The 56,725-nt window shown below is 64.4% G+C and carries 50 protein-coding genes and 3 tRNA genes (1 of these 53 cut by a window edge); 26 read left to right on the top strand and 27 right to left on the bottom strand.

Annotated features, from left to right (window positions below; genetic code table 11):
* Positions 1-48 precede the first annotated feature (48 nt).
* Positions 49-1,305 carry an NADP-dependent isocitrate dehydrogenase gene (gene icd, locus AC6LKD_RS11155; RefSeq protein ID WP_013391875.1) on the bottom strand — a complete coding sequence of 419 codons (1,257 nt, stop codon included), beginning with the start codon at positions 1,303-1,305 and terminating at the stop codon, positions 49-51.
* 202 nt (positions 1,306-1,507) lie between these two features.
* Between icd and AC6LKD_RS11160 the strand changes: the two genes are divergently transcribed.
* Entirely contained in the window at positions 1,508-1,933 is a 426-nt protein-coding gene (locus AC6LKD_RS11160; RefSeq protein ID WP_498116219.1) for a DUF1841 family protein, read from the top strand.
* Between the two features lie 72 nt (positions 1,934-2,005).
* Here AC6LKD_RS11160 and AC6LKD_RS11165 read toward each other — a convergent pair whose 3' ends face one another.
* Both AC6LKD_RS11165 and AC6LKD_RS11170 read right to left on the bottom strand, forming a co-directional pair.
* Complete coding sequence (locus AC6LKD_RS11165) at positions 2,006-2,368, bottom strand: c-type cytochrome (protein WP_013391873.1); 363 nt, start codon at positions 2,366-2,368, stop codon at positions 2,006-2,008.
* Between the two features lie 12 nt (positions 2,369-2,380).
* Complete coding sequence (locus AC6LKD_RS11170; RefSeq protein WP_013391872.1) at positions 2,381-2,734, bottom strand: c-type cytochrome; 354 nt, start codon at positions 2,732-2,734, stop codon at positions 2,381-2,383.
* Between the two features lie 175 nt (positions 2,735-2,909).
* Between AC6LKD_RS11170 and AC6LKD_RS11175 the strand changes: the two genes are divergently transcribed.
* Together AC6LKD_RS11175 and AC6LKD_RS11180 are read left to right on the top strand one after the other, a co-directional pair.
* The gene (locus AC6LKD_RS11175; protein WP_492276104.1) at positions 2,910-3,791 is read left to right on the top strand and encodes an AAA family ATPase; all 882 of its coding nucleotides are present in this window, start codon (positions 2,910-2,912) and stop codon (positions 3,789-3,791) included.
* 28 nt (positions 3,792-3,819) lie between these two features.
* The gene (locus tag AC6LKD_RS11180) at positions 3,820-4,992 is read left to right on the top strand and encodes a vWA domain-containing protein (protein WP_013391870.1); all 1,173 of its coding nucleotides are present in this window, start codon (positions 3,820-3,822) and stop codon (positions 4,990-4,992) included.
* A gap of 20 nt (positions 4,993-5,012) precedes the next feature.
* Here the strand turns inward: AC6LKD_RS11180 and AC6LKD_RS11185 are convergent, their stop codons facing one another.
* The 3 genes from AC6LKD_RS11185 to AC6LKD_RS11195 all read right to left on the bottom strand — a co-directional run bounded on the left by AC6LKD_RS11185 (position 5,013) and on the right by AC6LKD_RS11195 (position 6,912).
* Positions 5,013-5,570 carry a GNAT family N-acetyltransferase gene (locus AC6LKD_RS11185; RefSeq protein ID WP_013391869.1) on the bottom strand — a complete coding sequence of 186 codons (558 nt, stop codon included), beginning with the start codon at positions 5,568-5,570 and terminating at the stop codon, positions 5,013-5,015.
* 115 nt (positions 5,571-5,685) lie between these two features.
* Positions 5,686-6,063 carry a hypothetical protein gene (locus AC6LKD_RS11190; protein ID WP_013391868.1) on the bottom strand — a complete coding sequence of 126 codons (378 nt, stop codon included), beginning with the start codon at positions 6,061-6,063 and terminating at the stop codon, positions 5,686-5,688.
* Positions 6,064-6,312: 249 nt separating this feature from the next.
* Positions 6,313-6,912: a GNAT family N-acetyltransferase gene (locus AC6LKD_RS11195; RefSeq protein WP_498116220.1), complete on the bottom strand. Its 600-nt coding sequence runs from the start codon at positions 6,910-6,912 to the stop codon at positions 6,313-6,315.
* Positions 6,913-7,035: 123 nt separating this feature from the next.
* Here AC6LKD_RS11195 and AC6LKD_RS11200 point away from each other — a divergent pair, with 123 nt between their 5' ends.
* Together AC6LKD_RS11200 and AC6LKD_RS11205 are read left to right on the top strand one after the other, a co-directional pair.
* On the top strand, positions 7,036-9,792 hold the full coding sequence (locus AC6LKD_RS11200) for a M16 family metallopeptidase (protein WP_013391866.1): 2,757 nt from the start codon (positions 7,036-7,038) through the stop codon (positions 9,790-9,792).
* A 286-nt stretch (positions 9,793-10,078) separates the two neighbouring features.
* Positions 10,079-10,468, top strand: a complete 390-nt coding sequence (locus AC6LKD_RS11205) for a DUF4148 domain-containing protein (RefSeq protein WP_013391865.1) — start codon at positions 10,079-10,081, stop codon at positions 10,466-10,468.
* A gap of 317 nt (positions 10,469-10,785) precedes the next feature.
* Here the strand turns inward: AC6LKD_RS11205 and dnaJ are convergent, their stop codons facing one another.
* The 7 genes from dnaJ to hrcA form a co-directional block, all read right to left on the bottom strand.
* Positions 10,786-11,916, bottom strand: coding sequence for a molecular chaperone DnaJ (dnaJ, locus tag AC6LKD_RS11210; RefSeq protein WP_013391864.1), 1,131 nt, complete (start codon positions 11,914-11,916; stop codon positions 10,786-10,788).
* Between the two features lie 109 nt (positions 11,917-12,025).
* Positions 12,026-13,951, bottom strand: coding sequence for a molecular chaperone DnaK (gene dnaK, locus AC6LKD_RS11215; RefSeq protein ID WP_013391863.1), 1,926 nt, complete (start codon positions 13,949-13,951; stop codon positions 12,026-12,028).
* A gap of 80 nt (positions 13,952-14,031) precedes the next feature.
* Complete coding sequence (locus tag AC6LKD_RS11220; protein ID WP_498116221.1) at positions 14,032-14,436, bottom strand: thioredoxin family protein; 405 nt, start codon at positions 14,434-14,436, stop codon at positions 14,032-14,034.
* 14 nt (positions 14,437-14,450) lie between these two features.
* Positions 14,451-15,008, bottom strand: coding sequence for a nucleotide exchange factor GrpE (gene grpE / locus AC6LKD_RS11225; protein ID WP_013391861.1), 558 nt, complete (start codon positions 15,006-15,008; stop codon positions 14,451-14,453).
* A gap of 235 nt (positions 15,009-15,243) precedes the next feature.
* Positions 15,244-15,477, bottom strand: a complete 234-nt coding sequence (locus AC6LKD_RS11230) for a hypothetical protein (protein WP_013391860.1) — start codon at positions 15,475-15,477, stop codon at positions 15,244-15,246.
* A complete protein-coding gene (gene hemH, locus AC6LKD_RS11235) occupies positions 15,467-16,582 on the bottom strand; it encodes a ferrochelatase (RefSeq protein WP_041654993.1) in 1,116 nt (371 codons plus the stop codon). The genes AC6LKD_RS11230 and hemH overlap by 11 nt, the downstream gene beginning before the upstream one ends.
* Positions 16,583-16,627: 45 nt before the next feature.
* Positions 16,628-17,632 carry a heat-inducible transcriptional repressor HrcA gene (hrcA, locus tag AC6LKD_RS11240; RefSeq protein WP_013391858.1) on the bottom strand — a complete coding sequence of 335 codons (1,005 nt, stop codon included), beginning with the start codon at positions 17,630-17,632 and terminating at the stop codon, positions 16,628-16,630.
* A 141-nt stretch (positions 17,633-17,773) separates the two neighbouring features.
* Here hrcA and AC6LKD_RS11245 point away from each other — a divergent pair, with 141 nt between their 5' ends.
* On the top strand, positions 17,774-18,673 hold the full coding sequence (locus AC6LKD_RS11245) for an NAD kinase (RefSeq protein WP_013391857.1): 900 nt from the start codon (positions 17,774-17,776) through the stop codon (positions 18,671-18,673).
* 13 nt (positions 18,674-18,686) lie between these two features.
* Positions 18,687-20,342, top strand: a complete 1,656-nt coding sequence (gene recN, locus AC6LKD_RS11250) for a DNA repair protein RecN (RefSeq protein WP_013391856.1) — start codon at positions 18,687-18,689, stop codon at positions 20,340-20,342.
* 143 nt (positions 20,343-20,485) lie between these two features.
* Here the strand turns inward: recN and fur are convergent, their stop codons facing one another.
* Positions 20,486-20,905, bottom strand: coding sequence for a ferric iron uptake transcriptional regulator (gene fur / locus AC6LKD_RS11255; protein ID WP_013391855.1), 420 nt, complete (start codon positions 20,903-20,905; stop codon positions 20,486-20,488).
* A 152-nt stretch (positions 20,906-21,057) separates the two neighbouring features.
* On the opposite strand from fur, the gene AC6LKD_RS11260 reads away from it, so the two are divergent.
* Together AC6LKD_RS11260 and dapB are read left to right on the top strand one after the other, a co-directional pair.
* Entirely contained in the window at positions 21,058-21,594 is a 537-nt protein-coding gene (locus tag AC6LKD_RS11260) for an outer membrane protein assembly factor BamE (RefSeq protein WP_013391854.1), read from the top strand.
* Positions 21,595-21,609: 15 nt separating this feature from the next.
* Positions 21,610-22,401, top strand: a complete 792-nt coding sequence (gene dapB, locus AC6LKD_RS11265; protein WP_013391853.1) for a 4-hydroxy-tetrahydrodipicolinate reductase — start codon at positions 21,610-21,612, stop codon at positions 22,399-22,401.
* A 63-nt stretch (positions 22,402-22,464) separates the two neighbouring features.
* Here dapB and murB read toward each other — a convergent pair whose 3' ends face one another.
* Positions 22,465-23,511: a UDP-N-acetylmuramate dehydrogenase gene (gene murB / locus AC6LKD_RS11270; protein ID WP_498116222.1), complete on the bottom strand. Its 1,047-nt coding sequence runs from the start codon at positions 23,509-23,511 to the stop codon at positions 22,465-22,467.
* Positions 23,512-23,740: 229 nt separating this feature from the next.
* Here murB and AC6LKD_RS11275 point away from each other — a divergent pair.
* The 6 genes from AC6LKD_RS11275 to AC6LKD_RS11300 all read left to right on the top strand — a co-directional run bounded on the left by AC6LKD_RS11275 (position 23,741) and on the right by AC6LKD_RS11300 (position 28,826).
* A tRNA-Gly gene (locus AC6LKD_RS11275) sits at positions 23,741-23,816 on the top strand.
* Positions 23,817-24,090: 274 nt separating this feature from the next.
* A tRNA-Cys gene (locus tag AC6LKD_RS11280) sits at positions 24,091-24,164 on the top strand.
* A 77-nt stretch (positions 24,165-24,241) separates the two neighbouring features.
* Positions 24,242-24,475, top strand: a complete 234-nt coding sequence (locus AC6LKD_RS11285; RefSeq protein ID WP_013391851.1) for a hypothetical protein — start codon at positions 24,242-24,244, stop codon at positions 24,473-24,475.
* 83 nt (positions 24,476-24,558) lie between these two features.
* The gene (locus AC6LKD_RS11290) at positions 24,559-26,019 is read left to right on the top strand and encodes a catalase (protein WP_498116224.1); all 1,461 of its coding nucleotides are present in this window, start codon (positions 24,559-24,561) and stop codon (positions 26,017-26,019) included.
* Between the two features lie 126 nt (positions 26,020-26,145).
* On the top strand, positions 26,146-27,762 hold the full coding sequence (locus AC6LKD_RS11295) for a thiamine pyrophosphate-binding protein (RefSeq protein ID WP_498116226.1): 1,617 nt from the start codon (positions 26,146-26,148) through the stop codon (positions 27,760-27,762).
* A 62-nt stretch (positions 27,763-27,824) separates the two neighbouring features.
* A complete protein-coding gene (locus AC6LKD_RS11300; RefSeq protein WP_492276095.1) occupies positions 27,825-28,826 on the top strand; it encodes a Bug family tripartite tricarboxylate transporter substrate binding protein in 1,002 nt (333 codons plus the stop codon).
* On the opposite strand, the gene AC6LKD_RS11305 is transcribed toward AC6LKD_RS11300, so the two are convergent.
* Positions 28,823-29,788 carry a LysR family transcriptional regulator gene (locus AC6LKD_RS11305; RefSeq protein WP_013391847.1) on the bottom strand — a complete coding sequence of 322 codons (966 nt, stop codon included), beginning with the start codon at positions 29,786-29,788 and terminating at the stop codon, positions 28,823-28,825. The genes AC6LKD_RS11300 and AC6LKD_RS11305 overlap by 4 nt on opposite strands.
* 119 nt (positions 29,789-29,907) lie before the next feature.
* On the opposite strand from AC6LKD_RS11305, the gene AC6LKD_RS11310 reads away from it, so the two are divergent.
* Entirely contained in the window at positions 29,908-31,437 is a 1,530-nt protein-coding gene (locus AC6LKD_RS11310; RefSeq protein ID WP_498116228.1) for a CoA-acylating methylmalonate-semialdehyde dehydrogenase, read from the top strand.
* Between the two features lie 12 nt (positions 31,438-31,449).
* Here the strand turns inward: AC6LKD_RS11310 and AC6LKD_RS11315 are convergent, their stop codons facing one another.
* The 10 genes from AC6LKD_RS11315 to AC6LKD_RS11360 all read right to left on the bottom strand — a co-directional run bounded on the left by AC6LKD_RS11315 (position 31,450) and on the right by AC6LKD_RS11360 (position 40,061).
* Positions 31,450-32,199 (bottom strand): sulfite exporter TauE/SafE family protein, encoded by a 750-nt coding sequence (locus AC6LKD_RS11315; protein WP_498116229.1) that lies wholly within the window; start codon positions 32,197-32,199, stop codon positions 31,450-31,452.
* A gap of 67 nt (positions 32,200-32,266) precedes the next feature.
* Positions 32,267-33,268, bottom strand: coding sequence for a Bug family tripartite tricarboxylate transporter substrate binding protein (locus tag AC6LKD_RS11320; protein WP_498116230.1), 1,002 nt, complete (start codon positions 33,266-33,268; stop codon positions 32,267-32,269).
* A 171-nt stretch (positions 33,269-33,439) separates the two neighbouring features.
* A complete protein-coding gene (locus AC6LKD_RS11325; protein ID WP_013391843.1) occupies positions 33,440-34,345 on the bottom strand; it encodes a LysR family transcriptional regulator in 906 nt (301 codons plus the stop codon).
* A gap of 54 nt (positions 34,346-34,399) precedes the next feature.
* Positions 34,400-35,233 carry an amidohydrolase family protein gene (locus tag AC6LKD_RS11330; RefSeq protein ID WP_498116232.1) on the bottom strand — a complete coding sequence of 278 codons (834 nt, stop codon included), beginning with the start codon at positions 35,231-35,233 and terminating at the stop codon, positions 34,400-34,402.
* Between the two features lie 51 nt (positions 35,234-35,284).
* Positions 35,285-35,965: a fumarate hydratase C-terminal domain-containing protein gene (locus AC6LKD_RS11335; protein ID WP_013391841.1), complete on the bottom strand. Its 681-nt coding sequence runs from the start codon at positions 35,963-35,965 to the stop codon at positions 35,285-35,287.
* On the bottom strand, positions 35,959-36,894 hold the full coding sequence (locus AC6LKD_RS11340; protein WP_013391840.1) for a fumarate hydratase: 936 nt from the start codon (positions 36,892-36,894) through the stop codon (positions 35,959-35,961). Before AC6LKD_RS11340 ends, AC6LKD_RS11335 begins: the two co-directional genes overlap by 7 nt.
* Before the next feature lie 13 nt (positions 36,895-36,907).
* The gene (locus tag AC6LKD_RS11345; protein ID WP_498116233.1) at positions 36,908-38,647 is read right to left on the bottom strand and encodes an L-aspartate oxidase; all 1,740 of its coding nucleotides are present in this window, start codon (positions 38,645-38,647) and stop codon (positions 36,908-36,910) included.
* A 1-nt stretch (position 38,648) separates the two neighbouring features.
* On the bottom strand, positions 38,649-38,993 hold the full coding sequence (locus AC6LKD_RS11350) for a succinate dehydrogenase/fumarate reductase transmembrane subunit (RefSeq protein ID WP_013391838.1): 345 nt from the start codon (positions 38,991-38,993) through the stop codon (positions 38,649-38,651).
* Positions 38,990-39,325, bottom strand: coding sequence for a succinate dehydrogenase membrane anchor (locus AC6LKD_RS11355; RefSeq protein WP_013391837.1), 336 nt, complete (start codon positions 39,323-39,325; stop codon positions 38,990-38,992). Before AC6LKD_RS11355 ends, AC6LKD_RS11350 begins: the two co-directional genes overlap by 4 nt.
* A 1-nt stretch (position 39,326) precedes the next feature.
* A complete protein-coding gene (locus AC6LKD_RS11360; protein ID WP_013391836.1) occupies positions 39,327-40,061 on the bottom strand; it encodes a succinate dehydrogenase/fumarate reductase iron-sulfur subunit in 735 nt (244 codons plus the stop codon).
* Positions 40,062-40,392: 331 nt separating this feature from the next.
* Here AC6LKD_RS11360 and AC6LKD_RS11365 point away from each other — a divergent pair.
* Positions 40,393-40,468, top strand: a tRNA-Gly gene (locus AC6LKD_RS11365).
* A 111-nt stretch (positions 40,469-40,579) separates the two neighbouring features.
* The gene (locus AC6LKD_RS11370; RefSeq protein WP_013391778.1) at positions 40,580-41,194 is read left to right on the top strand and encodes a hypothetical protein; all 615 of its coding nucleotides are present in this window, start codon (positions 40,580-40,582) and stop codon (positions 41,192-41,194) included.
* Positions 41,195-41,367: 173 nt separating this feature from the next.
* On the opposite strand, the gene AC6LKD_RS11375 is transcribed toward AC6LKD_RS11370, so the two are convergent.
* Entirely contained in the window at positions 41,368-44,364 is a 2,997-nt protein-coding gene (locus AC6LKD_RS11375) for an autotransporter family protein (protein ID WP_013391777.1), read from the bottom strand.
* 516 nt (positions 44,365-44,880) lie between these two features.
* Here AC6LKD_RS11375 and AC6LKD_RS11380 point away from each other — a divergent pair.
* From AC6LKD_RS11380 to AC6LKD_RS11415, 8 genes are all read left to right on the top strand, one after another.
* The gene (locus tag AC6LKD_RS11380) at positions 44,881-47,655 is read left to right on the top strand and encodes an ATP-binding protein (protein WP_498116235.1); all 2,775 of its coding nucleotides are present in this window, start codon (positions 44,881-44,883) and stop codon (positions 47,653-47,655) included.
* A 7-nt stretch (positions 47,656-47,662) separates the two neighbouring features.
* Positions 47,663-48,895, top strand: a complete 1,233-nt coding sequence (locus tag AC6LKD_RS11385) for an EAL domain-containing response regulator (protein ID WP_013391775.1) — start codon at positions 47,663-47,665, stop codon at positions 48,893-48,895.
* 34 nt (positions 48,896-48,929) lie between these two features.
* The gene (locus AC6LKD_RS11390; RefSeq protein WP_498116237.1) at positions 48,930-51,371 is read left to right on the top strand and encodes a hybrid sensor histidine kinase/response regulator; all 2,442 of its coding nucleotides are present in this window, start codon (positions 48,930-48,932) and stop codon (positions 51,369-51,371) included.
* A 189-nt stretch (positions 51,372-51,560) separates the two neighbouring features.
* On the top strand, positions 51,561-52,364 hold the full coding sequence (locus AC6LKD_RS11395) for a hypothetical protein (protein ID WP_148260581.1): 804 nt from the start codon (positions 51,561-51,563) through the stop codon (positions 52,362-52,364).
* A gap of 170 nt (positions 52,365-52,534) precedes the next feature.
* Entirely contained in the window at positions 52,535-53,062 is a 528-nt protein-coding gene (locus tag AC6LKD_RS11400) for a CS1 type fimbrial major subunit (protein ID WP_013391772.1), read from the top strand.
* Between the two features lie 68 nt (positions 53,063-53,130).
* Complete coding sequence (locus AC6LKD_RS11405; protein ID WP_013391771.1) at positions 53,131-55,392, top strand: TcfC E-set like domain-containing protein; 2,262 nt, start codon at positions 53,131-53,133, stop codon at positions 55,390-55,392.
* Between the two features lie 24 nt (positions 55,393-55,416).
* The gene (locus AC6LKD_RS11410) at positions 55,417-56,100 is read left to right on the top strand and encodes a pilus assembly protein (RefSeq protein ID WP_013391770.1); all 684 of its coding nucleotides are present in this window, start codon (positions 55,417-55,419) and stop codon (positions 56,098-56,100) included.
* A 28-nt stretch (positions 56,101-56,128) separates the two neighbouring features.
* A protein-coding gene (locus AC6LKD_RS11415; RefSeq protein ID WP_498116238.1) for a hypothetical protein crosses the window boundary here: on the top strand, positions 56,129-56,725 show its 5' portion. It continues 438 nt past the right edge of the window; only the first 597 of its 1,035 coding nucleotides appear in the window; its start codon is at positions 56,129-56,131; the stop codon falls past the right edge of the window.

The raw sequence follows: 56,725 nt of genomic DNA on the forward strand, positions 1-56,725 counted from the left end.
CCATGACGGCGGGCGGGTTTACTGGACATGCAGGCGGCAACCCGCCAATTACATATTATCGATCATCACCTGGCCAAAGCCCGAGCACGACACCTGAGTCGCACCTTCGAGCAAGCGGGCGAAGTCGTACGTGACCTTCTTGGACAGGATGGATTTCTCCATGCTGGAGATGATCAGGTCGGCGGCTTCGGTCCAGCCCATGTGGCGCAGCATCATTTCGGCCGACAGGATTTCGGAACCGGGGTTCACATAGTCCTTGCCGGCGTACTTCGGCGCGGTGCCGTGGGTGGCTTCGAACATGGCGACCGAGTCGGACAGGTTGGCGCCCGGGGCGATGCCGATGCCGCCCACTTGCGCCGCCAGCGCGTCCGAGATGTAGTCGCCGTTCAGGTTCAGGGTGGCGATTACGTCGTACTCGGCCGGGCGCAGCAGGATCTGCTGCAGGAAGGCGTCGGCGATCACGTCCTTGACGATGATCTCGCGGCCCGTCTTCGGGTTCTTGAACTTGCACCACGGGCCGCCGTCGATCAGCGTGGCGCCGAATTCCTTCTGCAGCAGCGCGTAGCCCCAGTCGCGGAAGCCGCCTTCCGTGAACTTCATGATGTTGCCCTTGTGCACCAGGGTCAACGACGTGCGGTCATTGTCGATGACGTACTGCGCAGCCTTGCGCACCAGGCGCTCGGTGCCTTCGCGCGACACCGGCTTGATGCCGATGGACGAGGTGTTCGGGAAGCGGATCTTCTTCACGCCGAGCTTGGTCTGCAGGAACTGGATCAGTTCCTTGGCCTGCTCGCTTTCGGCCATGTATTCAATGCCGGCGTAGATGTCTTCCGAGTTCTCGCGGAAGATCACCATATTGGTCTTTTCGGGTTCGCGCACCGGCGAGGGCACGCCCTTGAAGTACGCCACCGGGCGCAGGCAGACGTACAGGTCCAGCTGCTGGCGCAGGGCCACGTTGAGCGAACGGATGCCGCCGCCCACGGGCGTGGTCAGCGGGCCCTTGATGGACACCACGTAATCCTTGACGACTTCCAGGGTCTCATCGGGCAGCCATACGTCCGGGCCGTAGACCTTGGTGGCCTTCTCGCCGGCATAGACTTCCATCCAGTGGATCTTGCGCTTGCCGCCATAGGCCTTCTGCACCGCCGCGTCGACGACCTTGATCATCACCGGGGTGATGTCGGCGCCCGTGCCGTCGCCTTCGATGTAGGGGACGATGGGCTGATCGGGCACATTCAGCGAGAAATCAGCATTGACCGTGATCTTCTGGCCGCCAGCGGGAACCTTGATATGTTGGTAGGACATGAATGCTCCATTTGCTCCGAGTGGTTTTTCTGCACGCGCCGGCATCGGGAAGTGTCCGTTCCGGCGGGGAAGATCGCCCACGGGAACCGCGCACTGGATGGCCGATAGCAACCAATTCTATATCGCAAAAAGGCCTGCGCGCCTGACGGGCCGCGCGCGGCGGTAAAATAATGCATCTCCAGCCCGAATTCCGCCCCCTCAGATGTTCAATCCTTCCCGCGACCAAGTCCGCGAATTCTTTATCGAAACTTGGCGCAAACACCGCGCTGCCGAAGTGCTGACGCCGCTCGAAGCCATCGCGCTGGACTGGATCATCGAGCATCCCGAGTACCACGGCGACCTGGAAAGCCCCGTGGCCATGACGGCCGAGTACTCGGTGGAAAAGGGCCGCACCAACCCCTTTCTGCACCTTTCCATGCATCTGGCCATCGCCGAGCAGCTGTCCATCGATCATCCGCCCGGGATCCGGAACGCCTACCAGCAACTGGTGGCGCGCAGCGACGCCCACCACGCGGCGCATGAAATCATGGAATGCCTGGGCCAGGTGGTCTGGGAAGCGCAGCGCCTGGGCACCCCGCTGGACAGCGACACCTACATCGATCTGATCCGCCAGCGCGCCAGCCGCTGAGCGCGGCGTCCGCCCAACGAAGAAAAGCCCTCGATCGAGGGCTTTCTTGTTTTCGGGACACGCCAGGACGGCTTACTTGCGCACGCCCAGGTCGCTCGGCTGCGCCGACAGCCATGCCGCCACGTTGGAGATGTCCTGGTCGGACAGCTGGGTGGCAAACGCGCCCATGATGGGGTTCTTGCGCACGTTGGCGGTGGCCGCGCTGCCGGAAGCGCCGCGCTTGTAGGCCTTCAGGGCGTGGACCAGGTAGTCCGCGTGCTGGCCGGCCAGGGTCGGGTAGGCCGGATCCACGGCCGTCTTGGCGTCCGCGCCATGGCAGGAAGCGCAATTGAATTTGTCGAAGACGGCCTTGCCGGCCGCCAGGTCCTGCGCCTGGGCGGCAACGCCCGTCATGGCCAGGGTCGCGCCCGCAAGGGCAAGCATGTAGCGATTCATGTGTTTGCCCCCTTACTTGAGATTCGAGTAGTACGCGGCCAGGTCGGCGATGTCCTGGTCGGACAGGCTGCCGGCGATGGCGTCCATCGTGGGATGGCTGCGCGCGCCTTTCTTGTACTCGTTGAGGGCGGTTTCGATGTACTTGGCGTTCTGCCCAGCGATCATCGGCACGTGGTACAGCTCGGGAAACGTCGCCTTGTAGCCTTCGATGCCGTGGCAACCGATGCACATGGAAACCTTGTCGCGGGCATTCTGGACATTACCGACCACTGCTGCGTCTGCAGCAACAGACTGGCCGGCGATCGCACAGGATGCCATCGCGGCCAACACGGATACCGTGTACTTCAGAGAGGTTCGCAACTTCATTGGAATGGCTCTTCTTGGTATGGCTAAGGACTAGGGCCTGCTCACACGAAAAGGCCCTCGGCAAACACGTTGCGGGTCGAACCCAAAGCAAAACCGCCTGATTGTACGATAATTGCTCAGGATTAATACCTTACGATGGTATTGATCACCGTCAAATCTCAGAAGCCATCAGACCATGTCCGCAGCCCAGTCCGCTACTTCCGCCTCGCCAGACCGCTTCGACGGGACCGACAGCTATGTCGCCACCGATGACCTGAAACTCGCCGTCAACGCCGCCCTCACCTTGCAGCGCCCGCTCCTGATCAAGGGCGAACCCGGCACCGGCAAGACCATGCTGGCCGAGGAAGTGGCGCGCGCGCTGGGGCGGCCGCTGCTGCAATGGCACATCAAGTCCACCACCAAAGCCCATCAGGGCCTGTACGAGTACGACGCGGTGTCGCGCCTGCGCGACTCGCAGCTGGGCGACGAAAAAGTCCGCGACATCCGCAACTACATCGTGCAGGGCACGCTGTGGCAGGCCTTCCAGTCGCCGGAGCCGGTAGTGCTGCTGATCGACGAGATCGACAAGGCCGACATCGAATTCCCCAACGACCTGCTGCGCGAGTTGGACCGTATGGAATTCCACGTGTACGAAACGCGCGAGACAATCTCGGCGCGGCATCGTCCACTGGTCATCATCACGTCCAACAACGAGAAAGACCTGCCTGACGCCTTCCTGCGCCGCTGCTTCTTCCACTACATCCGCTTCCCCGACCGCGAGACCATGCGCGACATCGTGGCCGTGCACTATCCGCACCTGAAGCAGGAAGTGCTGCGCGCCGCGCTGGACACTTTCTTCGCGCTGCGCGACGCGCCGGGCCTGAAGAAAAAACCGTCCACCTCCGAATTGCTGGACTGGCTGCGCCTGCTGCTGGCAGAAGGCTCGACCGCCGCCGAAATCGACGCGCACACAGCCACCGCCGTGCCGCTGATGGCCGGCGCGCTGCTCAAGAACGAGCAGGACGTGCACCTGCTGGAACGCCTGGCGGCCATGACGCGCGGCGGCCAGCGCCGCTGATCCGCCAGCAACCACCGGCGGCCCGCAAATGCTGATCGACTTCTTCTACCACCTCCGGGCGCACAAGCTGCCCGTCTCGGTCAAGGAATACCTGACCCTGGTGGACGCCCTGCGCCAGGACCTCATGGCGCCCACGCTGGACGAGTTCTACTTCCTGGCGCGCGCCACGCTGGTCAAGGACGAGGCGCTCTACGACCGCTACGACAAGGCCTTCGGCGCCTACTACAAAGGCATCGCGGCCGCCCTGCCCCCAGGCAAGGAAATCCCGCTGGACTGGCTCATCAAGCAGTTCGAGAAAAGCCTGACGCCGGAAGAAAAGGCAGCGATCGAAAAGCACGGCTGGGACAAGCTGATGGAGCTCTTCAAAGAGCGCCTGGAAGAACAGAAGGAGCGCCATGCCGGCGGCAGCAAATGGATCGGCACCGGCGGCACCTCGCCTTTCGGCAACGGCGGCTACCACCCCGAGGGCATCCGCGTGGGCGGCGATTCGGCCGGCAACCGCAGCGCGGTCAAGGTCTGGGACATGCGCCAGTTCAAGGACTACGACGATCAGGTCGAACTGGGCACGCGCAACTTCAAGGTGGCGCTGCGCCGCCTGCGGCGCTTCGCAAGGCAAGGCGCCGAAATGGAGCTGGACCTGGACGACACCATCGCCAGCACCGCGCGCAATGCCGGCCACCTGGACCTGCGCATGGTGCCGGAACGCCACAACACCGTGAAGGTGCTGATGCTGCTGGACGTGGGCGGCAGCATGGACGACCACATCGGACGCGTCGAGGAACTGTTTTCCGCGGCGCGCAGCGAGTTCCGCAACCTGGAGGTCTACTACTTCCACAACTGCCCGTACGAAAGCCTGTGGCAAAGCAACCGCCGACGCCAGAACGAGCGCTTCGATACCTGGGACGTGCTGCGCAAGTACAACCCCGACTGGCGCCTGATCATCGTCGGCGACGCCACCATGAGCCCCTACGAAATCCTGCAGCCGGGCGGCTCGGTAGAGCACTACAACAAGGAGCCCGGCGCCGAATGGATGCGCCGCCTGCTGGACGCCTGGCCCAAATCGGTCTGGCTCAATCCCGAGCCGACCGCCTCCTGGCAGTACCGCCAGTCGATCGCGCTGATGCGCGACATCATGCAGGGCCGCATGTATCCCGTGACGGTCGCCGGCCTGGAACAGGCCATGCGCGTGCTATCGAAGTAGGAAGGCCCGGCGGCGAGGGTTCAGCCGTCGACAGGCTGCTCAGGCGTATCCAGTGTCAGCTGATAAAACGCCAGGTCCAGCCAGCGCCCGAACTTGAAGCCGGCCTCGCGGATGGTGCCGGCATGCTTGAAGCCCAGCTTCTCGTGCAGGCGGATGCTGCCCTGGTTGCTCGCATCGATGCCGCCGACCAGCACGTGCACCTGATTGGCGCGTGCCCGCTGGATCAGCACCTGCATCAGCGCCTCGCCCAAACCCAGTCCGCGAAAGCGCCCGTCCACATACACGGAGTGTTCCACCGAGTACTTGAAGGCAGGCCAGGCGCGGAAGGTGCCGTAGCTGGCGAAGGCCATCAGCTCGCCGGCGGCGTTCTCGTACCCCACCACCGGGAAACCGCCCTGCTGCTTGGCCTGGAACCAGCCTTGCATCGCCTCGCGCGGCCGCGGCTTGTAGTCGTACAGCGCGGTGGAATTGACGATGGCTTCGTTGAGTATGGCCAGGATCTGGTCGGCATGACGTTCATGCGTGCAATCGACCAGGGTTGCGCCATCCGGCGCGCGGGTTTCGGCGTGCGTAGTCATGGCGCAAATTGTAGCGAGCCGCAGGGCCCTGCGGCTATTGGGTTGGCGGCCGCTCCAGGCAAAAAAAACCGGCGAAGCCGCCGGTTCAGGTAGGTGTTGCCGCTTCTGGCCACTCTCAGGCGGCGCGGCTCTCCGCAGATCGATTGGCGGCCGGTTCGCGGCGCAGGCCAGGACACTGACGCCAGGCAAGCTCGTCCGCATCCATGTCCAGATCGAACAGGTCGTTGGCGGCGGGCCAGGGATGGCTGCGAGCCGCCGCGCCTTCCATTTCCAGCACATGCCCGGCAAAGCCCCGTGGCGAGCCACCGCACTCCGCAAAATATCGTTGTGTGCTCAAGTCCACCACATAGGTGGTCATGTCATGGGTCAGTATGGCCACGAATTGGCCGTCATCACTGGCATAGGCGTACTGAAACTGTCCTTTGATCCCGTCGCCGCTCAAGGAGCTGCCGGTCAATTGGGACAAGGCACGCGTGACGATCTCGGTCAGCATGGGTCGTTCCTCCGGTAAATGCGCCGGCACGATGCCGGCGGCGAAGGCGCGAACGACAAGCACCGACGCCGCGTAAGAGACGGCGTCTGGCGTTGGACGGGAAGCCTGTGGGCGGGCTGTCGCGCATCCCGTCAGCAACTGGTACTGCGTCCTGAAAAGCTTACACCCGCGGGCCGGCATACCCCAAATCAGCCCGGCAATTCGCCATGCTGCAATGCATCATTCCGGATTAACGGCGCTTCCAGCGCTTTATGCCGCCGCGACCGGCGTGGCGCCTGCATCTGCGTCACCATTTTCTCGTCCACGCCAATCCTCGCGACCAATCCGGTACAGCACGTGCCGGCACAGCGGATGTCCCGGCGGGACGGCAGGATGGTCGAAACCATCCGGATCTTCCTTCATGCCCAGGCGGTCCATCACCGCGCGCGAGCGCAGGTTGCCCGTGGCTGTAAAAGCCACGATCTGGTCCAGCCCCACCTGCTCGAACCCCGCCCGCAAGGCTGCCTCGGCCGCCTCGCTGGCGTAGCCCTTGCCCCAATGCCGCTGCGCCAGGCGCCAGCCTATCTCCACGCCAGGCGCGAACGGCAGAGTGGGCGCCAGCGGCTTGATGCCGACAAAGCCGATAAAGGGAGCCACCTCCGGCGCCTCCACCGCCCAGAAGCCCCAGCCGTGCTCGTCGATGCCAGCAGCCAGCCGGTCGGCGAGCGCATCGCTTTCCTGTGCGCTCAGCGGCAACAGGTACTCGGTGACGCGAGGATCCTGGTTCAGCGCCGCGAAAGGTTCACGGTCGGCGGCGCGCCATTGGCGCAGCACCAGGCGCGGCGTTTCGACTTCCAGGGATAGAGACATAGCGGACTTCCTTGCCTTGCGGTCCCGGGCCGTGCGCCGCGATAACGGCCGCCTCGCAGCCCCTGAACCATTGCCAACGTATACACTCCAACGGATTCTGCCATGCCAAAGGAATTGTCTGCCATGCGCCTGTCCCTATCGAAGCTGCCGCGCCCGCTGGGCGTGCTGCTGTTTTCCTCCTTCCTGGCCTTTCAGGCCGGCGCCGCCAGCCTGCCGGCCGGCGTCTCGGAGGCCGCCTCGATTGAAGGCATCACCGAATACCGCCTGGCCAACGGCCTGAGAGTGCTGCTGGTTCCCGACGAATCCAAGCCATCCACCACCGTCAACATGACCTACCTGGTGGGCTCGCGCAACGAGAACTACGGCCAGACCGGCATGGCGCACCTGCTGGAGCACATGCTGTTCAAGGGCACCTCCACCACCCGCAACGCCATGGGCGAGTTCTCGCGCCGCGGCCTGCAGGCCAACGGTTCGACCTCCAGCGACCGCACCAACTATTTCGCCAGCTTCGCCGCCAACCCCGAAACCCTCAAGTGGTACCTGGGCTGGCAGGCCGACGCCATGGTCAATTCCCTGATCGCCAAGGAAGACCTGGACTCGGAAATGACCGTGGTCCGCAATGAAATGGAAAGCGGCGAAAACAGCCCCTTCCGCATCCTCATGCAGAAGATGCAGTCGGCGGCCTTCCAGTGGCACAGCTACGGCAAGAACACCATCGGCGCCCGCTCCGACGTCGAGAATGTGGACATCGGCCAGTTGCGCGCCTTCTATCATGAGTACTACCAGCCCGATAACGCCGTGCTGATCGTGGCGGGCAAGTTCGACCCGCAGGCGACGCTGGCCGACATCGAGGAAACGCTGGGCAAGCTGCCCAAGCCCGAGCGCAAGCTGCCGCCCGAGTACACCGTCGAACCCGCGCAGGACGGCGAGCGTTCCGTGACCCTGCGCCGCACTGGCGGCACGCCGCTGGTCGCGGCGATGTACCACATCCCGGCCGCCGGCAGCGCCGATTTCGTGCCGCTGGACCTGGCCGCCACCATCCTGGCCGACACGCCCTCGGGCCGTCTCTACCACGCCCTGGTCCCGACCAAGCTGGCCTCCGGCGTGTTCGGCTTCACCATGGAAAACCTGGATCCGGGCCTGGCGATGTTCGCCGCCCAGCTGACGCCGGGCAAGAGCCTGGACGCCGCCATGAAGGCGCTGACCGGCACGCTGGAATCCCTGGGCAAGAAGCCGTTCACCCAGCAGGAGCTGGACCGCGCCCGCAGCAAGTGGCTGACCGCCTGGGAACAGACCTACAGCGATCCTGAACAGGTCGGCGTGGCGCTGTCCGAGGCCATCGCCGCCGGCGACTGGCGCCTGTTCTTCCTGCAGCGCGACCGCGCCCGCAAGGCCACGCTGGCCGACGTGCAGCGCGCCGCGACCACCTATCTGGTCCAGAGCAACAGCATCGAAGGCCGCTACATTCCGACCGAAAAGCCGCTGCGCGCGCCGCAGGAGCAGCGCGTGGATCTGACGGCCGTCTTCAAAGACTACAAGGGCGACCCCGACTTCAAGGCCGCCTCGGCCTTCGATCCCACGCCCGAGAACATCGACAAGCTGACGCAACGCAAGAAGCTGGACCTGTCCAACGGTACGGTCCAGCTGGCGCTCCTGCCCAAGGCCACCCGCGGCAACCGGGTGCAGGCGCAGATGCTGATCCAGTTCGGCAATGAAAAAGACCTGCTCGGCCAACGCGTGAACTCCAGCGCCGTGGCCGACCTGCTGACCCGCGGCACGGCCAAGCTGTCGCGCCAGGACATCCAGGACCGCCTGGACAAGCTGCAGGCGGAACTGGGCTTCAGCGGCGGCGGCACCACGCTCAAGATTGCCATGTCGACCAAGGGCGAAAACCTGCCCGAACTCACCGCCCTGGCGCTGGACATCGTGCGCAACGCCAACTTCCCCAAGGAACAGCTCGAGGAATACCAGCGCCAGCTCGAAACCTCGATCCAGAACGCCATGACCGAACCTTCGGCCTTGGCCGGCCGCGCGCTGGCGCGCCAGGACAACCCGTGGCCCGCCAATGACCTGCGCTACGTGCCGACCTTCGAGGAATCGCTGGCGGGCATACGCGGACTGAACCGCGACGCCCTGGTCAAGTTCCACTCCAAGTTCTACGGCGCCGGCGACATCGAGTATTCGGCAGTGGGCGATTTCGAGCCGGCGGCGGTGGAAAACGCGCTCAAGACCGGACTGGCCGGCTGGAAGAAGGCGCCCGCCTACACCCGCGTGCCCAACCCGTACCGCGACATTCCCGCCAAGCAGTTCGACATCGAAACGCCGGACAAGGCCAATGCCTTCTACATCTCGCGCATGCCGCTGAAGCTGCAGGACACGGACGCGGACTACGCCGCGCTGTACCTGGCCAACTACCTGTTCGGCGCCTCCGAAACCTCGCGCCTGTGGAACCGCGTGCGCGAAACCGAAGGCCTGTCGTACAACGTGCGCAGCTCGCTGTCGGTCTCGTCGTTCGAACCCTCCGCCAGCTGGACCATGTACGCCATCTACGCCCCGCAAAACCGCGAGCGCCTGGAAAAGGCGATCGGCGAGGAACTGGCGCGGGTACTGAAGGACGGTTTCTCGGACAAGGAGATCTCGGATGGCATCACGGCCCTGCTGAACTACCGCAACCTGGCCCGCGCCCAGGATGACGTGCTGGCAAGCACCTGGCTGGACTACATGCAACGCGGCCGCACTTTCGCCTGGTCGGCCGAGATGGACAAGAAGATCTCCGCGCTGACCGCCGAATCGGTCAATGCGGCCATGCGCAAGAGCCTGCGCGCGGACGGTTTCAGCACGGCGGTTGCCGGCGACTTCAAGAAGAAGACCGCACCCTGAGCCTCCCCGTTTCCCTGCAAAGCCCCGCTACGGCGGGGCTTTTTTTCGCCTGGCCGCCCTGAGTCAGTTCACCAAAACTCACAGGGACACCCCTCGACTATGCCAAAAATGGACGAAATCATAAAAGCGAACATGATTACTCGATTATTTGGAAAGATGTTTTCAAGATATACGGGTTTATCCCAGGTGAGATAACGAGCAGAATTCAGTCATCGGGAACAAACAACGAACCACGACGGAAGGCCGCCGGATTCGGTCCCAAACCAAGACGAATTGGAGGTCCACCATGAAAACCCTAACCACCACCCTGCTGCTATCCCTGGCCCTGGTTGGCGTTGGCGCCCAAGCCGCCGGCGCGGAACAAGCCAAGAGCAGCGCCCAGGTCGCCACCGAACTGCAGCAAGCCAAGATCAGCGGCCAGTACACCTTCGGCGAGCTGGACTATCCGCCCGCCCTGCCCCAGACCACCAGCCTGAGCTCGCAGGAAGTGCAAGCCCAGCTGCAACAAGCCAAGATCAGCGGCCAATACACGTTTGGCGAACTGGAATACCCGGCGGCTGTGTCCGCCCCCGCCAGCGCCATGACGCGCGCTGACGTCCAGCAGGAACTGGCGCAAGCCAAGGCCAGCGGCCAATACACGTTCGGCGAACTCGAGTACCCGCCGATCACCCGGTGAGCTGCTTGCTGTGGCCCGGCCGGCCTCGGACGGCATCATGGTTTGAGGCCGGTTTTTTACCGGCGACAGCAGCGGTCGATGTAGCAGTAGAAGTAGCGGTAGAAGCTGAAGTTTGAAGTTGAAGTTGATGCAGCAGTTGCAGTAACCGCAGTAGCAATAGCAGTGATCGCAGTTGTAGTAGCAGCACCAGGACCGCGGCTCGCGCCGCGGTCTTTTCATTTGCGCACGCCATCTTCCCGCAACGGCGCCTTTGCTTTATCCCAAGACGAAAAAAAGGCCGCGACAACGTCGCGGCCTTCTTGCTTGCATCAGGCGATTCAGCTGAAGAATTCCTTCACCCGGTCGGTCCAGGACTTGCTTTGCGGCGAATGGCGGTCGCCGCCATCGTTCAGCGAAGCCTCGAACTGGCGCAGGATGTTCTTCTGGTCGTCGCTCAGGCGCACCGGCGTTTCCACCACCACATGGCAGTAGAGATCGCCCGGGTAGCTGCCGCGCACGCCGCGGATGCCCTTGCCGCGCAGGCGGAAGGTCTTGCCGGACTGCGTGCCTTCGGGGATCGAGATCTCGGCCTTGCCGCCCAGCGTCGGCACCTGAAGCTCGCCGCCCAACGCCGCCGACGTGAACGGGATGGTCAGTTCGCAGTGCAGGTCGTCGCCGTCGCGCTGGAAGATCTTGTGCTGCTTGATGTGGATTTCCACATACAGGTCGCCCGGAGGGCCGCCGTTGATGCCCGGCTCGCCGTTGCCGCTGGAGCGGATGCGCATGCCGTCGTCGATGCCGGCCGGAATCTTGACCTGCAGCGTCTTGTTGCGGCGGATGCGGCCCACGCCATCGCAGGCAGGGCACGGATCGGTGATTTCCTTGCCGTTGCCGTGGCAGGTCGGGCAGGTCTGCTGCACGCTGAAGAAACCCTGCTGCATGCGCACGGCGCCGGAGCCGCCGCAAGTGCGGCAGGTCTTGGGCGAGGTGCCGGCCTTGGCGCCGGAACCGTGGCAGGTGTCGCAGTGTTCCCAGCTGGGCACGCGGATCTCGGTGTCGAAGCCGGCCGCGGCCTGCTCCAGCGTGATTTCCAGCGCGTACTTCAGGTCGGCGCCGCGGTAGACCTGCGGGCCGCCGCCACGGCGGCCACCGCCACCGCCGCCGCCGAAGATTTCGCCAAAAATGTCGCCGAAGGCGTCGGCGAAACCGCCGCCCATGCCCCCGCCCATGCCGGCGGAGTTGGGGTCCACGCCCGCATGGCCGTAGCGGTCGTAGGCGGCGCGCTTCTGATCGTCACCCAGGACCTCGTAGGCTTCCTTGGCTTCCTTGAACTTCTCTTCGGCTTCTTTGCTGTCCGGGTTGCGGTCCGGATGGTACTTCATGGCCAGCTTTCGATAGGCCTTCTTGAGGTCGTCGTCCGAAGCGTTCTTCGCAACGCCCAAGACTTCGTAATAGTCACGTTTTGCCATGATCCGTGGGCTCGAAAACGAGCCTTCTTTTCAGTGCTACAGAATGAGTACGCCCGGTAGGCGGATTTCTCCGGCTACCGGGCGGCAGAGGCAGGTCAGCGCCCGGCCATTATTGGTCGCGCTTGACTTCCTTGAAGTCGGCGTCGACGACATTGTCGTCCACCGGCTTCGCGTTATCGGCCGCTTGCTGCTGGCCGGCGGCTTGCTGCGCCTGCATGTCGGCGTACATCTTTTCGCCCAGCTTCTGCGAAACCGTCGACAGGGCTTCCACCTTGGCGTCGATCGCGGCCTTGTCGCCGTCCTTCAGCGTGTCTTCCAGTTCCTTGATGGCGGCTTCGATGCCTTCCTTTTCGGAAGCCTCGAGCTTGTCGCCATACTCGGTCAACGACTTGCGGGTGGCATGCACCAGCGCATCGGCCTGGTTGCGCGACTGAGCCAGTTCGGCGACGCGGTGATCTTCCTCGGCGTTGGCCTCGGCATCCTTGACCATACGCTGGATCTCGTCTTCCGACAGACCCGAGTTGGCCTTGATGGTGATCTTGTTTTCCTTGCCGGTGCCCTTGTCCTTGGCGGACACGTGCAGGATGCCGTTGGCGTCGATGTCGAACGTGACTTCGATCTGCGGCATGCCGCGGGGCGACGGCGGGATCCCTTCGAGGTTGAACTCGCCCAGGGCCTTGTTGCCCGCGGCGATTTCGCGCTCGCCCTGGAACACCTTGATCGTCACGGCCGGCTGGTTGTCGTCAGCCGTCGAGAAGGTCTGCGAGAACCGGGTCGGGATGGTCGTGTTCTTCTGGATCATCTTGGTCATCACGCCGCCCAGGGTTTCGATGCCCAGGGACAGGGGGGTGACGTCCAGCAGCAGCACGTCCTTGCGGTCGCCCGACAGCACGGAACCTTGAATGGCGGCGCCAGCGGCGACGGCTTCATCGGGGTTCACGTCCTTGCGCGGATCCTTGCCGAAGAATTCCTTCACCTTTTCCTGGACCTTGGGCATGCGGGTCATGCCGCCGACCAGGATCACGTCGTCGATGTCGGAAACCTTCACGCCGGCGTCCTTGATGGCCACGCGGCAAGGCTCGATCGTGCGTTCGACCAGCTCTTCGACCAGCGCTTCCAGCTTGGCGCGGGTGATCTTCAGGTTCAGGTGCTTCGGACCCGAGGCGTCCGCCGTGATGTACGGCAGGTTGATTTCGGTCTGTTGCGTCGAGGACAGCTCGATCTTGGCCTTTTCGGCCGCTTCCTTCAGGCGCTGCAGGGCCAGCACGTCCTTGGACAGATCAACGCCTTGTTCCTTCTTGAACTCGGCAATGATGTAGTCGATGATGCGCTGGTCGAAGTCTTCGCCGCCCAGGAAGGTGTCGCCGTTGGTCGACAGCACTTCGAACTGCTTTTCGCCATCCACATCGGCGATTTCGATGATGGACACGTCGAACGTGCCGCCGCCCAGGTCATACACGGCGATCTTGCGGTCGCCCTTTTCGGTCTTGTCCAGGCCGAACGCCAGCGCCGCGGCGGTGGGTTCGTTGATGATGCGCTTGACTTCCAGACCGGCGATGCGGCCGGCGTCCTTGGTGGCCTGGCGCTGGCTGTCGTTGAAGTAGGCGGGCACGGTAATGACGGCCTCGGTCACTTCTTCGCCCAGGTAGTCCTCGGCGGTCTTCTTCATCTTGCGCAGCACGTCGGCCGACACTTGGGGAGGCGCCATCTTCTTGCCGCGCACTTCCACCCAGGCGTCGCCGTTGTCGGCCTTGACGATGGCATAGGGCATCAGGTTGATGTCCTTCTGCACCGCCTTTTCTTCGAACTTGCGGCCGATCAGGCGCTTCACCGCGTACAGGGTGTTGCGCGGGTTGGTCACAGCCTGGCGCTTGGCCGGCGCGCCGACCAGGGTCTCGCCATCGTCCATGTAGGCGACGATGGAGGGGGTGGTGCGAGCGCCTTCCGCGTTTTCAATGATTTTGACCTGCCCGCCGTCCATGACAGCCACGCAGCTGTTGGTCGTGCCCAGGTCAATGCCAATAATCTTGCTCATGGTCGGTTACCTTGATTGAATCTATGAAAATAGGGAGAAACTTCTTGTCCCCACATAACTGGGGCTGTCCGCAGGGTTTTTCAAGACGCCTGGCCGGAATTTTCTGCAGCCGGCTCCTGCAAGCGGTGCATGGCCGCCGTGAACTGCGGCAAGCCAGGCCAGCCCGTGACTCGGCCCAGCCGCTTCCCGGCGCGGTACAGCACAAAAGTGGGGACGCCATGCAGGGAAAAGCGCCTTCCCAGCGCTTCGTCCGCGTAGACGTCCGCCTCGAACCAGGTCAGGCCCAGTCCCAGCAGCGTTTCCTGATGCAGCAGGGCCGCCTGCTTGAAAAGATTGCAGTTGTAGCAATCCTGGCCCCACAGAAACACGCAGCGCAGGTCCGTCCCCGGCGCCTGAACCACCGCCTCGTCGAATCCCGCAGTGTCGACATGACGCATGCCGAACACCTGGAAAACCTGGGCGGGGTCGAACCGGGGATCCGTCATGGCGCGCGGCCTGTTCAGCCCTGGCCGGCGGACACCACCACCAAGGCCGGGCGCAGGGTCCGGTCGGCGATGGCATAACCCTTCTGCAGCAGCTGCACCACGGTATTGGCGGGCTGCTCGGCGGGTATGGACGAAATGGCCTGATGCTGGTGCGGGTCGAACTTGTCGCCCTGCACCGGCGCGATTTCCTTGAGCAGATTGCGCTCGAAGCCGGCCGTCAATTGCTTGAGCGTCACTTCCACGCCCTCGCGCAGCGTTTCAACGGTCTGGTCAGGCTGGGCCAGCGCGGCTTCCAGGCTGTCCTTGACCGGGACCAGGCTTTCGGCGAAAGACTCGATGCCGAACTTGCGCGCCTTGGACACGTCTTCCTGGGCGCGGCGGCGCACGTTCTCGGCTTCGGCCCGGATGCGCAGAAGCTGGTCCTGCTGCTCGTTGACGGTAGCCTGGGCGGCGTCCAGCTGGGCGCGCAACTCGTTCAGCTCGGCCTGCATGGCGTCCTCGGCGGCGGAGGCCGCATCGGCGTTCTGGCCGACTTCGGGCGTCTGGTCTACAGGCTCGTTGGGTGCCGTCATGGGGAATCCTCCAAAAAGAATGGCTTTCGCAGACATGAATGGGGGCCAATACCCCTATTTCAAGCCCGGGAAAGCAAATATTCCCTGACGGCACCGGGCAGCAGAGGCAGTCTGAATGTACTCAAAAACCCGCCCAATTTCCGCCAAATGCCGTCAAATCTCAGACTGCAAGCATAGATTCGGCGTTTTCCACCGCCATCCGGCAAACGGCGGACACCTGCCGCGGCTAGCTACTTCACTTCTTGTGCGGTTGCGCGGGCGCGACCGGGTCGCTGGCGGGAAAGCTGTCCTTCAGGGCGCGGTCCACGGCCCGATCCTCGTCGGGCTCGGGGCTGATCGCGATGGGATCGCTGGCGGGAAAAGTCTCGGCGAGCGCCTCGTCCAGTTCGTGTTCCACCTGATCTTCGTCCACAGGGGTGCTGACCTGCCCCTTTTTAACGATCTTGCCAGTCTTGGGATCATGGTGCATGCGCCTTCTCCTTCAAGTCCGTGATTTGCGTGGGCCACCCCTGCAAGTGGCGTGCCACCAGGTCGGCCAGCCCTGCGATCCAGGCCGGATCGTCGTTGATCGCCGGGATGTAGCGGAAGCGCTTGCCGCCGGCCCCGATAAAGGCGTCGCGGCACTCCAGGCTGATCTCTTCCAGGGTTTCCAGACAGTCTGCCACAAAACCCGGACACACCACATCGACCTCGGTCACGCCTGCCGCGGCCAGCGCCTTCAGGGTGGGTTCGGTGTAAGGCTCCAGCCAACGGGCGGTGCCGAAGCGGCTCTGGAAGGTCACCTCGATCTGCTCACGCGGCAGCGACAGGCGCTGGCCCAGCAGGCGCGCGGTCTCCATGCAATCGCGGTAGTACGGGTCGCCCAATTCGATCGAATAACGCGGCAGGCCATGGAAGCTCATGACCAGCTTCTGCGGCTTGCCGTGTTCCTGCCAATAGCGCTCGATCCGGCCGGCCAGCGCGTCCAGGTAGGCCGGTTCTTCGTGGAAGCGCTTGATGAAGCGCAGTTCGGGCTGGTCGCGCAAGCGGCCGGCGTGGCGGGTGACCGCGTCCACCACCGTGGCGGTGGTGCTGGCGGCGTACTGGGGATAGAGCGGTACGGTCAGAATGCGTTCGCAGCCCTGCTTGCGCAGGCGCGAGATGGCGTCGGGGATCGAAGGATTGCCGTAGCGCATGCCCAGCTCCACCACGGCGTCGATGCCGGCCTCGGCCAGGGCGGCGCGCACGCCGTCGGCCTGGCGCTGGCTGTACACCATCAGCGGCGAACCTTCCTTCAGCCAGACGCCGGCGTAGCGCGGCTCCAGCTTCTTGGGCCGCGAGGTCAGGACCAGGCAATGCAGGATGGGCTTCCACAGATAGCGCGGGATCTCGATCACGCGCGGGTCCGACAGGAACTCGCCCAGATACTTGCGTATGTCCTGCTTGCCCGGGCTGTCTGGCGTGCCCAGGTTCACCAGCAGCACACCGACCTTGCCCGGCCCGCGCGGCGCGGGGTCTTCGTCGAAGGGGTCCTCCTGCTCGGGTTCCGGCAGATAACGCTCAGGCCACAGGTACTTGAACAGGCGAAGAAACACAAACACTCCCCTTCCTCCGCGAGGAGGACGTAGCTTCGGATGGACCTACTGGTTATGGCTGAGGGCGTTGGACAGCAAGCGCGCCGTGATATCCACGATGGGAATGACGCGTTCATAGGACATGCGGGTGGGGCCGATGACGCCCAGCGTGCCCACGACCTTGCCGTCCACGCCATAAGGCGCGGTGATGACCGAGACCTCTTCCATCGGCACCAGCTGCGAATCGCCGCCGATGTAGATCTGCACGCCCTGGGCGCGGGTAGACACGTCCAGCAGCTGCAACAGGTCGGTCTTTTTCTCGAACAGCGAGAACATTTTGCGCAGGCGGTCCATGTCGGAGGCGATGTCGGTAACATCCAGCAGCTTGCGCTCGCCGGAGATGACCATGGCATCGCCGTCCTCGGCGGCCTCCGCGCTGGCTTCGACCGCGGCCTGCATCAAGCGCGAGATATCCTCGCGCAGCTGCGCCAGTTCGGTCGACAGCGTCTGCCGCACCGCGTTGAAGGACTTGCCGGCGAAGTGCATGTTGAAGAAATTGCCCGCTTCCAGCAATTCCGCCTCGGCGTAGTCGCGCTGGACGAAAAGAATGCGGTTCTGGACGTCGCCGTCGGGCGTGACGATGATGAGCAGCACGCGCTTGTCGGACAGGCGGATGAATTCGATCTGGCGGAACACCTGGGCGCGCTTGGGCGTCAACACCACCCCCGCGAACTGGGTCAGGTTGGACAGCAGCGCCGCCGCCGCGTTGACGGCCCGGGTGGGTTCGGCGGCCGCCAGCATCTCGCCCATGTTGTGCGGCTCGAGCTGGTAGGACTGCACCGCCAGCAGCGAATCGACGAACATGCGGTAACCCCGCGGCGTGGGAACGCGGCCGGCCGAGGTGTGCGGGCTGTGGATCAGTCCCAGTTCTTCGAGATCCGACATCACATTGCGGATCGTGGCCGGGGACAAGTCGAATACTTTCGATAGCGTCCGCGAGCCGACTGGCTGCCCATCGGCGATATAGCGTTCGATCAACGCTTTCAGTAGTGCGCGTGCGCGGTCATCCATAACAAGTATTTTAGGGAATCTTTTTCAATTGAGGCGATTTTTGTCCCGCAAGCACATATGCGGCCCCATATAATCGGCTAAACCGCCCATTCCGGGCAGGTTTCGGCTTCTGGTCCGGCCTTTTTTGATACGCAAGCAGCCATGCATTTTCCTACCGTAGCCCTGATCGGCAGATACCAGGACACCGGCCTGGACACACCGCTGAGAGCACTGGCCCACGCGCTGACGCAAGCGGGCCGGCAAGTGCTCATCGATGCGGACACGGCGCGCAATACCGGATTGACCGAATACCCCGTCGCTACGCTCGAGGAAATCGGCAAGACCGCGTCGCTGGCCGTGGTCATGGGCGGCGATGGTACCGTGCTGGGCGCAAGCCGCCACCTCGCGCCCTACGGCATGCCGCTGGTCGGCATCAACCACGGCCGCCTGGGTTTCATCACCGACATCGCGCTGCAGGACGCGCATGCTGCGCTGGCGCGCGTGCTCGAAGGCAGCTTCCAGATCGAAGAACGCATGCTGCTGGAAGGCAGCGTGTGGCGCGGCGACCAGAAGATGTATTCCGCATCCGCCCTGAACGACGTGGTGCTGAACCGCGCGGGACGCGGCGGCATGATCGAAGTGCGGGTGGAGCTGGACGGCGCCTTCATGTACACGCAGCGCGCCGACGGCCTGATCATCGCCACGCCCACGGGCTCCACCGCGTACGCGCTGTCGGCCAACGGCCCCATCCTGCATCCCGGCATGAATGCCATGGTGCTGGTGCCCGTGGCGCCGCAAACGCTGTCCAACCGCCCCATCGTCATTCCCGATTCCGGCGTGCTGAACATGACGCTCACGGCCATGGGCCGCGTCGAAGTCGGGGCCAGCGTGCATTTCGACATGCAGACCTGGTCCGACCTGCAGCCGGGCGACCGCATCGTCGTGCAGCGCGCCCCCTATACCATCCGCTTCGTGCATCCCGAAGGCTACAGCTTCTTCTCCACCCTGCGCCGTAAGCTGCACTGGAACCTGATGCCCGAAGCCTCCGACAACGTAGAGTAGTAAGCGCCCCGACATGCTGCGCACCCTGCATATCCGCGACTTCGTCATCGTCGAACAGACCGAGATCCATTTCGGCCCCGGCTTCAGCGTCTTTTCCGGCGAAACCGGCGCGGGCAAATCCATACTGGTGGACGCGCTGGCGCTCGCGCTGGGCGAACGCGGCGACGCCAGCATGCTGCGCGAAGGCGCGCCGCGCGCCGACATCACCGCGGTCTTCGACACGCCCAAGGGGCTGGTCGCCTGGCTGCAAGAGCGCGAGATCGACGCCGACGCAGAGCTGTCCCTGCGCCGCGTCATCGACGCCCAGGGCCGCAGCCGCGCCTACATCAACGGCACGCCGGCCACCGTGGCGCAATTGCGCGAACTGGGCGACAGCCTGGTCGACATCCACGGCCAGCATGCGCACCAAAGCCTGATGCGCGCCGACGCCCAGCGCGACCTGCTGGACGCCCACGGCGGCCATGGCGAACTGCGCAACGCGGTCGGCCAGGCCTGGAAGCAATGGCGCGCGCTGGCGCGCCAGCTGGAAGCCGCAGAAAAGGACGCCGCCAGCCTGGCCACCGAACGCGACCGCCTGCAATGGCAAGTCGACGAACTCGACCAGTTGAACCTCGGCCCCGACGAATGGGACGCGCTGCAGTCCGAACACACGCGCCTGTCGCACTCGCAATCGCTGCTGGACGGCGCCACGCAGATCATTGACGCCCTCGACGGCGAAGGCGACTCCGCGCACCACCGGCTCACGTCTGCCAACCACCGCATCCAGCAGATGCTGCGCCATGACCCCGGCCTGCAAGGCGTGCACGATGAACTGGAATCGGCGCGCATCGCCATCAGCGAGGCCGTGTCGGACCTGAACAACTACGTCAGCCGCGTCGACCTCGATCCGCAGAGACTTGTGGCTGTCGAGGCGCGCCTGGGCCTGGTGTTCGAAACCGCCCGCAAATTCCGTGTCGAGCCCGACGCGCTTTGCGAGCTGCGCGACACGCTGCATGCGCAGCTCAAGGCGCTGCAGGCCGCGGGCGACATCGATGCCCTGCGCGCCCAGGCACAGGCCGCGCAGGCGCAGTACGACGCCGGCGCGGCGAAATTGACGACGGCGCGCCGCAAGGTCGCCAAGGACCTGGGCAAGCAGGTCACGCAGGCCATGCAGACGCTGGCCATGCAGGGCGGCAAGTTCGAGCCCACCCTGGCCGCATCGGCGCCCTCCGCGCATGGCAACGAGCAGGTCGAATTCCTGGTGGCCGGCCATGCCGGCACCACGCCGCGCCCGCTCGCCAAGGTGGCCTCAGGCGGCGAACTGTCGCGGATCTCGCTGGCGCTGTCCGTCATCGCCAGCCGCGCCGCGCGCGTGCCCACGCTGATCTTCGACGAAGTCGACAGCGGCGTCGGCGGCGCGGTGGCCGAGGCCGTCGGCAAGCTGCTGCGCGAACTCGGCGAACGCCATCAGGTCCTGTGCGTGACCCATCTGCCCCAGGTCGCGGCCTGCGCCAACAACCAGTTCCTGGTCAGCAAGGCCGAATCGCGCGGCGCGACCCGTTCCAGCATCGAAGAGCTGGACGCCCCCGCCCGCGTCGAGGAAATCGCGCGCATGCTGGGCGGCATCAAGCTCACCGCGACCACCCGCGAACATGCCCGCGAAATGCTGGCAGGCTTCGGACAGGACTGAAAGGCTCCCTCCGCTCCCGCCAACAACGCCGGGGCGGGTCTGATTTCATCTCGCACACAAAAAAAGCCCCTTCAACCTGAAGGGGCTTTGGATCTCGCATACCCGCTGCGAGCGTAGCCGCGGGCTGGACTACCGGGCCGGGATCAGCGGCCCTTCATGCAGCTGCCGCAAATGCCGTACAACACCATGGCGTGGCTTTCCAGCGCGAAGGCGTTGTCCTTGGCAATCTTTTGCTGACGCTTTTCGATCTCGGGGTCCGAAAACTCGACCACCTTGCCGCAGTTCGTGCAGATCAGGTGATCGTGATGATCGCCGTCGTTGAGCTCGAACACCGCCTTGCCGCTGTCGAACTGGCTGCGGGCAAGAATGCCGGCCTGTTCGAACTGGGTCAGGACGCGGTAGACGGTGGCCAGCCCGATTTCGACGTTTTCGCCGATCAGGGCGCGATAGACGTCTTCGGCGCTCAGGTGCCGTTGATCCGATTTCCGGAAAATATCAAGAATTTTCAGGCGGGGGAACGTCGCCTTCAAACCCATGTTCTTCAGTTCGCTTTGGTCGCTCATGGTGTAATCGCTCTCCGTCCGCGTTGGCATGGGCAGGATAGGTTCACCGCGAGCCGGCTCACCGAAATCATGCCGCCACGCGGAACTATCCTTATGAAACCTTTATGATAACGGTTTTGTCTGCTTCCAAATAATAGGGGCGCGTAGTGTCCATGATTGCACGAATTCCCTCCCGCTCGCTGAAGACCGGCCTGGCGGTGGCCGCCCTGGCCGTCGCCCTGGCCGGATGCTCGGGGGACAAGTGGGGCTTCCCCTACAAAGCCGGCGTCCAGCAAGGAAACTGGATCACCCAGGAGCAGGTGGCCCTGCTGCAGCCCGGCATGACGCGCGAACAGGTGCGCTTCGCCCTCGGCAGCCCGACGCTGACCAGCGTGCTGCACGCCAACCGCTGGGACTACCCCTACTACTACAAGCCCGGTTACGGCGACGCCCAGGAGCGCAAATTCACGGTCTGGTTCGAAAACGACCGCCTGACCCGCTGGGAAGGCGACAAGCAGCCTGACCTGCAGCCATACCAGATCAATACGCCCAACGCCGTCGCCGACGAAAAGGCGGACAAGCGCCTCACGGAGGACGAAGCCCGCCAGAAGGAAGAGGAAGACCAGCGCAAGCGCGACGCCGCCGCACCGGTCAGCCCTCTCAACCAGTATCCTGGCCAGCCGGGCAACGCCCCCGAGCCGCTCAAGTAACACCAAGGACTATCCATGCGTATTGCAATTGCCGGCGCCAGCGGCCGGATGGGCCAGATGCTGATCGAAGCCGTCCTGAACGCCTCCGGGCTGCAGCTCGCCGTGGCGCTCGACCGCCAGGGCTCGGCCGCGCTGGGCCAGGATGCCGGCGCGCCCTTGGGCAAGCAGACCGGCGTGGCCATCACCGATGATCTCGACGCACTGGCCCAGGCCGACTGCCTGATCGACTTCACCCGTCCGGAAGGCACGCTCGAACACCTGCAGGCCTGCGTCAAGCACGGCGTGAACGCCGTCATCGGCACCACCGGTTTCGACGACAACGGCCGCGCCGAGATCGAAGTCGCCGCCCAGAAGATCGGCATCGTCTTCGCGCCCAACATGAGCGTGGGCGTCAACGCCACGCTCAAGCTGCTGGACATGGCCGCGCGCATCCTGAACTCCGGCTACGACGTCGAAGTGTTCGAAGCGCACCACCGCAATAAGGTCGACGCGCCCTCGGGCACCGCACTGAAAATGGGCGAAACCATCGCTTCGGCCTGGAACGTGGCCCTGCCGGACGTCGCCACCTGGAGCCGGCACGGCGATACCGGCGTGCGCAAACCCGGCACCATCGGTTTCTCCGTACTGCGCGGCGGCGACATCGTCGGCGACCACACCGTGTCCTTCTGCGGCATCGGCGAACGCATCGAGATCACGCACCGCTCGGCCAGCCGCGCCACCTACGCGGAAGGCGCCCTGCGCGCCGCCCGCTTCCTGGAAGGCAAGCACAACGGCCTGTACGACATGCAGTCCGTGCTGGGCTTCTGAGCCGCCCTCCCCGACAAAAAAAGGACCCCGCGGGGTCCTTTTTCTTGCCAGGCCGAAACAGCCTCACACCACCACGGGTTCCGGCTCCAGCCGCACGCCATAGCGCTCGGACACCGCTTCCTGGATGGCATGCGCCAAGTCCATGATATCGGCTGCCGTCGCCCCGCCGCGGTTGACCAGTACCAGGGCCTGGCGCTCGTGCACACCCGCAGCCCCCAGCGTGCGGCCCTTCCAGCCGCACTGGTCGATCAGCCAGCCAGCCGCCAGCTTGTAGCCGCCATCCGGCTGGGCGTATGACACCAGGCCGGGAAAACGGCCGAGCAAGGCGTCGCGCACCTCGGACGATACGATGGGATTCTTGAAAAAGCTGCCCGCATTGCCCGTCACCGCCGGATCGGGCAGCTTGGCGCGGCGGATCTCGCATACCGCGTCGAAGATATCGCGCGCAATCGGCGCGCCTTCTGCCAACCGCGCATGGCGCTGCAGGTCGGGGTAAGCCAGCACCGGCCGCCAGGGCCGCGGCAAGGCGAAACGCACGCTGACGATGACCCACCGTCCCGGTTCATCGTGCTTGAACACGCTGCCGCGATAGGAAAAACGGCAATCGGCCGCGCTCATTTCGACCAGACGGCCCGCGCGCACATCCCAGGCGGTCAGGCCATGGAAGCGCTCCTGCAGCTCGACACCGTAGGCGCCGATGTTCTGCACTGGGGCCGCGCCCACCGTGCCCGGAATCAGCGCCAGGTTCTCCAGCCCGTCCCAGCCCTGCTTTACGCAGCTTTCGACAAAGCCGTGCCAGGTCTCGCCGCCTGCCGCCTCGACCAGCCAGGCATCGGACCGGGCTTCCAACAGGCGCACGCCCTTGAAGGCGACCCGCGCCACCAGCCCCTGCACCTGGCGCGGCAGCACCAGATTGCTGCCGCCGCCCAGCACCAGCAGGGAGGACGCCGCGCGCGCCAGTTCCGTTAGCGCTGGCAACTGCGCCGGATCCTCCAGGGCCACAAAGGCCCCGGCCCGCGACTCCAGCCCCAGCGTGTTCAGCCGGGTGAGATCCTGGCTGACGGGGAACAAGGCGGGGGACGGATGGGCTGGGACGGGCGAATTTGACATGGATGCTGCGGATTGCTATAGTTTCTGTCTTCGCTCATATTACTTGATTGAGTGCTTGCCCTGAGTTTCGGGTCTTGTTCGAAAGCTGCTCGCAGTGAACAAAGCCAAAAAAGCACAGGCCAAGACAAGCTCAAAAAAATCATGTAAGATGCGCGCCTTCTGATCGATAACCAAGTTGATCAGAGTGAATAAGAAAACAGGTTCTGGCTGTTTCAAGTGCAGAACCCATGCGGGAGTAGCTCAGTTGGTAGAGCGCAACCTTGCCAAGGTTGAGGTCGCGAGTTCGAGACTCGTCTCCCGCTCCAAATTTTGATTTCCAGATCCTTTCTGGAAATCCTTGAGAAAGGGCCTTCGGGTCCTTTTTTCATTTCCGCGCCCGCATCGGGCACCTTCCCGCACAGCGCCGCCGCGCCCTCCCCGCCCCCCCCCCAAGAGTCCGCGCTCCTCTGCGGCCTATGACGTACATATCTATGTCCTGCGTCATTCATCCTGGACGTTAGGACAATATTCGTGGATTCGCGGAAGTCCACGCCTCGCTCCGCTTGCGTACCATGCATTACGTCCTAGGACAAATAAGATGGCGCGGTGGCAGAGTGGTCATGCGGCAGATTGCAAATCTCCTGAGGTTGGTTCGATTCCAGCCCGCGCCTCCAAGATCGGCCTGGCGATTCTCCCCTTCAAGCCGGAATCGCCAGGGCATCCGCCCTGGCGGCATACGAAGGAGATCGCCTTGATTCAAGTCACCCTGTTCCACGACGGCTGCAACCTCTGCCTGAGCATCGATCGCAATATAGCGGCGGTGTTCACGACGCCACAGCATCGCTACGAATCGTTCGACCTCGCGCGGCAACCCGAACACGCCGCACGGGCCCGCGCCCTGGGCATCACCCGCCTGCCGTCCCTCGTCATCGACGGCCGCGTGCTGCGCCTGGAAGACCACTCCCCCATCGAGCACTACGCCTGAACCCCACGTGGCCGGATCCGGGCCCGCTGCGATGCACCCGCTCTTGAAGGCCGCTGCCACGTCAACAACGCAAGGAGCCCATCATGAGCAAACTCACCACCGCATTCGGCGCCCCCGTTCCCGACGACGACAACACCATGACCGCCGGTCCGCGCGGGCCTGCGCTTTTGCAGGACGTCTGGTTCCTGGAGAAGATGGCGCACTTCGACCGCGAGGTGATACCGGAGCGGCGCATGCACGCCAAGGGCGCAGGCGCCTTCGGCACGTTCACCGTGACCCATGACATCACGCGCTACACCAAGGCCAGGATCTTCAGCCAGGTCGGCAAGCGAACCGACATGTTCGCGCGATTCTCCACCGTGGCCGGAGAACGCGGCGCGGCCGATGCCGAGCGCGACATCCGCGGCTTTGCCCTCAAGTTCTACACCGAAGAGGGCAATTGGGATCTGGTCGGCAACAACACGCCTGTCTTCTTCGTGCGCGATCCGCTAAAGTTTTCCGACCTGAACCGGGCCGTCAAGCGCGATCCACGCACGGGCATGCGCAGCCCGCAGAACAACTGGGATTACTGGACCCTGCTGCCCGAGACCCTGCACCAGGTGACGCTCATCATGGGCGACCGCGGCATTCCGAAGAGCTATCGCCATATGCACGGGTTCGGCAGCCACACCTATAGTTTCATCAACGCCGCCAACCAGCGGTTCTGGGTCAAGTTCACCTTCAAGACCCAGCAAGGCATCCAGAACCTGACGGACGCCGAAGCCGGCCAGGTCATCGCAGCGGACCGCGAAAGCAACCAGCGCGACCTGTACGAAGCGATCGAACGGGGCGAATTCCCGCGCTGGACCCTGTACGTGCAAATCATGCCCGAGGCCGAGGCCAATACCTATCATCTCAATCCCTTCGACCTGACCAAGGTCTGGCCGCACAAGGACTATCCGCTGATCGAGGTCGGCGTCCTGGAGCTCAACCGGAATCCGGAGAATTTCTTCGCCGAGGTCGAACAGGCCGCGTTCAGCCCCGCGGTGATCGTGCCCGGCATCGGGTTCTCACCGGACAAGATGCTGCAAGGCCGTCTGTTCTCGTATGGCGACACGCAACGCCATCGCTTGGGCGTGAACTATCCGCAGATCCCGGTCAACGCGCCCCGCTGTCCGTTCCATAGCTACCACCGCGACGGGGCCATGCGCGTGGATGGCAACGGCGGCAGCGCGCCCGCGTACACGCCCAACAGCCATGGCGCCCTGCAGGCGCAGCCGGACTACTCCGAACCGCCACTGGACCTGAGCGGCGCCGCGGCCCGTTGGAACCACCGGGAAGATGCCGACTATTTCTCCCAGCCCGGCGACCTGTTCCGCCTGATGGCCGCGGACGAAAAACAAAGGCTGTTCGAGAACACCTCCCGCGCGATCCGCGGCGCGTCCGGGGAAATCATCGAGCGCCACATCGCCAACTGTGCCCAGGCCGATCCGGCGTACGGGCAAGGCGTGCGCGAGGCGATCGCGGCGCAGACTGATTTGGACGGCCCGCGAGCCGCCCCCTAGGTTCAAAAAACATCAACCAACACGCCACGGATAGCCGATACACTGAACTCTCCCATAGCCGGTATAAAAACAGGCGCGCGGCGTTTACCAGCGCGGCCCTCGGAGACTCAGGTGCTTGGATCCCAGTTGATTATCCGTACGCTGCATCGCCTGGGCGTCAAGACCATCTTCAGCCTGTCCGGCAATCAGATCATGCCGCTCTACGATGCCTGTATCGACGCAGGCATCCGCATCATCCACGTGCGGCATGAGGCGGCCGCCGTCTTCATGGCGGACGCCTGGTCCCAGATCACCGGCGAACTCGGCGTCGCGATGCTGACTGCGGCGCCGGGCATCACCAACGGCCTGGCGCCGCTGTATTCCGCGTCGCAGGCGGAAAGCCCCATCCTGCTCATCTCCGGCGACTCCTCCGTTGCCGAGGACGGCATGGGCGCCTTCCAGGAACTGGACCAGGTCGGCATCACTCGTCCGCTGACCAAGCTTTCGCTGCGTCCGCGGACCGCGCAGGAACTCTACCCCGCGCTCGAAAGCGCGGTGGCGCAGGCGCTTGCGCCCCGGCGCGGGCCGGTGCATCTGGCCCTGCCCTTCGACCTGATGACCGCCGAGACCGGCTTGGCGGAGCTTCCCGCCGCAGCGCAGAGCCGCGAGGCCGTCCCAGCGGACGCAGCCGGCATGGAAAAGCTCGCCGCGCTGGTGAATACCGCGCAGCACCCCATGATGCTGGCCGGCCCCACAGGCGCGCGCGCCCACATGCGTGCCGTCCGCGAGATGCTGGAAGAAGCGCTTGCAATGCGCGTCATCCCCATGGAAAGCCCGCGCGGCCTGAAGGATCCTTCGCTCGGTTCCCTGGCCGCGCTCATGCCACAGGCGGACCTCATCGTGCTGGCAGGCAAGTCCCTGGACTTCACGCTGGGCTTCGGCGGCACGGGCGCGCTGGGCAAGACTGCCCAGGTCGTAGCGATCGACCCGGATCCCGCCATGCTGGAACGCGCGAGCCGCCTGTTGGGCGAACGACTGGCCCTGGCTTTACAGGGCGATCCCTATGCCGCACTGTCCGCGATGCGTGCCACACCAGCTCCGGCCGAGCGCCCCCCATGGCGCGCGCGCGTGGACGAAGCGCTGCGCAACCGGACCACACTGAATGCCGCCGCGTCCGCCGCCGGCGCATTGGGACCGCGCGCGCTTTGCGAGACGGTCCAGGCGTTTCTCGCCTCCGCCCCGAATCCCATCCTGGTCTGCGACGGCGGCGAGTTCGGCCAGTGGGCGCAGGCCTACTGCCAGGCGCCGGTGCGCATCATCAACGGCATGTCCGGCGCAATTGGCGCGGGCATCTGCTACGCGATCGCCGCCAAGATCGCGCAGCCCGATGCGACCGTGGTGGTCCTCATGGGCGATGGCACCGCAGGCTTCCACCTGATGGAGCTGGACACGGCGGTGCGCGAACAGGCCGCGATCATCGCCGTGATCGGCAACGACCTGCGCTGGAACGCGGAACATCTGATCCAGATGCGCACCTATGGTCCGAACAGGCTGATCGGCTGCGAACTTGCGCCGACTGCGCGCTACCACGACGTCGCCGCAGCGCTCGGCGGGGCAGGCTTTGCCGCGCAGGACAGCGACGGTCTGGCCACCGCGCTGGGCATGGCGGCGAACAGCGGGCTGCCCGCCTGCATCAACGTTTCCCTGGCGGGCGAGCCCGCCCCGGTTTTCAGCGCATCAACGCAGTCCGCGACCGGTCATTGACCTCGAGGCATCGAGCACAGCTGCAGTCCGGTTACGTCCCTTAGCACGACAGGAGACTTCCCATGATCAGCCCTACCGGCCGTTGGCCGGGCGCGTTCGCTCGCGCCGCGATTTGCATGCTTGCCACGCTTCCCGGCCTGGCGAACGCCCAGGCCTATCCCGCCAAACCGATCCAGCTCATCGTTCCGTTCAGCGCCGGCGGCGACGCCGACATGGCGGCCCGCAATCTGTCCGCGGCCGCGCAAGGCGTGCTCGGCCAGCCCATCGTCGTGGTCAACAAGGCCGGGGCGAACGGCGCTATCGGCTCGGCCGCCGTGAAGAACGCCGCCCCCGACGGCTACACGCTGCTGATGGGCCGGATAGGCTCCCAGGTCCTGTTGCCCGCGCTGCAGCCCAAGACCACGCCCTATACCTCGAAGGATTTCACCTTCATCGGCTTGCTGGAGTTGAATCCGGTGGTCTGTGTCGTCCACCCGGACAGTCCCTACAAGACGATCCGCGACCTGGCGCAGGCGATGAAGGCGCAGCCCGGCAAGCTCAACTACAGCCATTCCGGCCCGGCTACGGTGCAGAACCTCGCGCCCCAGCTGCTGCTGAGCAGCCTTGGCCTGAAGCCCGATGCCGTGGTCAGCGTGCCGTACAAGGGCGGCAATGAGGTCGCGCTGGCGGTCCTCAGCAAGGACGCCGACTTCGCCTGCAACAACCTGAGTTCAATGACAGGCATACTCGCCAGCGGCAAGCTGCGCGCCCTGCTGACGACCACGCCTGAACGCCTGGCACAATTTCCCGACATACCGACCGCCCGCGAGCTGGGGCTGCCTCAGCTCGAAGCGGTCATAGGCTGGAGCGGACTGTTCGGGCCGCCCGACATGAATTCCGAGGCCGTGGCCAAATGGGCCGCCGTGCTCAAGCAGATCTCGCAGGATCCGAAATGGATCGCCGGCAACGCCAACTTCGGCGGCATCCCCCACGTCCTGTCGCCCGCCGAGACGGAAAGGTACGTCAACCAGGGCGCCGCGATCTACGCCGACCTGGTGGCCAAGGCCGGGCTGCAGGTCAATTAGCCTGCCTCGCTCCCCGCTCCTGGCGGCCCGCCTAGTCCAGCGGACGCCGGGATCGCCTCGCGCAGGTAGCCGACGAACGAGGATACGGTCAGGGGCACGCGCGGCGTGTAGGGCCTGACCGCGTATAGCCGCTCCGCGTAGTCGCCCACCACCCGCCAGCCGTGCAGTACTTCGACCAGGGCTCCGCTGCGCAAGGCCTGGTTGGCGCTGAAATCCGGCAGCAGCGCGATTCCCAGGGATCCAGCCGCCACCTCTCTCAGCACTTCGCTGTTGTTGGCCGTGAAGCTGCCGCGTACCGGCACCGCCACGCGCTTGTCCCCGTCACGCGACTCGAACGACCAGGTAGCGCTGCCGCTGCGCCGCAGGTAATGCAGGCAATTGTGGGCCGCCAGATCCATTGGTATCTTCGGCGTGCCGTTCCGCGCCAGGTATTCCGGGGTGGCAACCAGTACGGAGCGCGTCTCGCAGATGACCGAGGCAACATGCGTGTCCGGCACGCCGGCCACGTGCCGGATCGCCAGGTCGAAACCTTCGGTCGCCAGGGACGCCAGATGGTCGCTGAGTTCCAGCTGGATCCGCACGTCGGGAAAGCGCTTCAGGAATTCCGGTATCAGCGGCGCAATGACCTGACGCCCCAGGGCCACGGGCGCGGTCACGGACAGCACGCCGCGCGGCCCCTCGGACAGATCCCGCACGGCCGAGAAGCCTTCCTCGATGCGCAGGAAAGCCGCCGCGGTCTGGTCGACCAGGCTCTGCCCCGCCTCGGTCAGGCCGACGCTGCGGGTGGTGCGGCGCACCAGGGGCACGCCAGCCGCCTGCTCCAGCTCCACGATGCGCTGGCTCACCGAGGCCTTGCTGATCTGCAGGCGGCGCGCGGCCGCCGTGTAGCTGCCGGTATCGGCCAGCACCCCAAGGCAATGGATATGCGACCACAGATCTTCCAGACGCCTGGTTTTCGTCATGCCCTGCTCCATTGTTCGAAACATCAAACACTGATTCCAGCCCTCTGGTCTCGACGGCCGGACGGCAATGCGCGACATTGCCAGCTCCAGAACACCATGCATGAGCACAGGAGCCAGCCATGACCGCAAGCAATGCCAGCGCCCAATCCCGCGATGCCGGACACTACATCGGCGGCAGCCTCGTCGATGGGACTGGCAGCCGCCAGCCCGTCTACAACCCGGCCACGGGCGTCGTCGCCAAGCAGGTGGCCCTGGCCACGCCCGACGAGGTAAACCGCGCCGTGGCCAGCGCCCGGGCGGCATTTCCGCAATGGGCGGACACTCCTCCCATCCGCCGCGCCCGCGTGCTGTTCAGGTTTCTTGAACTGATGAACAAGCATCGCGATGAACTGGCCCACCTGATTACCGCCGAGCATGGCAAGGTTTTCAGCGACGCGCAAGGCGAAGTCACCCGCGGCATCGACATCGTCGAGTTCGCTTGCGGCGTCCCCCAGCTCCTGAAGGGCGCTCACACCGAGCAGGTTTCCACCGGCATCGACAACTGGACGCTGCGCCAGCCGCTAGGCGTGGTGGCGGGCATCACGCCGTTCAACTTCCCGGTGATGGTGCCCATGTGGATGTTCCCCGTGGCCATCGCGGCGGGCAATACCTTCGTGCTCAAGCCCAGCCCCACCGATCCCAGCGCCTCCCTGCGCATCGCCGAGCTGCTGAGCGAGGCCGGCCTGCCGGATGGCGTGTTCAACGTGGTGCAGGGCGACAAGGTGGCGGTAGACGCGCTGCTGGAACACTCGGACGTGAAGGCGATCAGTTTCGTGGGCTCCACGCCTATCGCCAACTACATCTACGAGACCGGCGCCCGCCACGGCAAGCGCGTGCAGGCCCTGGGCGGCGCCAAGAATCACATGGTCGTGATGCCGGACGCCGACATCGACCAGGCGGTCGATGCCCTGGTCGGCGCCGGCTACGGCTCGGCCGGCGAGCGCTGCATGGCGATCAGCGTGGCGGTGCTGGTGGGCGACGTGGCCGACCGGTTGCTGCCCCGGTTGATCGAGCGCACCAGGACGCTGAAGGTGCTGGACGGCGAGAACCCCGCGGCCGAGATGGGTCCCATCGTGACCCGGGCCGCTCACGAACGCATCAGCGGCTACATCGACCTAGGCGTGCAGGAAGGCGCGCAGCTACTTGTGGACGGCCGCGGTTTCCAGGGCTCGCAAGCGGGCGCAGGCTGCGGCGACGGCTTCTGGATGGGCGGCACACTGTTCGACCACGTCACGCCCGACATGCGCATCTACAAGGAAGAAATCTTCGGCCCGGTGCTGGGCTGCGTGCGCGTGAAGGACCTGAAAGAGGCAGTGGATCTCATCAACGCCCACGAATTCGGCAACGGCGTGGCCTGCTTCACCCGCGACGGCAACGTCGCGCGCGAGTTCGGCCGGCGCATCGAAGTCGGCATGGTGGGCATCAACGTGCCCATCCCGGTGCCCATGGCCTGGCATGGCTTCGGCGGCTGGAAGCGCAGCCTGTTCGGCGACATGCACGCCTATGGCGAGGAAGGCGTGCGCTTCTACACCCGGCAGAAGTCCATCATGCAGCGCTGGCCGGAGAGCATCGGCAAGGGCGCCGAGTTCGCCATGCCGACGGCCAAGTAGCAGGCGTCCGCATCACGAGGGCGAGACCCAGCCGCGATAGATGGCGCCCGCGCCAGCTATCGCGAGCAAGAGGAAAATGGCCCGCTTCAGCAGTTCCGGAGACACCCGGGCCCTGAGGCGGGAACCGCCATAAAGGCCGATCAGGGCTACCGGCAGCAGTACGGCGGCGGCAGACAGGATTTCCGGCTGCGCGTACAGTCCGGCGGCGCCGAAGGCCGCTGCCCGGATAAGCCCGCTGGCCAGGATGACCACCGAGATCGTGGCGCGGAACTGATCCAGCGCGTCCAGCCGGCGCGACAGATAGATGGTGTAGATCGGCCCCCCGGTCCCGAACAGCGCGCTGAAGATGCCGCCGAACACGCCGAACGGCAACGCCCAAAAAGTGTTCAACGGCGCCGCCGTCTTCGCCCGCGCGCCGCGCAGGCCCTTGATGCACACGGCCAGTACGAAGCTGCCCAGCAGTATCAAGGGCCAGCGGGCGCCGGCATTGTGCAGCAGCGTGACGCCCAGGCCTATCCCTAGCAGCAGCCAGGGAAACAGCCGCTTGAGCTCGACCAGGGACACGCGCCGCCAGTTGCTGCCGCCCACCAGCGCGGTGCAGGCCAGGTCGAACAGCACCACCAGCGGCACGGCAAACTGCAGGGGCATGAACTGGACCAGGACCGGCACGGCCACCATGGCCGCGCCGAATCCTGTCATCCCGAAGACGACGTAGGCGACCAAGACGACAGGAGCGGCGACAACAAGGGAATCGGGCGGCATGATGCGTGCAAGGTGAGCATGAAAAATAAGGGCGGGCCAGTGAGCGCCACCGGCCCGCAACGTAGCCTCAGCTGGCGGTGATCTTCTTTTTCTCCACCAGCGCCTTCCACTTGGCCGACTCCCTGGCGATCTCGTCCCTGAGCTGGGCTGGCGGCACGATGGTCGCGGACATACCCTGGTCAGCCAGATAGCGCTGCATGTTCGGCTGTTCGACCGCCGTCCTGGCATCGGCCAGCAGCCGGTCGACGGACGTCTGTGGCGTGCCTGCCGGCGCCAGCAACGCGAACCAGCCAGTGAACTCGAAACCCGGCACGCCGTCCTCCGCCGTGGTGGGCACGTCCGGCAGCAGCGCTGAGCGCTCCTTCCCCGTCACCGAAAGCGCCCGCAGGCGCCCGCCCTTGAGCAGGGGCACGATGGCGTTGATGTTGCCCACGGCGACTTCGATCACGCCTGCCATCAGATCCGTGTAGGCCGGGCCTTCGCCCTTGTAGGGGACGTGCATGAGCTCGATCCCGGCCGCGTCGCTGAAGGCTTCCCCCGCCATATGCGTCTGGCTGCCCACGCCCGCGGACGAGAAGCTGAGCTTGCCCGGCCTGGCGCGGGCGTATTCGATCAGCTCCCGCGTGTTCTTGACGGGCAGATTGGCATTGACCGTGAGCACCATGGGTCCGTTGGCCACCTTGCCGATAGGGCTGAAGTCAGCCAGCGAGTAAGGCAGCTTGCTGTAGATGAACTGGTTGACCGTGAACATGCTGCCCGATGCGAGCAACAGCGTGTAGCCGTCCGCCGGCGCGCTGGCGACAGCCTGCGCACCCACGCTGCCGCCGGCGCCCGCTCGGTTCTCGACGATCACGCTTTGCTTCAGGCCCTTGCCCAGTTCGGCCGCCAAGGCGCGGCCCAGCAAGTCGGTGGCGCCGCCCGCCGAAAACGGAACGACCATGCGTATGACCTTGTCAGATGGCCATTCGGCTCGCGCCGGCAGGGCCAGAAACGGCGTAAGCGCGAGACCACAGCCCAGCGTCTTGACGATGCGGCGGCGGGCGTTATTGGGTTGAATTTCGTCTTTCATGGTTTTGTCTCCTTCAGTTCGCGGGACGGCGAAGCCTGCCGGTTCTCGGCCGGCTGACGATTCGCCAGGCAGCAACTGACCCTCGGGCCGATGGCTCGATTTTTTTGGGGCGTTGCGGTGTTTTTCTGCGGACTACTAGGCTGCTGAACTACAGAACTACCAGACTAAGAACTACTGGCCGGGACCGGCCTGCTCCGTGCCGTCGCGCTGGCCGGCGCAGACTGACTTCAATGCATCGAGCAACAACTGCGTAAGATGGGCTCGCGGGTTCTCCTTCGGCGCCAGGATGCCCAGCCGGCGCGTGACCGTCGGCGAGCCGAACGGAATGACGCGGATGCCCGGCGGAAACTCGTTCCTGCCGCGGCAGGCCGGCACCACCGAGGCGCCCAGGCCATTGGCCACCATGGCGATCACGCCCTCCAGGTTGTCGATCTCCATGGCCGAACGCACCGTGATGCGCCTGCGCACCATCTCTTCCTGCACCAGATGCCCCACGCGCGCCGAGCGGTTGAAGCGGACATAAGGGTTCTGCTCCAGGATCTCCTGGTCGCTGGCGCCCTTTACCGAACGGTGCGCGATGACGACCAGCTGTTCCTCCACGAACGGCAGGAAATCCAGCCCCGAGCGCGGCGCGTCGGGTTCGGTCACGATCGCCACGTCCAGCTGGCGGTGGTAGATGGCACGTTCCAGGTCATGCGTAAGCCCGGTGGTGACGTGGACTTCCAGTCCATGCCCCTGCTTCTGCAAGTGGCGCAGGGCCAGCGGCAGCACGCCCGACACACAGGTATGGACGCTGCCCAGCCTGAGCAATCCCGAGGAGGTGCCCTTCTTCAGCGCGGCGCTCATGCTTTCCCAGTGGGCGATCAGGTCGCGCGCCCGGTGCACCAGCGCCAGGCCCGTGTCCGTGAGGATCGGCGGACGCCGGCTGCGATCGAAGATCGTGATGCCGAGCTCATCCTCGAGAGCGCGGACCTGCATGCTCACCGCCGACAGCGACAAGCCGATGGTATTGCCGGCCTCGGCGAAGCTGCCGTGGTCTGCAATCGCGATCAGCGTGTAGAGCGTCCGGATGTCCATGCAAGGGGGGTTCCTGGTGTAGGCAAGCTTTATGGGAAGGAGGAGTATGCCGCGTCAGATGCCTAGCAGCCGCCGCGCATTGCCCCCCATGACTTTCCTGAGATTATCTTCCCGGATCGGCAAGGTCTCGAACCATTCTTTGTACCCCTGCACGGGACAAAACGGGAACGAGCTGGCGTAGAGCATCCTGTCCGCAAGAAAACCGTCGGCCGCCTTCACATACTCCTCCCAACCCGGCATGCGGGAAAAATACATATCGGGCGACAGCCACAGATTCTGCCGCCGGAAGCCCAGATGCAGGATCTCGTTGACCCAGGGCCATCCGCCATGCGCGACCACGACATTCAGGCCGGGAAAATCCGCCAGCACCCGGTCGGTCCGTATCGGGTCCGAATAGCTCAGGTCCGGGCCCGCCGTGCCTCCGACCATCATGATCACTGGAACGCCCAGGTCCTCGCAATGGCCGTAGATCGGATAGAGCCGCCGGTCGTCGGCGTACATCGGCACCGGGTAGGAACCGGGCTCGATATTGATCAGCTTGAAGCCGTCCTCGACCGCCTGACTGATGGTCTGGCATGCGCGCCGCCTGTCGGTGGGGTCGATGGAGGCTGCGCCGATGAAGCGGCCCGGATGTTCGGCGACGATGCCGCGCACATCCTCGTTGGATACGCTGCCCAGCACGCCTGCCAGGCGCCCCACGACCACGCCGCGGCCTATCCTCGCCGCGTCCATCTCCTTGAGCAACAGCGCCATCGACTGCTGCTGCGCCGCAGCCGAGGGCTCGAAGCCCACCGTCCGGGTAAAGCCGTCGCGGCGTTCTCCCGCCGAGTACATCAGCGTGTCCAGAAAGCCGCCCACGGGCGGCCGCAGCCTAAAGTCGATGATCATCAGAGTATTCCTGTCAGGTGCACGGTTGCCGGGTCTGGCGCGCTGCCACGCCTACATCACTTCATCCTTGCGGTCGTCGGTCTCGCCATAGCGGTGCAAGGCAGGCGGCTTCAAGCCGGCATAAAGCTTCTCGATGCCCGCATTGATGACTTCGGCGTGCTGGGCAAAGAGCGAGTTGCCCTCGAGGTCGCTCTCGACGATGAAGGGCCCGAAGTTCTCGACCTCGAACAGCCACATCGCCTGCGCGATCCCCAACTCATCCAGCCAATGCACTTCGCGCACCCGCTTGATGCCGCGGCCCAGCAAGGCGCCGGTGCCATAACCCACGGTGGTCAGGTAGATCGCGCCGCCCGGCGCCAGCACCTGCTTGTAGTCGTCGGCGGGCATGCCGCCCTTGCCAATCAGGATGCGGCAGCCGGTCTCCTCCAGCCAGCGGGGTATCCACTTGGAGAAGCGGAACGAAGCCGTGGCGGTGACGGCGCCCACGTTGTAGCCGCCGTGGCCGTCCGGCGCCGCGGCCGGCGAGCAATGGAAGTTGACGTTGCTGAGGGAGCGCAGGTCCACCGGCAGCGGCAGGCCCTGGTCCAGCACCTTCTTGTAGACGCCTTCGCGGGCCGTGTAGACCACGCCATTCAGATACACGGCCGCACCGAGTTCGAGCTTGGCGAGGTCCTCGCGCTTGGCGGGCAGGTCCAGGTGAAAGACCTTGATGTCGTCGTCGTTGCTTACCATTCGACCGTCTCCCGGCGCAGGTAGGGCGTGAACCACTGGGGATCGGTGCGGTACTCGATCTTCCCGTTGGCATGGATCCGCGCGGTGGCGCGGCGCGAAGACAGGCAAAAGGTATGCAGGCTGATGGGCATGCCTCCGGTATGGGTGTAGCCGCACTCGATATGGCAGTCGACCACCATGCCGGAACCGACGAAGCCCATGGCGCCCATGCCGATGGAATTTCCCAGCTGCATCAGCTCCAGTTCCAGTTCCGCCACCTTGGGGTCCGGGTTGCGGTCCCCTACCGTGCGCAGACAGGCGGCCTGTTTGCCCAGCTGCATGCAGGTGTCCTTGGAGCCGCCCAGCCCGATGCCCACGATGGCCGGCTGACAGGCCAGCCCGCGCTTGCCGAAGGCAATCAGCGTGTCCAGCACGAAGCGCTTGATGCCGTCTATGCCATCGCCGGGAAACAGCATGCGGTAGTCGGTGCCGAACAGGCCGCCCTTGTGCACGGTCGTGATTTCGATCCAGTCGGTATCGGGCTCGAACGACCATTCGACCTCGGGCGCGTTGATGCCGACGTTGTTGTTGTGGTCGGTGCGCCAGAGCGGATGCACGCGGTTGGGCCGCAGCGGAATGCTGAGCGTGGCCTCGGCCGTGGCGTGGCGCAGCGCGCGCTCCACCGCGACGAAGCCGCTGTCGACCGAGGCGTTGTTGCCCACCTTGACGTAGTAGCGCGGCAGGCCGGTGTCGGCGCACATGGGCCGCCGGTCCTGGTCGGCGGCCTCCCAGTTGTCCACCATGGCATGGATGACGAAGCGCGGCAGCTTGCCGGTTTCCTTCTTCTGCAGTTCCTGGATGCCTTGCTTGTAGTCGGCCGGAATCTCGATGGCCGCGCGGCGCATGATCTCCAGCGCCGCCTCTTCGACTTTCTGTACAGGGATGCTCATGGTGGGATGTGCCTTAGTTCTGGGGAATGCCCGCCTCGCCCTCGATGAGCGATTCGCCGGGTTTTACGATGTCGAAGGAAACTGGAACCATCTCCAGCGCCACCTCGCCGTCCTGCGCGCTCACGCGCGTGTAGCGGCTGGTGTGCAGATCTCCGGCTTCAGGAAAGTCCTCGCGGTAATGTGCGCCGCGGCTGTTCTCGCGCGCCAGCGCCGAGACCGTGATGACCTTGGAAATGTCGACCAGGCTTTCCATATTGAGCCAGTCGTGCCAGGTGAGGTTGTAGCGGCGGTCGCCGTCCGCCACGCCGATGTCGCGCAAGGCGGCGCGGTGGCCGGCGATGGCGGCCAGGCCATGCTCCATAGCCTCGCGGCGGCGCAGCACGCCGACGTCGTCCCACATGGTTTGCGAAAGCGCGTCGCGCAACTCGTGGATGCGCCCAGTTGGCCGGGAAAACGGGAACTCGGCGCGTTCGATGCCGCGTGCGATGATGCGCGGGTCCGCATCGCGCCACTGGCCGGACTTGGCGACATAGGCCGCCATCGCGTCGCCCGCGATGCCGCCGAACACCGTGGAATTGGCCACGCCGTTTCCGCCCAGGCGATTGGCGCCGTGCACCCCGCCGCAGTCCTCGCCCGCCGCGTAGAGTCCCGGCGAGGCCGTCGAACCATCCACGTTGAATTCGACGCCGCCCATCAGGTAGTGGGCGGTCGGCACCACCTCCACCTTGCCGCCCGCCAGGTCGAAACCGCAGTCCTTGCACCGGTTCACCATGCCAGGGAAAGTCTTGGCCACCTTGTCCGGACCCAGATGACTCATCTGGATATAGACGCCGCCCATCGGGCCCGTGCGGCCGGCGCGCATTTCGGCGTAGATGCCGCGGCTGACCACGTCGCGCGTGGCGCGTTCGCCGCGCTTGTCGTAGTTGGCCATGAAGCGCTCGCCGTCGCCGTTGAGCAGATAGCCGCCCGCCCCGCGCAGCCCTTCCTCCAACACCGTTCCGGTCATGCGCGTATCCGGCCCGCCCAGCAGGCCGGTGGGATGGAACTGCACCATCTCCATGTCCCGCAGCTTCAAGCCGTAGCGCAAGGCCATGGCCAAGCCGTCACAGGTCTTGTCGCCGGAGGGCGTGTGATAGCGGTACATCGTCGGCCCGGCCCCGGTGGCCAGCAGCACGGCCTTGGCCTGGATGAACCGATAGGCGCCGGTCCGCATGTCGATGAACAGCACGCCCGAGATGCCGGAGCCGTCGGCGGCCGGAATCAGCTCGATGGCGCGATGCTCTTCCAGTTCATCGACGTCCAGCGCCCGCACCTGCTCCATCAAGCGGTTGATGATCTCGATGCCGGTCAAGTCGGCCTTGTGCACGGTGCGGTCGAAGCTCTGGCCGGCGAACGCCTTGGAATGCAGCGTGCCATCGGGATTGCGGTCGAAGAAACAGCCGATCTCGTTCTCCAGCTCGCGCACCCGTTCGACGGCGCCTTCGACCAGGCGCCACGCCAGGTCCTGGCGCGGCAGCCATTTGCCGCCCTCGATGGTGTCCATGAAGTGGCGCTCCACCGAGTCGCCCGCGGCCAGCGCGACGTTGTAGCCGCCCTGGACCATGCGGGTACAGCCGCACTTGCCCAGCAGGCCTTTCACCGTCACCGTCACTTTCAAAGACGGATTTGCCTTCTTCGCGTGCAACGCCGCGAACAGGCCCGCGCCCCCGGTGCCCAGCACCAGAATGTCCGTCTTGATGTTCTCGATCCGCATTTCAGATCACTCCCGCGATGAAAACCAGGCCCGTCGCCATGGAGACCGCAAAGCCCCACCCGATCCAGGCGACGCGCGCATCCCGCGGCGACTTCCAGGGCAACAGCTCCAGCGCTAGCAGGCGCAGCCCGAAAAACATGTGCAGGGTCAGCAGCAGCACCAGCCCCCATTCGCCGAACTTCATCGCCGGCATGTCGGCAAGCTTGAGGAATCCGTCCAGCCGCGCCTGGTCCAGCGCCATCGCCAGCACGTAGAAGTGGGCGGGCAGGAACAGGGCCAGCGCCAGGCCGGAGAGGCGATGCCCGAGGAAGGCCCAGTAGGCCTGATGGTTGCGCGCGGATCTCATGGCATCAGCCCTCCAACCGCCGCGACGGCGCGCACGCCCAGGATGAGCAGTCCCAAACCGAACGCCAGCCCGACCACGGACGCGGCGCCGCGGCCCAGCCGCAGCCACTCGATCAGGATGTTGCGCACGCCGATCGGCACGTGGACCGACACGCTCAGCACGAACAGGCCGTAGAAGACGATCCAGAACCAGTTGCCCTGCGTGCGCGAGAGAATCTCGCCCGCGGTCAGCCCGCCACGCACCGCGTAGATGACCAGGCCCACGTGCACCAGGACAAACGGCGCCATCACCATCGCCGTCAGGCGCTGGAGCGCGAAAAGACGAGCTTCCATGTCAGCCCCCCTTGAGCAGGCTGAAGATGGCGCTGCGCTTCAATCCCGCAATGCTGCCCGTGGGGCTGAGGCTTACCGGACAGTGCTTCATGCAGCTGCCCTGGGTATGACAGGAGTTGCAGCCGCTGCCGGAGGTGGCCTTGCGCAGCACGTCCTTGGGGTCTGCGTGCCGTTCGTCGTTGAACAGCGTCCACGCCCGGTTCAGGGCGGCCGGGCCCAGGTAGTCCTTATCCCAGGACACCACGTCACAGGCCGCGTAGCACACGCCGCAGTTGATGCACTCGATGGCGGCGTCGGCCTGCTTGCGCTTCTTGCTCTGCGGCGACACCAGTGCTGGCGGGTCATTGCGCGTGGCCGTGCCGACGAAGGTATTGCCGGCGCGCGCCCACTTCTGGAAGAACTCGCTCATGTCGACGACCAGATCCTTGATCCGCGGCATGTTGCGCAAGGGTTCGATCACGATCACGCCCCCCTCTTCCACCCGGCTGACGTGGGTGCGGCAGGTCCAGCGGGGCTTGCCGTTGACCGTCATGGCACAGGACCCGCAGACGCCGACGCGACAGGCGTAGCGGTACGAAAGGTTCGGCTCCTGGGTGCGCTGCACTTCGGTCACCACATCCAGAACCGTCTGGTTCTCGCGCCACGGCACCGAATAAGTGGAATAGCTTCCGTCCTCGGTTCCCCGCGAGATGCGGACCGTGAGTTGTCTCTGATTCGTGGAGTTCTTGGTATCCATTTTCCGCCCTCGGACGACACCTTGCGTCCATGAACAGAATTCTGGATCTCGCGTATGAGTGAAGCAATATGGATTTGGTTGATATTTTTTGAAGTTATTTTCGGCCCGCCCAGAGGGTGCGCCGTGCGATCCGGCGACTGCCGCGCCGCGGCATCTTCAATGGATGGCGATCACTGGACGCAACAGGACCGCTGTCGGGCAGGAACCGAGGCAGGTGGGCAGGGCTCAATCGCCCTAAGAAGCATCTTTTGAAAAATTCGGTATACTTCGCCCTCGCTTGCCGGCACAGTCCCAGATCGCAACGATCGCGGATCGCGCAAGGCACGCAAATGCGGGAGTAGCTCAGTTGGTAGAGCGCAACCTTGCCAAGGTTGAGGTCGCGAGTTCGAGACTCGTCTCCCGCTCCAAATTTTGATTTTCAACCTCCTTCGCGGAGTTCTGGAAATCCTTGAAAAAGGGCCTTCGGGCCCTTTTTTCATTCCGGCTTGTGCCGCTTGGGAAATGAAGGAACACGGGCAATGGATATTGCATTGATCCTGCTGGTGCTTATCGCGGCATGGCAGGTGCTGCGCGTGCGCTATCAGCGCGCCCGCATTGCGTTGCTGGGGCGTCATCTGGGCGGTTTGCAGCTGGAGCGCCACATGGAAACACTGACGCAAGGCTACACCCGCGCCATCCGCGAAGACACCGAGAACCGCCAGCTACAGGTACTGGAAACCTTCGCCCAGACCGAACGCGCCGTGGCGGCACAAGTGCAGTCGCTGGCCGATGCCATGCAAAAGGAAAGTCCACAGGCCACCCGCGTGTCCACGCTCTCGTTCTGCGTGCCATACATCGAGCGCTTTCTTCCCGCGATGACACGGGATTTTCGTGAGCTGCTGCACATCCATGCACTCGGCTTGCGCCATGTCGTGGACAACGAAGGCCACTGGGACGCAAGAGAGCGCGCGTACCACCTCTCGGCGGAGTTGTATCTGCTGCAGCACAGTTGCCATTGGTTCTGCAAATCCCGCGCCGTGGCCGATGCACGGCTGATGCTGCGGCATCAGGTCAATCACCGGAAAGTCCTGGATTCAGTGTCTGCTGTTACCCGCTCGGCTTATCTGCGATGGCAGGGGGACGATAAACACTAAGACCAACGGCGCCTCGTCCGTTCTGGCCCCGCTCAGCGAGCATTCTTGAGCAAGTCCTTGAAAAAGGGGCGAATCTTTCGATTCGCCCCTTTTTCATTTGTTCTCGATTCCAGCCCGGCGCTGGCGCAGCAAGCGTCATGAACGCGACCCTTGCTGCGCCTGTCGGCGCCTGATCAGAAGCGCACGGCCAGCTTGAGCACGCCCGACTGCTGCCGGTTGCCGCCGCCGAACTGCGCATCATAGGCAATGCCCGCCGTCGTGTTGCGCGTGATGGCCATCTCGGCGCCCAGGCCCAACACCGCGGCGTTGCGCGCGATCGGCACGCCCGTCACCGAGAACGTGCTGCCGCCTTCGAAGGCCAACTGCTGCTTGGGCTGCACATCGCCCATGGCATGGCGCCAGCCCAGCGACGCGGTCAGGCGGCCAGGCGCGCGGTCGGAACCGAACTCCCAAGAGCCACGCAGTCCCAGCGTGGTGCTGGTCACGTCGTCGGAATTGCTGGACCCGTGCAGGGCCGCCGTGCCGCCGGACTCCTCGAAGCCGCGCGTGCGCAGCTGGTTCCACGCCAGGCCCGCAAACGGTTCGATGGTGTAGGCGTCGCCCAGCGGCAGGTTGTAGCCGAGCTCGGTGAACACCTGCGTCGACGAGGCGTGATACGACGACTCGAGCCGCTGGTTCAGGCTGCCGGCCGCCACGTCGCGTTTCGCGTCGATGTCATGCCAGGTGTAGGCCGCGCCGGCCATGAAGCGGATGTGGCCGGGACCGGCCTGGAAATTCCGCCCGCCGAACAGGGTCGCCGTATAGCTGTCGACATTGGTGCGCGAGGACGTGTCGTCGATCGAGTTGTGGCTGCCGATGTAGCCGACCGCGCCGCCCAAACGCCAGCCGCCGCCCACCGCGCCATCGCCGCCGACGAACAGGCCGCCCGACGATTGGCTCAGGCTGGACGCGTTGCTGTCGCCGTCGAACTTGCTCCAGTTGCCGAACGCTTGCGCCCAGACCGGCGATGCGCCGCTTTGCGGCATGGCGTCGGACGACGGGGCGCCCAGTTGGGCGGTGGGACGTCCGGCCAACACCGGCGCGTCGAGGTTGCCGCGCAGATGCGAGAGCGGCAGCGTGCGCACGGTGTCGCCCTGGCTCAGCAGTACGCTCGCGGTGCTGCCGTAGACTTCGCCCGAGAGCATCCTCAGGGCCGATCGCGCTTCGTTCGGAGTCATGGCGAGCACGGCATTAGCCACCTGGCTGGCGCCTGTGTTCTTGCCCGCGGCGATGCCGCTGTCGACCAGGGAAGAGCCGCTGCCGGTGGGCGGCGTTTCGTTGCCGGCGCTGGACGAGCCGTTGCCGGTCGAGGTCGAGCCATTGCCCGCCGAGGACGAACCGTTGCCCGTCGACGTGGAGCCGTTACCCGTCGAAGACGAACCGTCGCCCGTCGACGAAGAGCCGTTGCCCGTCGAAGACGAACCATTCCCCGTCGACGAAGAGCCGTTGCCGGTCGAAGACGAACCATTCCCCGTCGACGAAGAGCCGTTGCTGGTCGAAGACGAACCATTGCCCGTCGCGGGCGGTTCCTCTTTGTCCAGCGCTCCGCCCACGCTGCTCTCGTTGCCCGAGCCGCCGATGCTGCCGATAGGCACATCATTGCGCGTCAGCGTCATGTACGCATTCTTCGGGTCATAGCTGAGCGTGGGCGTCAGGAAGGCATAAGCGCTCGAAGCGCCAGTGAACTGACCCTGGATGCCGCCATCCGCCGTCAGGATGTTGTAGGTCGTGCGCGGCGCGTAGTTGCCGTCGGGACCCACGTGCGCCACGGTGCCGTCGAGATAGGCAACGCCGGTGACGTGGATGCGGTCGCTGAGGGTGCTGGCCGGATCGGCATGCACGCGGTAGATGGTGTTCTGGCCAAAGGTCAGGTTGCCGTTGACCGTGAGCGTGCCCATGGGCGTGCCATCGTTGCCGGGAGAGATGACTGCGGTGGGGTACAGATTGGTGCTGCCCACCTGGCCAACACCTGCCAGCACGACCTCGCGGCCGATGTCCATCGGACCGTTCAGCTTGCCGTCGATCTCCAGCGCGCCGTCGGCGATCAGGATGGGACCGGTGAGGCCGCTACTGTCGGCCGTCAGGATCACCGACCCCGGGCCGGTCTTGACGAAGCCCTGCGTGCCTTGCAAGGGGTTGTCGATGGTGTCGACGAATTGGCCCGAAGCATAGGTGCCATCGCCGACCACGATTGCGGGCGGATTGCCGCCGCTGCCAACCAGGGTGATGGGCGCGCCCTGCAGGCGATAGCGGTCGGTGGCGAACTGGATGCCCGACACGCGCACCGGACCTGCGCTGCCGTCCACGGTCACCGTGCCGGCCGCGCCAGTGAAGATCGCGTAGCCACCATCGGGCAGCGCGCCGGTGGCATTGCTCGGGCTGTTCCAGTTCGTGCCGGCCGCGCTCCAGGTGCCGTTGCCGCCGCCCGACCGCGTCGCGGATGCCGCGCCGTTGCCGTTCCACAAGTTGGTGGTGCTGGGGCCCAGGATGAGATTGATCTGCTTGTCGCCGGTCAGGTTCTGGATGGTGGCTGCAGGCGCGGAATCGCCCGAGACCGAACCCAGCGTCAGGCCGTTGCCGCTCATCGAGCCGCCATACGACAGGATCCGGTAGTAGCCGGCGTTGACGCCCAAGGTATTGACCGTGACGTTCAGCGTGGTGTTGTTGATGGCGGCATTGCCGCGCACGGTGATGTTGTCGCCAGTGCCGGGTTGCGTGATCGGCAGCCCCGCATAGCCGGTCTCGAAATTGAACACGGCGTTGTTCATCGACAGGTTGCCGTTGACGACCAGATTGCCGTTGGAGACCCCCGTCGGCGTGCCAACTTCATACCCGGGCGCCACACGCGCGCCGGATACGTTGAGATCGCCATTGATCGAGCCAAAGCCCGCGACGGTCCCGTTCGAATTCGCATTGACGTTGCCGCCGAGCGTGACGCCCGAGCCGCCGCCGTTGCCGCCGATCACCAGCGTGCCGCCGTTGACATCCACCCCCCCGGGGAAATTGGCCGAGCCGTCGAACACCTGCGTATTGCCCGACGTCACCGTCAAGTCCGCAGCCGTGACGCCACCGCAGTAGGACGCGCTCAGTGCGAGCGTCGCCGTCAGCCATTTCTTCGTGTCATGTATCAACGTAAATCCTCCCTATGTCGATTAATTAATTTGATAAACCCAAGGCATTACCGGATCGCTATAAAAGTATTATTAAGTAACCGGGCAATCCAAATGGGCGAAACATGTTTCTCGAAAAAAGGAGGCAATTTATACCCCTTTTTTTTCAATACCAAAAATTAATTAATAGATACCATCTTTATTATTTAAATCAATGATATGGATACCATCCAATAATTAAATAAACAAACTTGGATACCATCCATTTTTGAAAATTAATTAAATTGGACAATATCCAAATTGATTATTTTTCTAAAACGGATACCATCCGGATAAGTAAACCAGAGATGCTTCCAGCGGCTTTTCAGTGCACTCGGGAAACAAATTGACATAGCCGGGCTGTATGCGCAGGGCGCAATGCGCGGCCCAGCTTCCAGAATTTTCTTATCCGTCCAGATCGGCCCGGCCCATACCATCGCTTGCATGATGGCCGCCCCCAGCCTCCCCGACGGATACATGCCGGCAAGCAGATTGCCGATGATCCTGCTGCACCTGCTCGCCATGGCGCTGCTGGCATGCATACTCGTCGGGACGATGCTGTCCATGTATTGGTCCTTCAGCGACGAGGTCTCCAGTTACCGCCGCCGCATGAACGCCGCCGCCGACCGGGCGCAGATCTTCTTCGACCAGCGCGAAACGCTGCTCCGGGCCGTGGCCGGCTCGTCGGTACGCAACACCGACCGCATACCGGCCCAGCAAACACCCAGGACTTTCGGCCAGACCGGACAGATCAACGTGATCCCGCTGACCAACGGGGCGGACGCCTACGAGTGGGCGCTGATCCTCACCCGCCGCAATCGGGCGGACGTGGCGGCCGCCAATGCGCGCATTGTCTACACCACGCTGGCCGAACCCGGCTCGACGCATCTGGCGTTGGACGACACACGGCGCAGCAGCCACGCCCTCTCGAGGGACACCGAGAAGTGGCTCTACGAAACCCTGGCCGCGCGCCACGCCACGCCGAATCCTGAGGACGGCCGCGCGCCCGTCGTCTGGATCCGGCCCCTGACGGACTCCCACGATCATCTGTTTCTCTATACCCCGCTGGACACGACCGGGCGCGAGCAGACCTGGGTCGGGCTGGAGGTTGACGACATCGCATCCGTGATCGCTGCGGAGCACGCCAGCGACGGCGCAAGCTATGCGCTTTACGACAGCGACAGCCGGGTGGCTTTGCAAGGCGGATCCGAGCCGACCGCCAGCAACTCGATATCGGCACGGCTGGCGCGCGATTCCTTCGGCTTCCAGGGCCAAAGCTGGCTGCCCCATAGCCTGGCGCTGAGCAAGGCCGTCGGCGAGGCCGGCTGGCGGCTGATCTACTACGTGCCGACGCAGGATGTGCTGCGGCATGGCGCATCCGCCCTCTGGGCCGTCGGCGCCGTCGCGGCCTGCTTGAGCGCGGTGGTCCTGCTGGGCGTACGCCACATCAGGGACAAACTGGTTTCGCCGGCGATGAGGCATCAGACGGCGCTCATCGATAGCCTCGCCTTGAACCGGAAGATCATCGAAGTCGCACCGATCGGACTCAGCCTGGTCCGCCCCGCCGACGGCACCCAGGTCATATCGAACGAGGCCGCGCGCCATCTGCTGGATGCGCACGACAGCTGGCGTGAAGACACGCGCGCCGCAGGCGACCAGACCGGCCGGCACGAATATCAGCTCGGCGACGGGCGCACGGTCAGCCTGACGTACGCCGCGACCAACTACCAATCCGAGAATGTGGTGATATGCGCCATCAGCGACATTTCCGCCCAGAAGGAAGTGGAGCGCACCCTGCGCAATGCCAAGCAGGCCGCCGATCAGGCGAACGACGCGAAGACCTTGTTCTTCGCCACGATCAGCCACGAAATCCGCACACCGCTGTACGGCATTCTCGGCACGCTCGAGCTGCTCGCGCTCACGCCCATGACGACCCAGCAGCAGCAATACCTGCACACCATGCAGCAGTCGTCCTCGACCTTGTTGCGCACCATCAACGACACGCTGGACCTGTCACGCATGGAGGCCGGCCACGAGGACCTGATCCTGTCGGAGTTCTCCCCCACGGAGATGCTGGAAGGCGTCGTGGCCAATTATGCCGCCCGCGCCCAGGGCAAGGGACTGCAGATATTTGCGATCGCCGGCACCGGCATGCCGGCAATGGTGCGGGGAGACCCGACCAGGCTGCAGCAGATCCTCAACAACCTGGTGAGCAACTCCGTCAAATTCACCGAGGCGGGCCGCGTCGTGCTGCGTGCGACCACAAGCGCGGTCGCAGCGGGCAAGGCGACGCTGCGCTTCCAGGTCGCGGATACCGGCGTGGGCATACGCGCGGAATCGCAAACCCAGCTGTTTGAACCCTATTTCCGGGCGCATTCCGGCCAGGTCCAGGACGCGGCCGGCACCGGTCTGGGCCTGGCCATCAGCCGGCGCCTGGTCGATCTGATGGGCGGCAGCCTGTCCCTGGTCAGCGAGGTCGGCCTGGGTACCAGCATCACATTCGCCATCACGCTGGATGTGACCGAAATGGAACCGGCATCGCCCATACAGCTGCGGCGCAGCGCCGTCTACGTCAGCGGCGCCATTCCCGAGGTCGTGGCGAATGCATGCGCATGGCTGAACAAATGGGGCGCCATTGCCATACCGTATCGAGGACAGGGCCATGTGCCGGAAGCCGACAACGCCGTCCTGCTGCAGACCTGGCCGCCCGGACAGTCTGAGGCGTCCTGGACCGGAAGCAAGGTCCGCGTGCTCGTCCCAGGCGCGGACCATGCTTCCATCGCAGCGCGCGGCGGCCGCCTCGGCATCGCGAGCCAGGGCAATCCGTTCAGCATCGGCGTGGCGGTAGGGATGGCCCAGCACGGCCGCGAACAGACCTTGCTGCCCCCTCCCTGCGCGCCACGCCTGTCGCTGGGACAACGGATCCTGGTGGTGGAAGACAACGCGATCAACCAGCTCATCCTGCGGGAGCAGCTCGAACATCTGGGGTGTTCGGCCACCATCGTCTTCAATGGCCGCGAGGCGTTGCAGCGCTGGGACCCTGACAAATTCGACGCCGTCATCACCGATATCAACATGCCGATCCTGGATGGCTACGAACTGGCGCGCGCCCTGCGCGAGCTCGGCTACCAGGGAACCATACTGGGCGTGACCGCCAGCGCGGCGCCCGAAACCATCACCAAGGGGCTGGAAGCCGGAATGAACCAGGTGTTGCTGAAACCCCTGCCCATCCTGGCCCTGACCGCAACCCTGCATGCATACGCAGAAGGCTGAAAACAAAATGCTGTCCAAACTCAAGGTACTGGTACTGGACGATCACGCCTACCAGTGCGTCCTGCTGAAAGACATGCTCGAAGAGGCGGGCTTCGTGCACGTCGACACGACGCTGGACGCGCAAGATGCCCTGGAGCGGATACGAAGGGAAGGCCATCAGCTGGTGCTCATGGACGTAGACATGCCCGGCATGGACGGCGCGCAGTTCATCCATGAACTCGCTTGTCGCAATCTGAATCCGATACTGGCGATCGTCACGGGATGTTCCCGCCGCATGAGCAACAGCATCGGCCTCATGGCAAAAGAGCGTGGGTTCGCCGTGCTGGGCACATTCATCAAGCCCGTGACCCAGGAGCAGATCGGCAGCCTCGCGGTGGGCCTGTTGAGAAAGCCGCTCGCGCAGCCACCCGCGCAGCCCCACGCCTGCGCCAACCCCGCCCGGCCGCTGCTTGATCGGCGCCTGCTTGAAAGCGCGCTGCGCGACGGCAGCATCCACGCCTGGTTCCAACCGAAGAAATCACTCGTCTCCGGCAACATCGTCGGCGCCGAGGCGCTGGTCCGCTGGCAACACAGGGAGCTGGGCCTGATGCTGCCGTCCTCGTTCCTGGCGTCGCTGCGCGCCTACGACATGGATCACGAACTGCTCCTGCGCATGCTGGACGATGGCCTGAAAGCCTATTCCATCTGGCGCGAGCGGGGCCACCGCATCCCCATTTCGATCAATCTTTCCGCCAGCCTGCTGGACCTTCCGCAACTGCCAGACGAACTCCATGCCATGGTCGCCCGGCTGGGCGTTCCCGCCTCGGACGTGACCTTCGAACTGCTGGAAGACGCGATGCCGACACTCGCGGGCCAATTCCACATGGGGGCAAGCCGCCTGCGCCTGAAGGGTTTCGGCCTGTCGCAGGATGACTTCGGCAAGGGCTACAGCTCAATGTACAGCCTCATCTCCACGCCCTTCACCGAGGTGAAGATCGATCGTGCGTTCGTCAGCGGCGCCGCAACGGACGAGGTACTGGCGGCCGCCCTGGTGGCCTCTATCCAACTGGGACGGCAACTCGGCCTGCAAGTAACGGCCGAGGGCGTGGAAACGCTGGAGGATCTGCAATTGCTGCGGCGTATCGGCTGCGATGTCGCTCAAGGATTCCTGATCTCCGCCGCGGTCAATGTCGCGACCTTCTGCGAGTTGCTGGCCTACGAGCCCAGTTCCTATTTCACCCCTCTGTCCCCGCCCCACTAAGGCTGGGCCTGCCGTCACCACTCCAACACTGGATATGCCGCTGAAGAAGAAAAGCCGCGGCCTGCGCCGCCTGAGTATCGCGTTCCTCTGCGCCCTTCCCCTCGCCCTGCTCTGCGCCGCCGCGCTCTACTGTGGACAACAACAAGTCCAGCGGCGGCATGCAGAATTGCTGAGGCTCGACCTCCCGACGCTCGTGCACACTAATGCCTGGCTTTTCGCCTACGCCTTGCTGCTGCTCGCGGCCGGACTCTATGTGTGCGCCATCTTCTGGTACTGGTGCAGCCGTTGCGTCGTCCAACCAGCGAATGCGGCGCGGCAGGCGCTCGCCGAATGCGAGGCGCTCAGCCGGACGATGCTCGCCACGGTGCCCTGCGCGCTATGCGCGCTCTCCCGCGCCAACGGCCGGCTGGTCTTCAGCAACGCCCTGGCGCTGCAATGGCTGGGAGCGGGCGCTGGCCAGGCTCTGCCGGATACGCCCGATGCCAGACGCCTGTTGCAGCAAGCCCTGGTTGCAACGGAGCCAGGCAACATCGAGGCGTTCAACGCCCATGACGGCCGCTCGCTGGCGGTAGCCTATGCCCCCACGCAGTACCGCAGGCAGGATGTGGTGCTGTGCGCCTTCGCCGACACCAGCGCGCGCGCCGAGATGGAGCATCTGCTTGGCCTCGCCAAGGCCCAGGCCGATAAGGTCCACGAATCCGGGGCCGGTATCCTGTCCAACATCACCCGCGAGATCCGCGCGCCGCTGTACGGGCTGCTGGGTACTCTCGAAGTGCTGGGCATGACCGCACTTGACGCGGAGCAACGGCAGCACGTCGGCCGCATCCAGAACGCCTCCCTCGTACTCGAACAGCTCATCGGCGACCTGCTCGACATCGCCAGGATAGAGTCCGGCCAGTTCGCCCGGGAGGCCGGCGCGTTCGACCCGCGCGAGCTGGTCGAAAGCACGCTGGCGGCCCATGCCCCGATGGCCGAACAGAAGGGACTGATCATCTACGGCTGCCTGGACACCGCGGTGCCGGATTGCGTCCACGGCGACGCCGGCCGCATCCGGCAAATCCTGAGCAATCTGCTGAGCAACGCCATCAAGTTCACGGATTCCGGTCACGTCGTCGCCAGGCTGCGAGCCCAGGCAATGCCCGACGCCAGAGTACGTCTAGACCTGCAGATTGCCGATAGCGGCATCGGCATCTCCCCGTCCGAACAGGCCATGCTGTTTAAGCCTTTCCATCAGGCCGGCGCCGGCCCTCGGGCTGAGCGCGGCGCGGGCCTCGGCCTGGGCCTGTTCCTGTGCGCCCGCCTGGCGGCGTTCATGGGGACCCGTATCCAAGTCATCAGCGAACCGGGGCTGGGCAGCAGCTTTTCCGTTTCCTTCGTGCTGGAACAGGCGGACGAACCCTCCGGCGCGGCCCCCCAGTTGCAGGGCCTGCACGTGCTGGTGCGCTGCGCGCGCAAGGAAGCGGGCGAGAGCGTGGCCCAATGGCTGCGGCACTGGGGCGCCCAGTCGAGGACAGTGCCTGCCGGCATCGTCGCTACCGGCGACGGGGACGGCATGCTGATCGACCTGGCGTTGGACAAGAATGCCGAACATGCGCCATGGAAAGGCCCGCGCATCGTAGCGGGGACCGCGGGCAGCGGCGGCAGCGCCGCCCTGGTGGACCGCCATTCCGCGCGCCAGATAGGCTATGCCGTGCAGAATCTGATGCGGGGCGAGTCCGGTCCAGGGCCAGACACCCTGTCACCGATCCATGGCCTCCTCAATCTTCGGATCCTGGTCGTGGAGGGCAATCTCATCAACCGGGCCACGCTGCACGACCAGCTCATGCGCCTGGGTTGCCACATCACGCTCGCGGCGGACGGAGCCGAAGGACTGGCATTGTGGAACATACGTCCCTTCGATCTGGTCATGACGGATGCAGACATGCCCGGCATGAGCGGCTATGCGCTCGCCAGGGCCCTGCGCGCCCAGGGCGCCATAGCTCCCATCATTGCCCTGGTCATGAGCGCGACCCATGCGGAGGAACAGCGGTGCGAGGCGGCCGGCATGAACGGCTGGCTCGCCAAGCCCATAGGCTTGCGTGCGCTCAGGCAGCGGCTCCAGGCATACGCCGCCGCTCCCCGCAAGCCCGAGATCCCGGCCGCGACGCCGCGGATTGCAACGGAATCGCCACGGACCGGCACGCCAGGGGTCCCCGCCAAATACAAGGCCATCTTTCTGGAAACCATGGATAAGGATCTCGTGCGTCTGGAAACCGCGATGAAGAACGGCGACAGCACGGATGTCCGCGCCTTGCTGCACCGGATACGCGGGGGGCTGGCCGCCGTGCACATGGCCCCTCTGCTGAACCTGGCGGAAGATCTTTCCGCCCTGCTGCGCAAGGAGGGCGTGGGCGGCACGATGCCCCAGCAGCTCGCCGCGCTCATCGCGCAGCTGCGCGGCAAGATGCGAGAAATCGCGAAAGAAAGCAACGGTTGACCCATCCAGCGCCGAATTTCTGCAACGGCGGCGGGATCGGATGCATGCCATTCGAAGCAATTAAGAATATTCCCATGGCCCCCACTCCCAGTGATTTCTAGAATCACACGCTGAAAAACAGAATGCATGCCATGCGCACACACGTCGTCGCCATCCTGGCCGGCAGCGCGCTGACCTGCGCCCAAAACAATGGAATCTCTTCCCGGCGGCGGAGCCGATTCCCGCCCAGCATTTCGATCATCGGCACAAGCCGGTTATCAACCCGTCTTTTCCGCAGATGGCCGGGTATGCGAATACGCATTGCCCGATCTGCCGCCAGACCAATCATTCCCACGACTCGACAGCCATCCCGCCGAGCACGAACTCCAGCACGCGCTACACCTCTTCCGGCAGGGCAATCAAGGCATACCTCTGTCACTCACCTATGCGCGCGATACCGCCGGCTTCCCTTGGTCGGCGCAGAGCCTGTGCGCGGAGCTGAACCTGGCGCTGGATAAAAACCACCTGCGCTTGCAGTCCGGCCAAGCCGAAGACGGCGCGACGGGTCCGAGCTATCCGGCATCGCTGGTCACGCTCAACATCCCCATGACATGGGATCTGCTGCCGGATGCCGAACTCCACAAGAGCCGGCACGATTTCAATACCGGCTTGAGGGTAAGGATCAGCCCGACGCTGGTAGAAGGTCGGCCGGTCCCGCACGGCGTGCTGCGCGTCGTGGGCCTGCACCTGAAGATCCCCGAGCGGCTCTCGACGCATCCCATGCTGCATGGAAGGTTCTTCACGCTTTTGCAGCGCGCGCAGGCGTTCAAGCTGCCAGTGCTGGTGATGGGCATCAACGACGCCACCGATTTTCATTGGATGCGGTCGTTTCCCAACCTGACGTTCCAGGGAGATCTGCTGTCCACCCGCATCGGCGCGGACAGCCTGGAATTGCTGCTGACGATGGGAGGCGACCGATGGCGGGACTTCAAGGTGGGGGGCCGTGCGCGATAGGCGCGCATGAGCTGGAATTCCTCGGCATCAGAACAAGAAATTTCTCAGCCCTGGGGCAGCGTTGAACAAGGATGATGCATGGGGTCGGACGCACACGAGGCGTCCGCTACACAGCCCCGCCTTCAACAACCTTCGAAGGCATTCATTCAACATCAACTCCAGGTTTTCATATGAAACTGAACAAGATCCTGATCGTGATGGGATTGGCCGGCGCGTTTGCCGGCATGGCGCATGCGGCTACCCCTGCGGAGACAAGCAAAAGCGTCACCAAGAGCATCACCCTGACGGCCCAGATCAACGACGCGATTTTCGTGTCCAAGCCCGACGGCTCCACCTGGTACGGCACCGAGGAGCTCGAACCGGCAGACTACAGGCAGCTGACATTCTCCAAGACGCTGCCGATCCGCATATTTTCGAAGGCCCCTGGGATTAACGTCAAGCTCGCCCAACCTCTGAAAATGTCCAACGGACACCTCGAGATGACCAACGCACAGGTGATCTTGACCCACGCCGCAGGCGACCAAGTCCTGGAATACGACAAACCCAACAAGATTTCCCAGGTCGTGCAGGGCAACGGTGGCTACGACGAAATCCACAATCTGGAAATCAGTGTAGATAGCCCCCAGCAAACCAACGGCCAGACCCCCAACGGCAGCTACAGCGGCAATCTGGTCATGGTCTTCGAACCGGCCCCTTAAGCCTCGCTCGAGCACCTTTCTCCAAGGCCCCGTCCGGGGCTCTTCCTTCCCCTTTTGGACTGCAGGGCATGCACGCTCATTGGGTTTCCTTTTGCCTCAAAAAAATCCTGCCGTGCGTTCTTGCTGCGTCCTCCACCCAGGCCTTCGCGCAAGTGAAGATTTCCTACGGCATCCCGGAAGGCTTCAGCGCGGTTGAAATGGACAACAGCGCAAGCTACGTGTCCAGCTTCAACGGCAGGACGCTGCCGGGATTGATTGCCTATTCTTTGGAACAGAACCGACTCGCGTTCGATCCCGTCAAGTACGCGGAAAACGGCGTGACGGAGGAAGAAATAGAAGCCATCCGCCGGGTGGTTTCCACGATCGACTACAAGCAATGCATCAACGGCTGCGACCTGCGCGTGGCGGAGCACTACGTCACCATCGACAAGATCCGCCGCACATTGCAGATCAGAAGCTCGCGCGACGACTACCTGTCTCCCGCGACCACCTGGGGGCTGATCAACAATCAGTCGCTGGACTTGCGCGGATCCTCCGACAGCTATCGCGCCATGAACGTCAGCGGCACGACATGGCTGGGCCTGCCGCTGCGCAGCTTCGGCTACATGAGCTGGTACGGCAGCCGCAACCGCATGCGCGGCCGCAGCAATGGCGATCAAGGGATCTCCTCTTACTTCCTGCAGAAGAATTTTCACAGCACCTACGTGCGGGCAGGCAAGCAGAACAGCCTCGACTACGCCTCGGGCTCGGTCAGCACGATGCTGTCGCCCAGCTTCGATCAGTTCGTCACCATCGGCAGCCAGAACCATTTGCGGGCCGACCGCGATACGGGTTCGCTGGTGCTGTATTCCACCGCCGAAGGAAACTACGAGTTCTACCGCAACGGACGTCTCATCCTGAAGCGGCCCGCCATACTCGGCCGCAATGAAATCAGCTTCATCGACCTGCCTGGCGGCTACTACCCGGTGGAGATCCGGCTGGTGGACCGCAACGGCAATCTGATCAACCGCGAAACTCGCGACATCAACAACCTGAACTTCAACGGCGGTGGCGGCAATTCCTGGCACATGACCGCGGGCAAGGAAATGGGCGCAGGCGGCCAGCTGCTTCAAGCTGCCGTCAGCCGCAACCTGAGCCAGTTCTACCTGAACGCCTCGTTCATCAGCGGCGACCAGTCCCGCTGGGCGGGCGAACTGAACATCACGCGCCCCTCCCGCATCGGCACGGCTGACCTCACTCCCACAGTGGGCGTCCTAGGCGGCGAACGCGGCGCGGGCGGCTATTTCAACCTGTCGATGAACGATCCCTTGCTGGGCAGCCTCTCGGCCAGCCGCTATCAGATTTCAGACGTATCGCGCTTCTATTGGGGCGCGCCCAGCACCAGCTTTTCATACAGCAGAAGCGTGGGCGATGTCATGCTGGGCTATAACTACAACAAGCACAGCCGCGGCGAAATACAGCAAGCCGAAGCACGCTGGCACTACCGCCCCAACGGCCTGTGGTCGACCTTTTCCCTGGGCGTGCAAAAGGGCGGGTACGGTCGGGGCGACGACGGCTACGCCGTGTACTTCAACATGAGCTGGACCCTGGACAAGACGCAAGCCAGCTTCCGCGCTGCCCGCCAGGGCGGCGAAACGCAACTCAGCGGCGACTATCGCAAGGATTTCGAGGACAGCTACGGCACCTCGATGGCTGGCGTCACGGTCAACCGGAGCAGCACAAGCAACAGCGTCAACATTTACGGCAGCCGCTCCGGCACTCGTGGCGATACCTCCCTCAACCTGGGCCACAGCGACTTCGGCAGCAACGCGGATTTCAACTACCGCGGCATGCTGGCGGCCAGCGCCAAGGGCATAGCGGTAGGACGCTACAGCAGCAGCGGCAGCGCCATGCTGCTGGACACGCCCGCCATCGACGGCACCGCCTACGGATTCAGCGTGGAAGGCCATCCGGTGGGCGGCGGCGGCACCTACGCCGTACCGCTAGGCCAATACCGCGACGTTCCCTTCGCCCGCGTCCTGAGCAACAGCGAGCACATGGACATGAGTATCGAAGTCCCTGCCAACGTCGTGCGCGCCCATCCTGGCCAGGTGTATGCGGCGCAAGCCAAGGTGGCGATCAACATGGTCTACAGCGGCATCCTGATGGATCCGTCCGGCAAGCCCCTGGGCGGAACCATCCAGGAAACTGGCGACACGGCGTACCCCAACGGACTGTTCTCCATCGCCAGCAAGACGGTGCTTACCAAGATCACGCTGCGGCAGCCCGGCAGGAACTACACCTGCGACCTCGGCAACGCCATCAACGGCAGCTACTACCGCTGCCAATAATCGGACATCCGACAAGGAACCACGATGCCACGCAAGACCCTGCTCACGCTATTCGCTTCGATGCTGCTGGCCGCGCCGCCGGCGCAAGCCGAAGGCGAGCTGCTGGTGATGCCGGCCCGGATCAAGGTCTTCAACGGCCACGACTACGGCGTCACCGTCAAGAACGTTGGCGACGCGCCGCTCTACCTGTCGGCCACGCTGCAGAAGGTGAAGAATCCCGGCTTCGACCCCGAGGAGCAGGTGCCGCTGAGCCAGCTCGAGCATCCCGGCCTGCTCGCCAGTCCGGACAAATTGACGCTGGGGCCGGGCCAAAGCCGCGCGATCAGCCTGAAGTCGCTATCCGTGCCCACCGCGGAAGAGATGTACCGCCTGTACGTCGTGCCAGTGAGGGCGATGCAGGTCGAAGAGGCGCCCCAGGACAAGATCAGCGCGCCCATGTCAGTTTCCATAGGTTATGGCGTGCTGGTCCAGCACATGCCTCCTCCAGGTCAGCAACGGTCGGGCTGGTCGTATCGCTGCGAAGACGCGGGTGTGAGGCTGGAGAATACCGGCAATGTGTCGCTGGTCCTTGCGGATATCGCATCGTCTGACCGCAGGCTGGAGCAGAACCGGGTGGTGTTGTTTCCTGGCGCGTCGCGGCGTTTCGAGGGCAAGAAGCTCACGATGCTGATCGGCGATGCGCCGCAGGGTTTCGATTGCCGCGGATGAGCATGGCGCAATGTACGAGGGACCAACCATGAGATTGCCGAATTTCAAAGGATGGATGATGCCGCGACCAGTTGCTGCCGTACTGGCAACAAGCGCGATGATCTCCAGTAGTGACGCCTTGGCATGGCGGGGCATCTACTACAGCGACCTGAGCAACGGCTATAGCGATTGCACCTACCAAAACAATGGCAATGGCACCAGCACGCTGGGCGTGACCATCAGCTATAAGAACATTCAAGGTCACCTAGGCAGGCATAGCGGGCCGTTCCTGAGCCGAGGAATCCTTATATACACCTATGAGAAAGATGGCAAACTGCAGCAGTCTGGTCACTATGCCAGTGCTGTCTACATGGATGGCGTTCGGGACTGGGGGAAAACAAGCGGCATTGACTACATGGTCTACGATAACGGTGATCCCCGTTACGCCACGATCTGGCGCGATACATCCGCGAGAGTCGTGCGGGTAACGGTCGTTGTCGATAACAAGCACCTTGCACCGTGGCCTGCCATTGGGGTAAGAGCAGCGAATGTCACGCAAAAGAACGACATCGTCGAAATAACCGGACTGGCCTATATCGGCGCAGACAGCGCAACGGGCAACTGCAATATCATCACCGATCCGAAG

The sequence above is a fragment of the Achromobacter sp. D7-1 genome (assembly GCF_059760445.1).

What these genes read in the sequence shown, in the direction of transcription:
- AC6LKD_RS11320 (WP_498116230.1), bottom strand. Translation starts at nt 33,268, where the DNA reads ATGAAAGACGAAATTCAACCCAATAACGCCCGCCGCCGCATCGTCAAG.
- AC6LKD_RS11160 (WP_498116219.1), top strand. Translation starts at nt 1,508, where the DNA reads ATGTTCAATCCTTCCCGCGACCAAGTCCGCGAATTCTTTATCGAAACT.
- dapB (WP_013391853.1), top strand. Translation starts at nt 21,610, where the DNA reads ATGCGTATTGCAATTGCCGGCGCCAGCGGCCGGATGGGCCAGATGCTG.
- AC6LKD_RS11245 (WP_013391857.1), top strand. Translation starts at nt 17,774, where the DNA reads ATGCATTTTCCTACCGTAGCCCTGATCGGCAGATACCAGGACACCGGC.
- AC6LKD_RS11260 (WP_013391854.1), top strand. Translation starts at nt 21,058, where the DNA reads ATGATTGCACGAATTCCCTCCCGCTCGCTGAAGACCGGCCTGGCGGTG.
- dnaJ (WP_013391864.1), bottom strand. Translation starts at nt 11,916, where the DNA reads ATGGCAAAACGTGACTATTACGAAGTCTTGGGCGTTGCGAAGAACGCT.
- AC6LKD_RS11355 (WP_013391837.1), bottom strand. Translation starts at nt 39,325, where the DNA reads ATGGAAGCTCGTCTTTTCGCGCTCCAGCGCCTGACGGCGATGGTGATG.
- AC6LKD_RS11410 (WP_013391770.1), top strand. Translation starts at nt 55,417, where the DNA reads ATGCCACGCAAGACCCTGCTCACGCTATTCGCTTCGATGCTGCTGGCC.
- AC6LKD_RS11390 (WP_498116237.1), top strand. Translation starts at nt 48,930, where the DNA reads ATGCCGCTGAAGAAGAAAAGCCGCGGCCTGCGCCGCCTGAGTATCGCG.
- AC6LKD_RS11165 (WP_013391873.1), bottom strand. Translation starts at nt 2,368, where the DNA reads ATGAATCGCTACATGCTTGCCCTTGCGGGCGCGACCCTGGCCATGACG.
- AC6LKD_RS11190 (WP_013391868.1), bottom strand. Translation starts at nt 6,063, where the DNA reads ATGCTGACCGAGATCGTCACGCGTGCCTTGTCCCAATTGACCGGCAGC.
- AC6LKD_RS11350 (WP_013391838.1), bottom strand. Translation starts at nt 38,993, where the DNA reads ATGAGATCCGCGCGCAACCATCAGGCCTACTGGGCCTTCCTCGGGCAT.
- AC6LKD_RS11395 (WP_148260581.1), top strand. Translation starts at nt 51,561, where the DNA reads ATGGAATCTCTTCCCGGCGGCGGAGCCGATTCCCGCCCAGCATTTCGA.
- AC6LKD_RS11290 (WP_498116224.1), top strand. Translation starts at nt 24,559, where the DNA reads ATGAGCAAACTCACCACCGCATTCGGCGCCCCCGTTCCCGACGACGAC.
- AC6LKD_RS11200 (WP_013391866.1), top strand. Translation starts at nt 7,036, where the DNA reads ATGCGCCTGTCCCTATCGAAGCTGCCGCGCCCGCTGGGCGTGCTGCTG.
- recN (WP_013391856.1), top strand. Translation starts at nt 18,687, where the DNA reads ATGCTGCGCACCCTGCATATCCGCGACTTCGTCATCGTCGAACAGACC.
- AC6LKD_RS11325 (WP_013391843.1), bottom strand. Translation starts at nt 34,345, where the DNA reads ATGGACATCCGGACGCTCTACACGCTGATCGCGATTGCAGACCACGGC.
- AC6LKD_RS11335 (WP_013391841.1), bottom strand. Translation starts at nt 35,965, where the DNA reads ATGGTAAGCAACGACGACGACATCAAGGTCTTTCACCTGGACCTGCCC.
- murB (WP_498116222.1), bottom strand. Translation starts at nt 23,511, where the DNA reads ATGTCAAATTCGCCCGTCCCAGCCCATCCGTCCCCCGCCTTGTTCCCC.
- icd (WP_013391875.1), bottom strand. Translation starts at nt 1,305, where the DNA reads ATGTCCTACCAACATATCAAGGTTCCCGCTGGCGGCCAGAAGATCACG.
- AC6LKD_RS11180 (WP_013391870.1), top strand. Translation starts at nt 3,820, where the DNA reads ATGCTGATCGACTTCTTCTACCACCTCCGGGCGCACAAGCTGCCCGTC.
- AC6LKD_RS11220 (WP_498116221.1), bottom strand. Translation starts at nt 14,436, where the DNA reads ATGACGGATCCCCGGTTCGACCCCGCCCAGGTTTTCCAGGTGTTCGGC.
- AC6LKD_RS11170 (WP_013391872.1), bottom strand. Translation starts at nt 2,734, where the DNA reads ATGAAGTTGCGAACCTCTCTGAAGTACACGGTATCCGTGTTGGCCGCG.
- AC6LKD_RS11185 (WP_013391869.1), bottom strand. Translation starts at nt 5,570, where the DNA reads ATGACTACGCACGCCGAAACCCGCGCGCCGGATGGCGCAACCCTGGTC.
- AC6LKD_RS11300 (WP_492276095.1), top strand. Translation starts at nt 27,825, where the DNA reads ATGATCAGCCCTACCGGCCGTTGGCCGGGCGCGTTCGCTCGCGCCGCG.
- AC6LKD_RS11400 (WP_013391772.1), top strand. Translation starts at nt 52,535, where the DNA reads ATGAAACTGAACAAGATCCTGATCGTGATGGGATTGGCCGGCGCGTTT.
- AC6LKD_RS11360 (WP_013391836.1), bottom strand. Translation starts at nt 40,061, where the DNA reads ATGGATACCAAGAACTCCACGAATCAGAGACAACTCACGGTCCGCATC.
- AC6LKD_RS11205 (WP_013391865.1), top strand. Translation starts at nt 10,079, where the DNA reads ATGAAAACCCTAACCACCACCCTGCTGCTATCCCTGGCCCTGGTTGGC.
- AC6LKD_RS11310 (WP_498116228.1), top strand. Translation starts at nt 29,908, where the DNA reads ATGACCGCAAGCAATGCCAGCGCCCAATCCCGCGATGCCGGACACTAC.
- AC6LKD_RS11385 (WP_013391775.1), top strand. Translation starts at nt 47,663, where the DNA reads ATGCTGTCCAAACTCAAGGTACTGGTACTGGACGATCACGCCTACCAG.
- AC6LKD_RS11340 (WP_013391840.1), bottom strand. Translation starts at nt 36,894, where the DNA reads ATGAGCATCCCTGTACAGAAAGTCGAAGAGGCGGCGCTGGAGATCATG.
- grpE (WP_013391861.1), bottom strand. Translation starts at nt 15,008, where the DNA reads ATGACGGCACCCAACGAGCCTGTAGACCAGACGCCCGAAGTCGGCCAG.
- AC6LKD_RS11380 (WP_498116235.1), top strand. Translation starts at nt 44,881, where the DNA reads ATGATCCTGCTGCACCTGCTCGCCATGGCGCTGCTGGCATGCATACTC.
- dnaK (WP_013391863.1), bottom strand. Translation starts at nt 13,951, where the DNA reads ATGAGCAAGATTATTGGCATTGACCTGGGCACGACCAACAGCTGCGTG.
- AC6LKD_RS11195 (WP_498116220.1), bottom strand. Translation starts at nt 6,912, where the DNA reads ATGTCTCTATCCCTGGAAGTCGAAACGCCGCGCCTGGTGCTGCGCCAA.
- AC6LKD_RS11370 (WP_013391778.1), top strand. Translation starts at nt 40,580, where the DNA reads ATGGATATTGCATTGATCCTGCTGGTGCTTATCGCGGCATGGCAGGTG.
- AC6LKD_RS11345 (WP_498116233.1), bottom strand. Translation starts at nt 38,647, where the DNA reads ATGCGGATCGAGAACATCAAGACGGACATTCTGGTGCTGGGCACCGGG.
- fur (WP_013391855.1), bottom strand. Translation starts at nt 20,905, where the DNA reads ATGAGCGACCAAAGCGAACTGAAGAACATGGGTTTGAAGGCGACGTTC.
- AC6LKD_RS11230 (WP_013391860.1), bottom strand. Translation starts at nt 15,477, where the DNA reads ATGCACCATGATCCCAAGACTGGCAAGATCGTTAAAAAGGGGCAGGTC.
- AC6LKD_RS11405 (WP_013391771.1), top strand. Translation starts at nt 53,131, where the DNA reads ATGCACGCTCATTGGGTTTCCTTTTGCCTCAAAAAAATCCTGCCGTGC.
- AC6LKD_RS11175 (WP_492276104.1), top strand. Translation starts at nt 2,910, where the DNA reads ATGTCCGCAGCCCAGTCCGCTACTTCCGCCTCGCCAGACCGCTTCGAC.
- hrcA (WP_013391858.1), bottom strand. Translation starts at nt 17,632, where the DNA reads ATGGATGACCGCGCACGCGCACTACTGAAAGCGTTGATCGAACGCTAT.
- AC6LKD_RS11330 (WP_498116232.1), bottom strand. Translation starts at nt 35,233, where the DNA reads ATGATCATCGACTTTAGGCTGCGGCCGCCCGTGGGCGGCTTTCTGGAC.
- AC6LKD_RS11305 (WP_013391847.1), bottom strand. Translation starts at nt 29,788, where the DNA reads ATGACGAAAACCAGGCGTCTGGAAGATCTGTGGTCGCATATCCATTGC.
- AC6LKD_RS11315 (WP_498116229.1), bottom strand. Translation starts at nt 32,199, where the DNA reads ATGCCGCCCGATTCCCTTGTTGTCGCCGCTCCTGTCGTCTTGGTCGCC.